Source organism: Frankia sp. CcI156 (assembly GCF_001983015.1).
Classification (GTDB): Bacteria; Actinomycetota; Actinomycetes; order Frankiales; family Frankiaceae; genus Frankia; species Frankia casuarinae.
This window is the reverse complement of sequence record NZ_MOMD01000048.1, coordinates 1-57,671: the sequence shown is the minus strand read 5'-3', so window position 1 is coordinate 57,671 and position 57,671 is coordinate 1. Positions and strand designations below refer to the sequence as shown.

The 57,671-nt window shown below is 71.5% G+C and carries 50 protein-coding genes and 2 rRNA genes (1 of these 52 running past the window's edge); 25 read left to right on the top strand and 27 right to left on the bottom strand.

The window, feature by feature from the left end; genetic code table 11:
* Window positions 1-556: the 3' portion of a cysteine desulfurase family protein gene (locus CcI156_RS17340; protein WP_035731691.1), read on the top strand. It extends 593 nt beyond the left edge of the window; only the last 556 of its 1,149 coding nucleotides appear in the window; its start codon lies off the left edge, out of view; the stop codon is at window positions 554-556.
* A 13-nt stretch (window positions 557-569) separates the two neighbouring features.
* Window positions 570-806: a sulfurtransferase TusA family protein gene (locus CcI156_RS17335; protein ID WP_035731696.1), complete on the top strand. Its 237-nt coding sequence runs from the start codon at window positions 570-572 to the stop codon at window positions 804-806.
* Between the two features lie 9 nt (window positions 807-815).
* Here CcI156_RS17335 and CcI156_RS17330 read toward each other — a convergent pair whose 3' ends face one another.
* Both CcI156_RS17330 and erpA read right to left on the bottom strand, forming a co-directional pair.
* Window positions 816-1,796, bottom strand: coding sequence for a carbohydrate kinase family protein (locus tag CcI156_RS17330; protein WP_011437505.1), 981 nt, complete (start codon window positions 1,794-1,796; stop codon window positions 816-818).
* A gap of 316 nt (window positions 1,797-2,112) precedes the next feature.
* A complete protein-coding gene (gene erpA / locus CcI156_RS17325; protein ID WP_011437506.1) occupies window positions 2,113-2,475 on the bottom strand; it encodes an iron-sulfur cluster insertion protein ErpA in 363 nt (120 codons plus the stop codon).
* 411 nt (window positions 2,476-2,886) lie between these two features.
* Here erpA and nadA point away from each other — a divergent pair, with 411 nt between their 5' ends.
* The 3 genes from nadA to CcI156_RS17310 are packed head-to-tail and all read left to right on the top strand — an operon-like array spanning window position 2,887 to window position 5,738.
* Window positions 2,887-4,110, top strand: coding sequence for a quinolinate synthase NadA (gene nadA, locus CcI156_RS17320; protein WP_076806869.1), 1,224 nt, complete (start codon window positions 2,887-2,889; stop codon window positions 4,108-4,110).
* Window positions 4,110-4,739, top strand: a complete 630-nt coding sequence (locus tag CcI156_RS17315; protein WP_076806867.1) for a DUF3043 domain-containing protein — start codon at window positions 4,110-4,112, stop codon at window positions 4,737-4,739. The genes nadA and CcI156_RS17315 overlap by 1 nt, the downstream gene beginning before the upstream one ends.
* A gap of 33 nt (window positions 4,740-4,772) precedes the next feature.
* Entirely contained in the window at window positions 4,773-5,738 is a 966-nt protein-coding gene (locus CcI156_RS17310) for an aldo/keto reductase family protein (RefSeq protein ID WP_076806865.1), read from the top strand.
* Window positions 5,739-5,841: 103 nt separating this feature from the next.
* Here the strand turns inward: CcI156_RS17310 and CcI156_RS17305 are convergent, their stop codons facing one another.
* From CcI156_RS17305 to CcI156_RS17295, 3 genes are all read right to left on the bottom strand, one after another.
* Window positions 5,842-6,450, bottom strand: coding sequence for a TetR/AcrR family transcriptional regulator (locus CcI156_RS17305; RefSeq protein WP_011437510.1), 609 nt, complete (start codon window positions 6,448-6,450; stop codon window positions 5,842-5,844).
* Between the two features lie 68 nt (window positions 6,451-6,518).
* Complete coding sequence (locus CcI156_RS17300; RefSeq protein ID WP_023842028.1) at window positions 6,519-6,998, bottom strand: nitroreductase family deazaflavin-dependent oxidoreductase; 480 nt, start codon at window positions 6,996-6,998, stop codon at window positions 6,519-6,521.
* A gap of 218 nt (window positions 6,999-7,216) precedes the next feature.
* Entirely contained in the window at window positions 7,217-7,429 is a 213-nt protein-coding gene (locus CcI156_RS17295; RefSeq protein WP_011437512.1) for a hypothetical protein, read from the bottom strand.
* A 141-nt stretch (window positions 7,430-7,570) separates the two neighbouring features.
* Between CcI156_RS17295 and CcI156_RS26290 the strand changes: the two genes are divergently transcribed.
* Together CcI156_RS26290 and CcI156_RS17285 are read left to right on the top strand one after the other, a co-directional pair.
* A complete protein-coding gene (locus tag CcI156_RS26290) occupies window positions 7,571-8,029 on the top strand; it encodes a hypothetical protein (protein WP_076806862.1) in 459 nt (152 codons plus the stop codon).
* A 96-nt stretch (window positions 8,030-8,125) separates the two neighbouring features.
* Window positions 8,126-9,649, top strand: coding sequence for a bifunctional adenosylcobinamide kinase/adenosylcobinamide-phosphate guanylyltransferase (locus CcI156_RS17285; RefSeq protein WP_076806859.1), 1,524 nt, complete (start codon window positions 8,126-8,128; stop codon window positions 9,647-9,649).
* 5 nt (window positions 9,650-9,654) lie between these two features.
* Here the strand turns inward: CcI156_RS17285 and CcI156_RS17280 are convergent, their stop codons facing one another.
* Window positions 9,655-9,846, bottom strand: coding sequence for a hypothetical protein (locus CcI156_RS17280; RefSeq protein WP_035731705.1), 192 nt, complete (start codon window positions 9,844-9,846; stop codon window positions 9,655-9,657).
* 118 nt (window positions 9,847-9,964) lie between these two features.
* Between CcI156_RS17280 and cobT the strand changes: the two genes are divergently transcribed.
* Complete coding sequence (gene cobT / locus CcI156_RS17275; protein ID WP_175637611.1) at window positions 9,965-11,098, top strand: nicotinate-nucleotide--dimethylbenzimidazole phosphoribosyltransferase; 1,134 nt, start codon at window positions 9,965-9,967, stop codon at window positions 11,096-11,098.
* The gene (locus CcI156_RS17270; RefSeq protein WP_023842025.1) at window positions 11,098-11,931 is read left to right on the top strand and encodes an adenosylcobinamide-GDP ribazoletransferase; all 834 of its coding nucleotides are present in this window, start codon (window positions 11,098-11,100) and stop codon (window positions 11,929-11,931) included. Before cobT ends, CcI156_RS17270 begins: the two co-directional genes overlap by 1 nt.
* Before the next feature lie 70 nt (window positions 11,932-12,001).
* Here the strand turns inward: CcI156_RS17270 and gcvT are convergent, their stop codons facing one another.
* On the bottom strand, window positions 12,002-13,117 hold the full coding sequence (gene gcvT / locus CcI156_RS17265) for a glycine cleavage system aminomethyltransferase GcvT (RefSeq protein ID WP_011437517.1): 1,116 nt from the start codon (window positions 13,115-13,117) through the stop codon (window positions 12,002-12,004).
* Between the two features lie 120 nt (window positions 13,118-13,237).
* Between gcvT and CcI156_RS17260 the strand changes: the two genes are divergently transcribed.
* The 3 genes from CcI156_RS17260 to sucB all read left to right on the top strand — a co-directional run bounded on the left by CcI156_RS17260 (window position 13,238) and on the right by sucB (window position 18,151).
* Entirely contained in the window at window positions 13,238-14,848 is a 1,611-nt protein-coding gene (locus CcI156_RS17260) for a leucyl aminopeptidase (RefSeq protein WP_076806857.1), read from the top strand.
* Window positions 14,849-15,144: 296 nt separating this feature from the next.
* Window positions 15,145-16,527, top strand: coding sequence for a dihydrolipoyl dehydrogenase (gene lpdA / locus CcI156_RS17255; RefSeq protein WP_076806854.1), 1,383 nt, complete (start codon window positions 15,145-15,147; stop codon window positions 16,525-16,527).
* Window positions 16,528-16,669: 142 nt separating this feature from the next.
* Window positions 16,670-18,151, top strand: a complete 1,482-nt coding sequence (gene sucB / locus CcI156_RS17250; RefSeq protein WP_076806851.1) for a 2-oxoglutarate dehydrogenase, E2 component, dihydrolipoamide succinyltransferase — start codon at window positions 16,670-16,672, stop codon at window positions 18,149-18,151.
* 27 nt (window positions 18,152-18,178) lie between these two features.
* Here sucB and CcI156_RS17245 read toward each other — a convergent pair whose 3' ends face one another.
* Window positions 18,179-19,987: a protein kinase gene (locus tag CcI156_RS17245; RefSeq protein WP_232235027.1), complete on the bottom strand. Its 1,809-nt coding sequence runs from the start codon at window positions 19,985-19,987 to the stop codon at window positions 18,179-18,181.
* A gap of 135 nt (window positions 19,988-20,122) precedes the next feature.
* Between CcI156_RS17245 and CcI156_RS17240 the strand changes: the two genes are divergently transcribed.
* From CcI156_RS17240 to CcI156_RS17225, 4 genes are all read left to right on the top strand, one after another.
* Window positions 20,123-20,857 carry a peptidase E gene (locus CcI156_RS17240; protein ID WP_023841807.1) on the top strand — a complete coding sequence of 245 codons (735 nt, stop codon included), beginning with the start codon at window positions 20,123-20,125 and terminating at the stop codon, window positions 20,855-20,857.
* 158 nt (window positions 20,858-21,015) lie between these two features.
* Complete coding sequence (gene lipA / locus CcI156_RS17235; protein WP_076806849.1) at window positions 21,016-22,017, top strand: lipoyl synthase; 1,002 nt, start codon at window positions 21,016-21,018, stop codon at window positions 22,015-22,017.
* A gap of 150 nt (window positions 22,018-22,167) precedes the next feature.
* Window positions 22,168-22,392 carry a hypothetical protein gene (locus CcI156_RS17230; protein WP_173645813.1) on the top strand — a complete coding sequence of 75 codons (225 nt, stop codon included), beginning with the start codon at window positions 22,168-22,170 and terminating at the stop codon, window positions 22,390-22,392.
* 102 nt (window positions 22,393-22,494) lie between these two features.
* Entirely contained in the window at window positions 22,495-23,361 is an 867-nt protein-coding gene (locus CcI156_RS17225) for a DUF4191 domain-containing protein (RefSeq protein WP_011437525.1), read from the top strand.
* 75 nt (window positions 23,362-23,436) lie between these two features.
* Here CcI156_RS17225 and CcI156_RS17220 read toward each other — a convergent pair whose 3' ends face one another.
* Window positions 23,437-23,916, bottom strand: coding sequence for an RDD family protein (locus tag CcI156_RS17220; RefSeq protein ID WP_082456814.1), 480 nt, complete (start codon window positions 23,914-23,916; stop codon window positions 23,437-23,439).
* A gap of 182 nt (window positions 23,917-24,098) precedes the next feature.
* Here CcI156_RS17220 and glnA point away from each other — a divergent pair, with 182 nt between their 5' ends.
* Window positions 24,099-25,523, top strand: coding sequence for a type I glutamate--ammonia ligase (glnA, locus tag CcI156_RS17215; protein ID WP_076806848.1), 1,425 nt, complete (start codon window positions 24,099-24,101; stop codon window positions 25,521-25,523).
* A gap of 728 nt (window positions 25,524-26,251) precedes the next feature.
* Entirely contained in the window at window positions 26,252-27,313 is a 1,062-nt protein-coding gene (glnII, locus tag CcI156_RS17210) for a glutamine synthetase GlnII (protein ID WP_011437528.1), read from the top strand.
* Between the two features lie 107 nt (window positions 27,314-27,420).
* Here the strand turns inward: glnII and CcI156_RS17205 are convergent, their stop codons facing one another.
* On the bottom strand, window positions 27,421-30,624 hold the full coding sequence (locus tag CcI156_RS17205) for a bifunctional [glutamine synthetase] adenylyltransferase/[glutamine synthetase]-adenylyl-L-tyrosine phosphorylase (protein ID WP_076806846.1): 3,204 nt from the start codon (window positions 30,622-30,624) through the stop codon (window positions 27,421-27,423).
* Window positions 30,621-31,979 carry a glutamine synthetase family protein gene (locus tag CcI156_RS17200; protein WP_011437530.1) on the bottom strand — a complete coding sequence of 453 codons (1,359 nt, stop codon included), beginning with the start codon at window positions 31,977-31,979 and terminating at the stop codon, window positions 30,621-30,623. Before CcI156_RS17200 ends, CcI156_RS17205 begins: the two co-directional genes overlap by 4 nt.
* Window positions 31,980-32,166: 187 nt before the next feature.
* Here CcI156_RS17200 and CcI156_RS17195 point away from each other — a divergent pair, with 187 nt between their 5' ends.
* Entirely contained in the window at window positions 32,167-33,987 is a 1,821-nt protein-coding gene (locus CcI156_RS17195; protein ID WP_076806844.1) for an NAD+ synthase, read from the top strand.
* A 32-nt stretch (window positions 33,988-34,019) separates the two neighbouring features.
* Here CcI156_RS17195 and thrS read toward each other — a convergent pair whose 3' ends face one another.
* Together thrS and CcI156_RS17185 are read right to left on the bottom strand one after the other, a co-directional pair.
* A complete protein-coding gene (gene thrS, locus CcI156_RS17190) occupies window positions 34,020-36,002 on the bottom strand; it encodes a threonine--tRNA ligase (RefSeq protein WP_023841802.1) in 1,983 nt (660 codons plus the stop codon).
* A 190-nt stretch (window positions 36,003-36,192) separates the two neighbouring features.
* Entirely contained in the window at window positions 36,193-36,888 is a 696-nt protein-coding gene (locus CcI156_RS17185; RefSeq protein WP_254847483.1) for a TetR/AcrR family transcriptional regulator, read from the bottom strand.
* Window positions 36,889-37,238: 350 nt separating this feature from the next.
* Here CcI156_RS17185 and panB point away from each other — a divergent pair, with 350 nt between their 5' ends.
* A complete protein-coding gene (panB, locus tag CcI156_RS17180) occupies window positions 37,239-38,129 on the top strand; it encodes a 3-methyl-2-oxobutanoate hydroxymethyltransferase (protein ID WP_076806842.1) in 891 nt (296 codons plus the stop codon).
* A 33-nt stretch (window positions 38,130-38,162) separates the two neighbouring features.
* Here panB and CcI156_RS17175 read toward each other — a convergent pair whose 3' ends face one another.
* Complete coding sequence (locus tag CcI156_RS17175) at window positions 38,163-39,050, bottom strand: helical backbone metal receptor (protein ID WP_023841799.1); 888 nt, start codon at window positions 39,048-39,050, stop codon at window positions 38,163-38,165.
* Complete coding sequence (gene npdG / locus CcI156_RS17170) at window positions 39,043-39,726, bottom strand: NADPH-dependent F420 reductase (protein ID WP_023841798.1); 684 nt, start codon at window positions 39,724-39,726, stop codon at window positions 39,043-39,045. Before npdG ends, CcI156_RS17175 begins: the two co-directional genes overlap by 8 nt.
* A 440-nt stretch (window positions 39,727-40,166) precedes the next feature.
* Between npdG and CcI156_RS17165 the strand changes: the two genes are divergently transcribed.
* On the top strand, window positions 40,167-40,385 hold the full coding sequence (locus tag CcI156_RS17165) for a hypothetical protein (RefSeq protein ID WP_076806839.1): 219 nt from the start codon (window positions 40,167-40,169) through the stop codon (window positions 40,383-40,385).
* Window positions 40,386-40,527: 142 nt separating this feature from the next.
* Here CcI156_RS17165 and CcI156_RS17160 read toward each other — a convergent pair whose 3' ends face one another.
* Entirely contained in the window at window positions 40,528-41,805 is a 1,278-nt protein-coding gene (locus CcI156_RS17160; protein WP_076806837.1) for a site-specific tyrosine recombinase XerD, read from the bottom strand.
* A gap of 84 nt (window positions 41,806-41,889) precedes the next feature.
* On the opposite strand from CcI156_RS17160, the gene CcI156_RS17155 reads away from it, so the two are divergent.
* On the top strand, window positions 41,890-42,495 hold the full coding sequence (locus CcI156_RS17155; protein WP_023841795.1) for a hypothetical protein: 606 nt from the start codon (window positions 41,890-41,892) through the stop codon (window positions 42,493-42,495).
* Window positions 42,492-43,481: a PKD domain-containing protein gene (locus CcI156_RS17145; protein WP_011437540.1), complete on the top strand. Its 990-nt coding sequence runs from the start codon at window positions 42,492-42,494 to the stop codon at window positions 43,479-43,481. The genes CcI156_RS17155 and CcI156_RS17145 overlap by 4 nt, the downstream gene beginning before the upstream one ends.
* A gap of 57 nt (window positions 43,482-43,538) precedes the next feature.
* Here the strand turns inward: CcI156_RS17145 and CcI156_RS17140 are convergent, their stop codons facing one another.
* The 6 genes from CcI156_RS17140 to CcI156_RS17115 all read right to left on the bottom strand — a co-directional run bounded on the left by CcI156_RS17140 (window position 43,539) and on the right by CcI156_RS17115 (window position 50,380).
* Window positions 43,539-44,162: an NUDIX domain-containing protein gene (locus CcI156_RS17140; RefSeq protein WP_011437541.1), complete on the bottom strand. Its 624-nt coding sequence runs from the start codon at window positions 44,160-44,162 to the stop codon at window positions 43,539-43,541.
* Window positions 44,159-45,985, bottom strand: coding sequence for a CTP synthase (locus CcI156_RS17135; protein ID WP_076806835.1), 1,827 nt, complete (start codon window positions 45,983-45,985; stop codon window positions 44,159-44,161). The genes CcI156_RS17140 and CcI156_RS17135 overlap by 4 nt, the downstream gene beginning before the upstream one ends.
* A gap of 193 nt (window positions 45,986-46,178) precedes the next feature.
* Entirely contained in the window at window positions 46,179-47,933 is a 1,755-nt protein-coding gene (gene recN / locus CcI156_RS17130; protein ID WP_076806832.1) for a DNA repair protein RecN, read from the bottom strand.
* A gap of 370 nt (window positions 47,934-48,303) precedes the next feature.
* Complete coding sequence (locus CcI156_RS17125; protein ID WP_076806829.1) at window positions 48,304-49,203, bottom strand: NAD kinase; 900 nt, start codon at window positions 49,201-49,203, stop codon at window positions 48,304-48,306.
* Window positions 49,200-50,075, bottom strand: a complete 876-nt coding sequence (locus tag CcI156_RS17120; protein ID WP_011437545.1) for a TlyA family RNA methyltransferase — start codon at window positions 50,073-50,075, stop codon at window positions 49,200-49,202. Before CcI156_RS17120 ends, CcI156_RS17125 begins: the two co-directional genes overlap by 4 nt.
* Window positions 50,076-50,092: 17 nt before the next feature.
* The gene (locus CcI156_RS17115) at window positions 50,093-50,380 is read right to left on the bottom strand and encodes a hypothetical protein (protein ID WP_011437546.1); all 288 of its coding nucleotides are present in this window, start codon (window positions 50,378-50,380) and stop codon (window positions 50,093-50,095) included.
* A 358-nt stretch (window positions 50,381-50,738) separates the two neighbouring features.
* Here CcI156_RS17115 and CcI156_RS17110 point away from each other — a divergent pair, with 358 nt between their 5' ends.
* Window positions 50,739-51,077, top strand: a complete 339-nt coding sequence (locus CcI156_RS17110) for an alkyl sulfatase C-terminal domain-containing protein (protein ID WP_011437547.1) — start codon at window positions 50,739-50,741, stop codon at window positions 51,075-51,077.
* A 41-nt stretch (window positions 51,078-51,118) separates the two neighbouring features.
* Here CcI156_RS17110 and CcI156_RS17105 read toward each other — a convergent pair whose 3' ends face one another.
* Together CcI156_RS17105 and CcI156_RS17100 are read right to left on the bottom strand one after the other, a co-directional pair.
* The gene (locus CcI156_RS17105) at window positions 51,119-52,468 is read right to left on the bottom strand and encodes an HAD-IIA family hydrolase (RefSeq protein WP_023842157.1); all 1,350 of its coding nucleotides are present in this window, start codon (window positions 52,466-52,468) and stop codon (window positions 51,119-51,121) included.
* Window positions 52,465-52,983: a tetratricopeptide repeat protein gene (locus tag CcI156_RS17100; RefSeq protein WP_308726852.1), complete on the bottom strand. Its 519-nt coding sequence runs from the start codon at window positions 52,981-52,983 to the stop codon at window positions 52,465-52,467. The genes CcI156_RS17105 and CcI156_RS17100 overlap by 4 nt, the downstream gene beginning before the upstream one ends.
* A 484-nt stretch (window positions 52,984-53,467) precedes the next feature.
* Between CcI156_RS17100 and CcI156_RS17095 the strand changes: the two genes are divergently transcribed.
* The gene (locus tag CcI156_RS17095) at window positions 53,468-54,799 is read left to right on the top strand and encodes a DUF1015 family protein (RefSeq protein ID WP_076806824.1); all 1,332 of its coding nucleotides are present in this window, start codon (window positions 53,468-53,470) and stop codon (window positions 54,797-54,799) included.
* A gap of 116 nt (window positions 54,800-54,915) precedes the next feature.
* On the opposite strand, the gene CcI156_RS17090 is transcribed toward CcI156_RS17095, so the two are convergent.
* From CcI156_RS17090 to CcI156_RS17080, 3 genes are all read right to left on the bottom strand, one after another.
* A complete protein-coding gene (locus CcI156_RS17090; protein ID WP_254847482.1) occupies window positions 54,916-55,779 on the bottom strand; it encodes a tetratricopeptide repeat protein in 864 nt (287 codons plus the stop codon).
* A 1,437-nt stretch (window positions 55,780-57,216) separates the two neighbouring features.
* Window positions 57,217-57,333 (bottom strand): 5S ribosomal RNA (gene rrf / locus CcI156_RS17085).
* A 70-nt stretch (window positions 57,334-57,403) separates the two neighbouring features.
* A 23S ribosomal RNA gene (locus tag CcI156_RS17080) occupies window positions 57,404-57,671 on the bottom strand; the annotation flags it as partial.

Sequence of the window (57,671 nt, the reverse complement as noted above, 5' to 3'; positions counted from 1 at the left end):
CAAGTTCGGCGGACCACCCGGGGTGGGCGTTCTCGCGGTGCGCACCGGGACCCGCTGGCGCAGTCCCGGTCCCGTTGACGAGCGGGAGGGCGGTCGGGTTGCGGGCTATCCGAACGTCCCCGCCGTCGTCGCCGCAGCCATGGCGCTGAGCGCCCGGGCGGGTGAACTCGCCGCGGAGGCGCCCCGGCTCGCCGGCTACGTGGCCGAACTGCGCCGCCGGCTGCCCGAACTCGTCAACGGCGTGGAACTACTCGGCGATCCGGACCGGGCGGCGACGGTTCCGCACATCAGCGCGTTCTCCTGCCTCTACGTCGAGGGCGAGGCGCTGCTGACCGAGCTCGACCGGACCGGAATCGCCGTGAGCTCCGGGTCGAGCTGCACATCCGACACCCTGATCCCGAGCCATGTCCTGGTCGCCATGGGCGCGTTGACGCACGGCAACCTGCGGATATCCTTTGGCCGCGAGTCGACCCAGGCCGATCTCGACGCCCTGCTGACGGCGCTGCCCGCAGCCGTACGCGCCGTGCGGGACCGGCTGGGCGCCGCCGGGCTTTGATGCCGACAATCCGATGACGGAACAGCCGCACACGGTCGACTCGCGGGGACGACGCTGCCCGTTGCCGATCATCGATCTGGCCCGCGCCTTCGGCGGGATTCCGGTGACCGGCACCATCACGCTCTGGGCCGACGACCCCGCCGCCGGCGCGGACGTCGTGGCCTGGTGCCGGCTGCGGGGTCAGGAGCTGGTGGACGTCTCCCCGCTTCCGGAAGGCGGGGAGGCGTTCGTCATCCGGCGGCTTGTATAACCCGCCGGCTCAGATTGCCGGCAGATGCTCGGCGATCTCGGCGGCGGCGTCGGAACCGTAGGCCTCGGTGAGACGCTTAAGCACCTCCGAGGGCTCCACCGTGTACTCCTGGGTGCCGATCGTCTCCAGGACCAGGGTGGCGAGCAGGGAGCCGACCTGGGCGGAGCGTTCGAGCGAGAGGTCCCAGGACCGGCCGGCGAAGAACCCGGCCCGGAAGGCGTCCCCGACTCCGGTGGGATCCGGGGTGGCGCGGGCGGGAACGACCGGGACCCGGATGGGGTCGCTCTCCGGGGCCTCGATGACCGCACCGTCCTTGCCGTGCGTGGTCACCCGGACACCGACCCTGGCCAGGATCTCCTCGTCCGACCAGCCGGTCTTGCTGGCGAGCAGCGCCTTCTCGTACTCGTTACAGAACAGGTAGGCYGCACCGACGACGAGCTCGCGGATCTGCGGGCCCTCCATGATCGCGAGCTGCTGGGAGATGTCCGCCGCGAACGGATATCCCCGCTGCCGGCACTCCTCGCTGTGGCGCAGCATCGCCCCGGGGTCGTTGGGGCTGACGATCACCATGTCCAGGCCGCCGAACCGCTCGGCGATCGGCCTCAACTCGATGTCGGCGGCCTCACTCATCGCACCCGGGTAGAAGGACGCGATCTGGTTGAGGTCCTCGTCGGTGGTGCAGACGAACCGCGCGGTGTGCGCGATCTCACTGACCCGCACGGAGGCGGTGTCCACGCCGTGCCGGTCGAGCCAGGAGCGGTAGTCGGCGAAGTCCTCGCCGACCGCGCCGACGAGGATCGGGCGCAGGCCCAGCCGGCCCAGGCCGAAGGCGATGTTGGCCGCCACTCCGCCCCGCCGGATCACGAGCTCGTCGACGAGAAAGGACAGYGAGACCCGCTCAAGCTGGTCGGCGAGCAACTGCTCGGCGAACCTTCCAGGAAAGCGCATGAGGTGGTCAGAGGCGATGGAACCAGTCACGGCGATACGCACGATCAAGGAGCTTACCGGCCTGCCCCGAAGCCCGGAACCACCGGCTCGCGCTGGTTCACACGCGTCATCACGGAGGCGTCAGAATTACGAGGCGTCAGATCGCGGTGTCCCGTGATTCCGGCGGCCCGCCGGCAAGGGAAACGATGAATACCGGCACAAGCGGATACCGACGCAGCACATGCGGGAGAGCCCGGTCCGACGAACAAGGGCCGGACCAGGCTCTCCCGGACGTACCAGTCTGATCAACCGGTCACCGAACCGCACCCGGGACTCGCGTCGAGACGCGAGCAGGAGGGACGGCCCGGTGCTCAGCGCATCAGTGGAACGAGTCGCCGCAGGCGCAGGAACCCTGGGCATTCGGGTTATCGATAGTGAAACCCTGCTTCTCGATCGTGTCGACGAAGTCGATCGTCGCCCCGCCGAGGTACGGGGCACTCATCCGGTCCACCGCCACCTTGACACCGGAGAAATCGATGACGGTGTCGCCGTCGAGGGACCGCTCGTCAAAGAACAGCTGGTAGCGCATGCCCGAGCAGCCTCCGGGCTGCACCGCGATACGCAGCTTGAGGTCATCCCGACCCTCCTGCTCGAGCAGGGTCTTCACCTTGCCTGCGGCGGTGTCGGTGAGGACGACGCTCGAGGACTGCGTCGCGGGTGCCGTGGTGTCCTGAACGGTCATAGGGACTACTCCTGCCCTTGGTGGACGTGCCTGGCAAGCCAGGCCACTAGTTCCGGTTGACTTGTACGCAGGGCGCCGCCGACCATCCGGCGCACACCCCCCGGGCACGGCACTGCCACTGTGCCGACATCCATGCCCAACACCGTCGGCCGGGATCCGCTTCCTATGGTAGCGACGTCGGCGCGGGCCAACCACGTCGAGATCCCGACCATGCCTGGAGACGGTGGTCACTCCCGTTCACGTTAGTGACCTTCGTCTGGCCGCCAGCTGACCACGAAGAGCTCGGCATACGATGGCGCCGGGAGTTAGAGTCTCATCGACCATTCGTGGACGGGTCCGGCGGGATCGTTCGGTCGGCCGCCGCGGACGACGAGGCGGCCAGGCCGAGGGCCGGTCGACCGGAGGAGCGCCATGACCACCAACCCGACCCTGCGGCGCGGCCCCATCCCTGCTCGCGACCCGGCCCTCGGCCGGGTCGGTGTGACTCCATCACCGCTGGCCCTGCTGCTACTCGGCCGCCAGGCCGACCCGGCCAGCGAGCGTGGCGTGGACTGTCCGGGTGAACTCCCCCCGGCGGCCGATCCGGCCCTCACAGCCCGCGCCGCGGCGGCGAAGCGGGCGCTGGGTGATCGGGCGTTCATCCTCGGGCACCACTACCAGCGCGACGAGGTCATCGCCTTCGCCGACGTGACCGGCGACTCGTTCAAGCTGGCCCAGCAGGCCGCCGCGCGGCCGCAGGCCGAGGCGATCGTCTTCTGCGGCGTGCACTTCATGGCGGAAAGCGCCGACATCCTCACCGGCGCGCACCAGCAGGTGATCCTGCCGGACCTCGCCGCCGGCTGCTCGATGGCGGACATGGYCACCGCCGAGCAGGTCGAGCAGGCCTGGGACGATCTGCTCGATGCGGGAGTCGCCGCCGATACCGTTCCGGTGAGCTACATGAACTCCTCGGCCGCGATCAAGGCGTTCACCGGGCGCCACGACGGGACGATCTGCACCTCGTCGAACGCCAGGCGCGCGCTGGAGTGGGCCTTCGGCGAGCGCGGGGGTGCCCGGGTGCTTTTCCTGCCGGACCAGCACCTCGGCCGCAACACCGCCATCGGTGAACTGGGGACAAGCGAGCAGGACTGCGTCGTTTACGACCCCCGCAAGCCCTCGGGAGGACTGACCCGCCGGCAACTGCGCGCRGCGAAGATGATCCTCTGGCGGGGTCACTGCTCGGTGCACGGCCGGTTCACCCGCGACAGCGTCGACGAGGTCCGCCGCCGGATCCCCGGKGTGACGGTGCTCGCCCACCCCGAGTGCCGGCGGGAGGTCGTCACCGCGGCCGACCTCGTCGGCTCGACCGAGTACATCATCTCGGTCGTCGCTGCCGCTCCCGCCGGATCGGCGTTCGCGATCGGTACCGAGCTGAACCTGGTGCAGCGGCTGGCGACGAGGCACCCTGACAAGACCATCGTCTTCCTGGACCGTACGGTGTGTTTCTGCTCCACCATGAACCGGATCGACATGCCCCACCTCGTGTGGGCGCTGGAGTCCCTCGTACGGGGTGAGACGGTGAACCGCATCACCGTCGACCCGGACGTGGCCACCTATGCCCGGAAGGCTCTCGACCAGATGTTGGCGCTGCCCTGATGGCTCTGCTGAAACGACGCAACTCCGCCGGCCCCGATGCCGGCCCCGGCCCCGGGGACCCGATCGCCGAGCAGGTGGRGAGGGTCGAACAGGAGAAGGTCGCCGATCCGCGGCGCACGGCGGCCAAGGGCCGGCCCACGCCCCGCCGGGCGGAGGCGCGGGCCGCCCGTACGAAGCCCGGTGGTGCGCTCGGCGTCTCGGCGAACAAGCAGGAGGCGCGGGCCGCGCGACGCAGGCAGAGCCAGGAGTACCGCGCGGCGATGATGTCCGGCGACGTCAGCCGGCTGCCAGCGCGTGAACGCGCGCCCGAGCGCGTACTGACCCGCGACTTCGTGGACACGCGGATCAACGTCGGATCGTTCTTCTTGCCGATCGCCGTCGTCTACTTCGTCGGCGGACTGGTCCCGAACGCATCGATCAGGCTGGCCGCGACCCTGCTGATGCTGCTCGGGATCGTCGCGGTCGTCATCGACTCGATCCTGCTCTCCTGGCAGGTGAGCCGGCGCGTCGCGGAGAAGTACCCGGACTCCCGGGTGCGGGTGCGGGCCTACGCCGCGCAGCGCGCGCTACTGCCGCGGCGCTGGCGACTCCCCCGCCCGCGGGTCTCCCGCTCCGACCCGCGCCCCTGATCGACGGTCAGGGCCGACGGCTAAGGTCGTCACGTGAAGCATCGACGTCTTGGGCGCAGCGGCCTGTCGGTCAGTGAGATCTCCTACGGCAACTGGATCACCCATGGTGACCAGATCGAGGCGGACGCGGCGACCGCCTGTGTGCGTGCCGCCCTCGACGAGGGCATCACCACATTCGACACCGCGGACGTCTACGCCGGTACCCGCGCCGAGAGCGTCCTGGGCGAAGCGCTGMAGGGCGTGCGCCGGGAGTCCTACGAGCTGTTCACCAAGGTCTACTGGCCCACCGGCCCGGGGGAGAACGACAAGGGCCTCGGTCGCAAGCACATCATCGAGTCCGCGCACGCCTCGCTGCGCCGTCTGCGCACCGACCATCTCGACCTCTACCAGGCACACCGGTACGACCCGACGGTGCCGATCGAAGAGACCCTGCGGGCCTTCGACGACCTCGTCCGCGCCGGCAAAGTGCTCTACGTCGGCGTGTCCGAGTGGAGCGCCGCGCAGATCAGCGACGCCGTCCGGCTGGCCAGCGAGCTGGGGCTGGACCGCATCATCTCCAACCAGCCGCAGTACTCGATGCTGTGGCGGACCATCGAGGCCGACATCGTGCCCGTCAGCCGGAAGGCCGGGATCTCCCAGATCGTCTGGTCGCCGATCGCCCAAGGCGTGCTCACCGGCAAGTACCCGCCCGGTCAGCCACCGCCGGCCGGCAGCCGGGCCACCGGTGAAACCGGTTCCACCTTCATCTCCCGGCTGCTGCGCGACGACGTGCTGACCGCGGTGCAGGAGCTGCGGCCGATCGCCGCGGACGCCGGGCTGTCGATGGCGCAGCTCGCCGTCGCCTGGGTGCTGCAGAACGACAACGTCGCCTCAGCGATCATCGGCGCGTCCCGGCCGGAGCAGGTACGGGAGAACGTCAAGGCTGCCGGCGTGACGCTCGACACGGCGCTGCTTGATCGGATCGACGACGTGCTCGCCGAGGTCGTCACCCGGGCCTGACCCGGGCCTGCCTCCAGGCCTGGCCCCGGGCCCGCCGGCTACCCCGAACCGAATCAGATCTGATCTGATCTGATCTGATCTGATCAGATCAGATCAGATCAGATCAGCCAGGCTGGTCGCCAGCCGGGTCGGTTCGGCGGAAAGCGGAGGCCAGCGCCTGCCAGGTCCGGTCGAGATCGGATCCTGGCAGATAGCGGCCGTCCAGTTCGAGGATCATCGTGCCGTGCGCGGCGGCCCACAGGGCCTGCGCACGATAGGGTTCCCCGGCCGCCCGGTAGAATGGCTCCCCCGCCCAGTCCTCGACGTCGGCGCTCAGTAGCCGACGGTTCAGCGAACCGGCGGTGACCAGGCGGTAGAGGTTCGGATGGGCTTGGGCATAGCCCCGGTACGCGGCCAGCAGGGCCGGGACCACCTCCGCGGCACCGCCGCGGTCGACCACGTCGTGGAGCAGGTCCCCGATCTCCATGAGCATGGTCTCGATCAGCTTGGCCTCGAGCTGCGGCTTACCCGCGAGATGCTTGTACAGCGACGGCGCCCGGATACCGAGGAGATCACCGATCCGGCGCATCGTCAGCGCCCCCGCCCCCTCGGTCTCCAGCACCCCCCGCGCGACCGTGATGATCTCGGTGACCCGCGGCGAGACGGGGCCTAGGACCGGGCGGGGCGCGATCCTGGGCAATGGCGGCTCGCCGACCGGCCGCGCCTGCGCCACCGACCGTGCTCCCCGCACCGGCGCCGGCCCGGATTCCGCCCGCACCGGTGAGGTCGCCGCCCCCGTGTTCACGCCGGTGTGATCACGAAGACGGGGTGGCGGGGCGCGATCCGACGGATCTCCTCATCGGGCGAGTCCGGCCCGACCCCGTCGAAGAAGGCGCCGACCTCGGCCTTCCACCGCCGCAGGTAGGCCCGCAGCACGGCGACGCTCGCCGCCGGATCCAGCTCGGTCGCGGAGTAACGCGTGCGCGACCGGCCACGCAGCAGGTATAGCTCGCCTTGGGCCGCGCGCAGATTACGCACCCACTGGCCGTGCCCTCGCGCCGAGACCAGGTACTGCTGCCCGTCGAAGATGAGCAGGTTCACCGGGGTCCGGCGCGGCTCGCCGCTGATCCGGCCGCGTACCTCGAGGATCCGACTGCCCAGGAGGCTGATCCCCGCCCGGGTCAACGCCGCGACGGCGCGGTTGGCCACGTTACGGGTGAACCATCCGGGGGCGAGGTAATGCGCTTCGGCCGGAGTGGACGGGTTGTTGTGCTCGGTCAAGATCTGCACCCTCTCTGTCGAGCGGAACGGCCCGGCGCCGGCCTGAGCGATCTCGATGGTTCGGCCGGCCGGACCACACCGGACAGGCCAACGTCGTCAGCCAACGTCGTCAGCCAACGCTGCCAGCTAACATCGTTAGCCGACCTCTCGTCAAGAGGCGSTTCGGTCGGCGCGAATCGGGACCGGCACCGGTCGGGACCGGCACGGGCGGAGGCGGCTCAGGTCACCGGGCGCAGGCTCATCGGCCCGTAGACGCGACGGCCGGCATCGAGGAGCGTCACCTGCGCCACCCCCGCATCGAGCAGGTCACGCCAGGTCTCCCCGAGCCACGTCTCAGCGTCTCCCTGGCTGGTGAACGACTCAGAGGTCGAGTCCCCGCCGACCATCGTGATCGTGCCGTCATCGCCTTCGTAGCGCCAGGTCCAGGTCATGAGTGTGTCCTTCCCACCCGGGCGGCCCGCGCTGGAGCCGCCGGCCGTGATCGGCCAGTGCGCCGGCCGGTCGTCCCATCCAACCGCGTGCACCCCGCCGACGCGGGACTCCCGGCCCCACGCCAGGGCCGATGATCCATCGTGGCACTGGTCGACCGGCCCGCGGGCCCGGGTCTGGTCGGCCCGTGCTACTGGCGCGGTCGGCGATACCCGCGCCAGGATGTCGTGAACGTCGGTAACGTCAGTTCCGGTGGATGCCCGGACAGCATCGCGACCACCACGATCGCGAAGCCGGCGTCACCGGTCATCGCCGGTCGTGCGAGCCGGCGGCATGTCCGCACGGTGAGCACAGCCGCGTCGAAGGCAGGTCCGCACGACAGGCACGTCTGCGTGAGCAGTACGTCGGTACAAGGAGGAAGAACCCGCGTGGGAACGACCGTCTACAACGCAGCGGCCATCGTGGCCGAGTCCGTGGAACACGAGGACGCTCCCCTGACCTRGTGGGCCGCCGCGCTCGTCACCTTCGCGGCAATCTTCCTGCTGGCGGTGGTGCTCACCCTCATGACCCTGTGGGAGCGCAAGCGCCACCCGCACGTCTGAGGTTCCGCGGGCCACGGAGCCTGGCAGGCTTGAGAACCCGGAGAGGCGGGATCCGGGGGGATCCGGGGCGCAACGGGATCCGGGAGACGGAACACGATGAAGGTGACGCTGCTCGGCACCGGCTCGGCGGACGGCTGGCCCAACCCGTGGTGCGACTGCGCATCCTGTGCCTGGGCCAGGGAACACGAAGTACGCGGGCAGACGGCCGTTCTGATCGACGACGCCCTGCTGATCGACTGTGGTCCCGACGTGCCCCGGACCGCTGCCCGGCTCGGAGTACGCCTATCGGGGCTGCGTCATCTGCTGATCAGTCACGCCCATCCCGATCATCTGGGGCCCGAGAGCCTGATGTGGCGCTCGTGGTCGACAGCCGCGGGACGGCCCCTCGACGTGGTCGGTCCGCCGGCGGCGCTGGCGGCGTGCCGGGAGTTCCTGGCTCGCTGGGAGCGCTCCGATCCGGACCGGGACGGCTCGCCGCTGCGGCTGATCGCCGTGGTGCCCGGGGGCACGCCGACGACACCCGGACCCCTGCGCCTCGGCGCGGACGATCGGCAGGCCGCGGAGGACCGGGGATCCCCGGAGGATCAGGAGTCCCCGAGCGATCGGGGTTATCTCGTTCGACCGGTCGCCGCCCAGCACGGTGACGCGAGCATCGGGCCGGCCGTGCTCTACGACGTGACGGCGCCGGACGGTGGACGTCTGCTGTACGGCTGCGACACCGCGGCGCCGCTGCCGGCGGAGACGCTCGAGGCGGTCACCGGCCGCGCCTACGACGTCGTGCTGCTGGAGGAGAACAACGGCGACCGGCCGGGGTTCGGCGAGCACCTTGACCTCGACACCTTCGGTCAGCTCGTGGCCGAGCTGCGCCGCCGCGGCGCCGTGGTGCCGAGCACCCTGGTACTGGCCGTCCATCTGAGTCACCGCAACCCGCCCGGCGACGAACTGGCCCGCCGGCTCCACCTCGTCGGCGCGCTGGCACCGGCGGACGGGACCGTCTATGACATCGTCCCGGCCGCCCGGCGGCAGCCATCACAGCCGTCGCAGCCGTCGCAGCCACCACGGGCACCAGGGCGGTGGCAGAGTCCGGTGCTCCCGGCACCACACCGGGTCCTGATCACGGGGGGTGCTCGGTCGGGGAAGTCGGCCGAGGCCGAACGCCGGCTGCTCGCCGAACCGGAGGTGGTCTACGTCGCGACGTCGGCGCCGCCTGATCCGGCCGACGCCGAGTGGTCCGAGCGGATCGCCGCACACCGGCGGCGGCGCCCGGCCGCCTGGACGACCGTGGAGACGRTCGACCTGGTTCCCCTGTTGCGCTCTCCCGGACCACCGCTGCTCATCGACGGTCTGGGGCTGTGGGTCGGCGCCTGGCTGGACCGTCCGGACGAGTTGCGCATCCGCGCGGAGGAGCTCGTTGACGCCTGGCGGGCCACCGGCCGTCGGGTCGTCGCGGTCACGGACGAGGTCGGTTCCGGGGTCGTTCCCCCGGCCGAGGCCGGCCGCCGGTTCCGCGACGTGCTCGGCCGTCTCAACGCCGATCTCGCGGCCGAGGCCGACGAGGTGTGGCAGGTGGTCGCGGGCATCCCCCTCCGGCTGCGACCGTTCCCGCACGAGCGGTCATAGCGTCCTCACGGGACGAATCCTCCCGTGACGAAGTCGTAGCGGTAGAGCCCGGCCGAGCAGGCCACGATGAGACCGGCCGGTTCGGTCGCGGGAAGCCACCGGCAGGACCGGGCCGCGCCGTCGCTCACCCGCCAGACCCGCACGGTGCGGTCATTGCCGCCCGAGGCCAGCCACCTGCCGGCCGGGCCGGCCGGCAAGGACCAACCGTCCCGGCCGCGCCGATCGGCACAATCATGCGGTACGGGGACCACTGGGAGATACCTTCGCGGGGATGTGGTGCGTTGCCGACCGAGCGGATCAGGTAGTAAGGATCCCGTGGATCCCGATGCGTCAGGCAGCGCCGTTCCCGCCGTTCCCCCGTTGGACTCCGACGCGATGGCGGCGGCTCGCCAGCGGCAGACCGAACTGACCAAGCCACCCGGGGCGCTGGGCCGGCTCGAGGATCTGTCCATCTGGCTCGCCGGCGCACAGGCGACCTGCCCACCCCGTCCCTTCGCCCGGATCCGGGCGGTCGTGATCGCCGGCGACCACGGTGTCGCCCAGGCCGGGGTGTCCGCCTTCCCCAGCGACGTGACCGCCCAKATGGTCTCGAACTTCGCCGCGGGCGGCGCGGCGGTCAACGTGCTGGCCCGCCAGGTCGGGGCCGCCGTGCGCGTGGTRGACGTGTCCGTGGACACCGCGCGGCCCCTCACGCCGGGCGGGGTGGATGGATCGGCCGCACCGGAGCGCTATCGGGTGCGACGGTCGAGCGGACGGATCGACCGCACCGACGCGCTGTCGGTCGCGGAGGCGGACGCCGCGTTCGCCGTCGGCCGACTCATCGCGGACGAGGAGATCGACGCGGGCGCGGACCTGCTTGTTCCCGGCGAGATGGGGATCGGCAACWCAACCCCCGCAGCCACCATCGTGGCGCTGCTGTGCGACCGGGAGCCGATCGAGGTAGTCGGCCGCGGGACGGGGATCGACGACCAACGTTGGATGCTCAAGACGGCCGCGATMCGGGACGCGATGCGGCGCGGCCGGCCGTTCACCGGCGACGCGCATTCGGTGCTGCGGATCGTCGGTGGAGCCGATCTGCTCGCCCTGGCCGGGCTGCTGGCGCAGTCCGCCGTGCGACGGACGCCGGTCATCCTCGACGGTGTGATCGTCTGCGCGGCGGCACTGGCCGCAGAGCGGATCGCCCCAGGAGCAAGCCAGTGGTGGGTGGCCGGCACCCGGTCCACCGAGCCCGCCCAGGGAATCGCACTGGACGCACTCGGTCTGACCCCCCTGGTCGACGCCGGCCTGCGTCTCGGGGAGGRCACCGGTGCGCTCCTCGCCGTTCCGTTCCTGCGGGCGGCCCAGGCCACGCTGGCCGAGATGGCGACGTTCGACCAGGCCGGTGTCAGCGGGAAAGCCGAGGTCGGCGGCGGCCAAGGGGACTCGGGCCCCGCGGCCGGTGCCCCGTGATGCTCGAGGCAAGAACAGCATTCACGCTGCTCACCGTCCTGCCGCTGCGGGGCCCGGAGCACACCGACCGGCGGCTCGCGGGCCGGGCGATGGCCCTGGCGCCCTTCGTCGGCCTGGCCCTGGGGCTGCTCGCCGGCAGTGCGGTGTTCGCCACCCGGATCGTCACGGCGGTTCCCGGTCAGCGCGCCCAGACCCTGCTGCCGGCCGTCGTCGGCGTCACGGTGCTCGCTCTGGTCACCCGGGGCCTGCATCTCGACGGGCTGGCCGATCTCGGGGACGGGCTCGGCGCCTGGCGAGCGCGGGGCAGGGATCGCGCCTTGGAGATCATGCGCGAGTCGACCATCGGGGCCTTCGGAGCGATCATCGTCCTGTTCGTGGTGCTGCTCCAGGTCGGGGCCCTGAGCACGACGATCTCGGCGCACCGCGGCACGCTGTCGATTCTGGTCGCCGCGATGACCAGCAGGCTCGCGGCCACCCTGGCCTGTACCGGCGCCGTCCCGCCGGCTCGGCCGGATGGCCTCGGTGCGCTGGTCGCGGGAACCGTGCGGACCCGGGACGCGGCGCTGTCCTTCCTGGCAGTCTGCGCCGTCGCGGCGCTGGCCGGACTGCTGGACTTCGACGGCGGCGGCCCCGGCCGGGCGCTGCGAGCGGTCCTCGCGGTCTGGGTCGGGACAGGCGTCTCGTTTCTGCTCCGGCGGTATCTGCTCACGCGCTTCGGCGGGATCACCGGAGACATCCTCGGCGGACTCATCGAGATCACCGCGGCGGCGACCCTGCTCGTCATGGCCATGACGATCCCGACGCCCGTCCTGCACACCCTCGGCCTGCACTGACAGCGCGGCGGACGCCGCCCGCTGGCGTCCGCCCGGCGGGCCCGCCGGACAGGCCCGTCCGGCGGCTGGGCTACTTGGGCGAGGACCTGACGAACGGCGGCCGGACAACCGTCATGGGACTCGGACGGCCCCGGACGTCGACGTTCACCGTGTCGCCCCCCTGCACGGACCGGTCCAGCAGGGCGAGCCCGATCCCCTGGCGYAGCGTCGGAGAGAACGTGCCGCTGGTGACCTCACCGACCGTGGCACCAGCCGCGGAGGCCACGGTCATGTGCGGACGGGGAATCACCCGGCCGGTGGACCGCAGCCCCCACAGCAGGCGGGAGGCGCCGGCGGACCGCTCCGCGAGCAGGGCGTCGCGTCCCCAGAAGCGATCCTTGTCCCAGCCGACGGCCCACCCGGAGCGAGCCTGGACCGGCGTGATCGACAAAGAGAGGTCCTGGCCATGCAGCGGATACCCCATCTCGGTCCGCAGCGTGTCGCGGGCACCGAGGCCGACCGGCACGACGCCGAGCGGCCCACCCGCCGCGAACAGCGCATCCCACAGCGCAGGGGTGTCGTCCCAACGGGGCAACAGCTCGTAGCCTCGCTCTCCGGTGTAGCCCGACCGGCACACGATCACCGGGTGGCCCTTCCACTCCGCGTCGACGAAACTCATATACGTCCCGCCGGTGGGCAGGCCGAGGGCGCCGAGCAGGTCGGCGCAGGCCGGTCCCTGGACCGCTACCACGCCGTACCCGGTGTGCAGGTCGGTGACGGACACGCCCGCCGGCGCCGCCGCGGCGAGGCGAGCGACGACCTGTGCGGTGTTCGCGGCGTTCGGGACGAGGAAGACCTCCTCGTCGGAGTACAGGTAGGCGATCAGATCGTCGACGACCCCGCCGGTCTCCTCGCAGCACAAGGTGTACTGCGCCTGGCCGGGGCCGATCCGGCGCAGGTCGTTGGTCAGGCAGGCGTTGACGAAGGCGGCGGCGCCGGGGCCGGCGATCCTGGCCTTGCCGAGATGGCTGACGTCGAAGATCCCGACCGCGCCGCGGACCGCCTGGTGCTCGGCGAGCACCCCGCGGCCGGTGTACTCGATCGGCATCTCCCAGCCACCGAACCCGGCCATCTTCGCGCCCAGTTCGACGTGCCGGTCGTACAGCGGGGATCGACGCAGCTCTGGGGATCGACGCAGCTCTGCCATGGCCAGCAGCCTAGTGTCCGGCCGGCAGCGGTCGAAACGACCGCGGGCCTGGCCTCCGGCCACCCGCCGGTGGGGTCCGGCTCCCCGTCGGGAAGACCTCCCGTTCAATACGCTCACCGCATGACCACCATCGTGCCCAGTACCGCCGCTCTCGCCGATCTCGATGTGGACGCGGTGGTGATCGCCACCGCCACCGGCGACGAGGGGCTCCTCGTAGCCGGTGGCGCGGCGGACCTGGACGCCGCGCTCGGCGGCAGGCTGACGCAGGTGCTTGCCTCGCTGGGCGCGACCGGCAAGGCCGGCGAGACGGTCCGCTTCGCCACCCTCGGTACCGTGCCCTGCGCGACGGTTCTCGCGGTCGGGCTGGGCCCCCTCGCCACGTCGTCCACGCCGATGTCCTCCACGCCGATGTCGTCCACGCCGATCGGCACCGAGGCACTACGCCGGGCGGCCGGGGTCGCGGTGCGCTCCCTCGCCGGGACCGCGCGGGTGGCCGTCGCTCTGGCGGCCGCGCCGGGCGCGGTCACGTCGGAGTCGGTGCGGGCCGTGGCCGAAGGCGCGTTGCTCGGCACCTACTCCTACGACGGGCTGCGCACCACGTCGGCGAACGGCCGCCCCCGCCCCGTCGAGGAGCTGACGGTGCTCGTCGACGAGCAGAGCCTCCCGACAGCGGAAGAGGAACTGCGCCGGGCCACCGTCGTCACGGATGCGGTCACCCTGGTCCGCGATCTGGTGAACACGCCGCCGAGCCATCTGTCCCCCGCCCTGCTCGCCGACATCGCCGTCGAGCGGGCCACCGCCGCCGGCGTGACGGTCGAGGTCCTCGACGAGGTGACGCTCGCCGAGGGCGGCTTCGGAGGCCTGCTCGGTGTCGGCCAGGGATCCRCGAATCCACCGCGGCTGGTGCGGCTGGAATGGCGCGGCGGTGGATCCGAGCGGCCGGCGCTGGCGCTGGTCGGCAAGGGCATCACCTTCGATTCCGGGGGGTTGTCCCTGAAGCCGTCGACCTCCATGGAATGGATGAAGACCGACATGGCGGGCGCGGCCGCGGTGCTCGGCACCGTCATCGCCGCGGCCCGGCTCAAGCTCCCGATCACTCTCACCGGCTGGATGCCCTGCGCGGAGAACATGCCCTCGGGCGACGCGATCCGCCCCTCCGACGTTCTCACCCTGCGCGGCGGCACCCGGGTGGAGGTGCTCAACACCGACGCCGAGGGCCGGCTGGTGCTCGCCGACGCCCTCGTCCGCGCCAACGAGGAGTCACCGGACCTGATCGTGGACGTGGCCACCCTGACCGGCGCACAGATCGTCGCCCTCGGCCACCGGACGAGCGGACTGATGGGTCGTGCGGCCGCGGTGGACGCGGTCGCGTCGGCGGCGGCCGCCGCCGACGAGAGCGTCTGGCCGATGCCCCTTCCGCCCGATCTGCGCAAGGGACTGGACTCGACGGTGGCCGACATCGCCAACGTGCCACCGGGAGGCAACCGAGACGGCGGCATGCTGGTCGCCGCGCACTTCCTCGCCTCGTTCGTCCCCGAGAAGGTGTCCTGGGCGCACATCGACATCGCCGGTCCCTCCTGGAACGGTGGAGAGCCCTACGGCCACACCCCCAAGGGAGGCACCGGYATGATCGTACGCACGCTCGTCCAGCTGGCGCAGGACCGCGCGACGACGACGGCCTCCCCCGGTTCGGCCACCGGTTCCCCGGCTGAGTCCCCGGCCGAGGGCTGACCTGCGGGGGAAGGTAGGTACACAATGGTTGCTGGCGCCTCGCGCAATGCAGCACAGTCACGCCCATCCGAGCGGCAGTGGGCTCACGACGTGAAAGACTGGCATCCRGTTGMMGTGGCTAGGCGAGCCGTGGCCTGACGCTCCTGCTTCRGCTGCCGCGCTCAGCGGTGGGAACGCCGTCGGGGGCGGCGGCCAACCGCGTCACCGGCTTTGTCACTCGACGTAGCAGACGCTACTAGTAACGCTCTCGGCACCACCGGCAAGACCACAGGATTCAACGAGAAGGGACCCCTGGCGTGGCGAATTCAGCGGCCGGTCCCGTCGACCTGGTCATCCTCGGTGGCGGCAGCGGCGGATACGCCGCCGCGCTGCGCGCCGCGGAACTCGACCTGAGCGTCGTTCTGATCGAGAAGGACAAGCTCGGCGGCACCTGCCTGCACCGAGGTTGCATCCCGACCAAGGCGCTGCTGCATTCGGCGGAGATCGTTGACAACATCAACGAAAGCGAGGCCTTCGGGGTTCGCTCGACCCTCGACGGCATCGACATGGCCGCGGTCAACTCCTACAAGGACTCGGTCATCGCCGGGCTCTTCAAGGGGTTGACCGGCCTGATCAAGTCCCGGGGGATCGAGGTCGTCGAGGGATTCGGCCGGCTGGTCTCCCCGACCGCCGTGGCCGTCGGCGACCGGGTCATCGAGGGTCGGCACGTCCTGCTCGCGACCGGTTCCTATTCCAAGACCCTGCCCGGCCTGGACATCGACCACGACAAGGTCATCACCAGCGATGACGCCCTGACCCTCGACCATGTGCCGGCCTCCGCGGTGGTACTGGGCGCCGGGGCCATCGGATGCGAGTTCGCCTCCGTCTGGCGGTCCTACGGGGCCGAGGTGACCATCGTCGAGGCGCTGCCGCACCTCGTCCCGCTCGAGGACGAGTCCAGCTCCAAGCTGCTGGAGCGTGCCTTCCGCAAGCGCGGCATCAAGCAGCATCTCGGCGCGCGGTTCTCCGGGGTGAAGTCCACCGACCAGGGCGTGACGGTGTCCCTCGAGAACGGGACCACCATCGAGGCCGAACTGCTGCTCGTCGCGGTCGGTCGTGGACCGGTCTCGGAAGGTCTCGGCTACGAGGAGGTCGGCATCGCGACCGACCGCGGCTATGTGCTGGTCGACCGTCAGCTACGCACGAACATTCCGACCGTGTCCGCGCTGGGCGACCTGCGGCCCGGGCTCCAGCTCGCCCACGTCGGCTTCGCCGAGGGCATCTTCGTCGCCGAGCAGCTTGCCGGGCTGGGCCCGGTGCCGGTCGACTACGACAACGTTCCGCGGGTCACCTACTCCCACCCGGAGGTGGCCTCGGTCGGCCTGACCGCCGCGGTCGCCAGGGAGCGGTACGGCGAGATCAAGACGGTCACCTACAACCTGGCGGGCAACGGCAAGTCCCAGATCCTCAGGACCTCCGGTGCGGTCACTGTGATCGCGGTCCCCGATGGTCCGGTGGTGGGCGTGCACATGGTCGGCGACCGGGTCGGCGAGCTCATCGCCGAGGCTCAGCTCATCACCAACTGGGAKGCGTTCCCCGCCGAGGTCGCCCAGCTCATCYACCCGCATCCCACGCTGTCCGAGGCTCTCGGCGAGGCGCATCTGGCGCTGGCCGGCAAGCCCCTTCACGTCCACGGTTAGCGGGCACCGCCCTGGATCGTGCCTGCCCGTGCCACCCCCGCGGCCCGATCCGCCCAGGATTCAGGCCACGCCAAGCATGAGCGCCTCCGGCCGGCCGCCCGCGCGGTGCAGATGCCGGACGCGACAAAGGAGTCGTTCCAGCATGTCTGTATCTGTCACAATGCCCCGGCTCGGGGAGAGTGTCTCCGAGGGAACCGTCACGCGGTGGCTGAAGCAGGAGGGTGAACGCGTCGAGGCCGACGAGCCACTGCTCGAAGTCAGCACCGACAAGGTCGACACCGAGATCYCCGCCCCCGCCTCCGGTGTCGTCAGCTCGATCAAGGTCGCCGAGGATGAGACCGTCGAGGTCGGCGTCGAGCTCGCGGTGATCGACGACGGGTCCGCGGGTGGCGGCACCGCACCGGCGCAGGCCACGCAGGCGCCCGCCGCGCCGGAGCCGGAACCCGAACCGGCGCCGGAACCCGTGAAGCCGGCTGCCGCGGCACCGCCGCCTCCGCCCACTCCGACGCCCGCACCCGCGCCGACGCCCGCACCCGCGCCGACGCCCGCACCCGCGCCGACGCCCGCACCCGCGCCGACGCCCGCGCCGGCACCGGCGTTCGCTCGTCAGCCGGAGCTCACCCCGGTCCCGGCCCAGACCCCGGCCGCCGCCAACGGGAACGGCGGCGGCATCGGTCGCTACGTCACCCCGCTGGTGCGCAAGATGGCCGCCGAGCTCGGCGTGGACCTGGGAACCGTGGCGGGAACCGGGCCGGGTGGACGCGTCACCAAGCAGGACATCCAGGACGCCGCGCGGCCGCGGGACGCGGCTCCCGCGGCGCAGGAGACTCCCGCGACCCCCCCCACAGCCCCGACAGCCCCAGCCGTGGCGCCGACCGTGGCGCCGACCGGCGCTGCCCCCGTCCGCGGCCAGACCGAGAAGCTCTCCCGCCTGCGGGCGTTGGTCGCTCGCCGCATGGTCGAGTCGCTGCAGATCAGCGCGCAGCTCACCACCGTGGTGGAGGCCGACGTCACCCGGATCGCGCGGCTGCGGGACCGGGCGAAGAGYGGCTTCCAGGCTCGGGAGGGCATCAAGCTGTCATTCCTGCCGTTCTTCGCCTTGGCGACCTGTGCGGCGCTGCGTGAGTTCCCGCAGCTCAACTCCAGCATCGACGTCGAGGCGGGCACGGTCACCTACCACGGAGAGGAGAACCTCRGCATCGCCGTGGACTCCGAGCGTGGTCTGGTCGTGCCCGTCATCCACAACGCCGGCGATCTCAACCTCATCGGGCTGGCCCGCAAGATCGACGACCTGGCGAGCCGCACCCGGGCCAACCGAATCTCGCCCGACGAGCTCGGCGGCGGCACCTTCACCCTGACGAACACCGGCAGTCGAGGCGCCCTGTTCGACACGCCGATCATCAACCAGCCGCAGGTGGGCATCCTCGGCACCGGCATCGTGACGAAGAAGCCGGCCGTCGTCGACGATCCGGAGCTGGGCGAGATCATCGCGGTTCGTTCGACGGTGTACCTGTCCCTCACCTACGACCACCGCATCGTCGACGGTGCCGACGCGGCTCGCTTCCTGGCCTTCACCAAGCACCGGCTGGAAAACGGAGCCTTCGAAGCCGAACTCGGCCTGTAGCCCGGTCACGGCCGGCTGACCGTCCGGTCAGCCGGCCGTGACCGGGACGTTCTCCGAGACCCGCCAACCGGAGCCGGTACGGATCAGGGTGAGGTCACGCCGTTCCGGCGACTTCGCCGCCTGATGCGCCAGCACCTTCCCCCCGGCGTCGAGGAAGTCGTAGGCGTTCAGGCGTTGGGTGACCCGCAGCACGGTGCGGTCCGGTTCCTCGACCCGGACCTTGAGATCGAGGATGTCGCTGCGCAGTGCCGAGGCATGCGCCCCCCTCGCGACCACCTGCCTCATCAGCGCGATATCCGAAGCGTGCAACTCACTACCCGCGGCATCAGACTCCGTCAGGAGGCTCTCGTCAGCCCGCTCGAACGCACGGCTGCGCGCGGTGTTCAACTCGGCGAGTACCGAACGCCAGACCTGCTCGGGCGACTGATTGGCGACCGGCGACGCCGTCGGTCCCCGCCCGGCCGCGGAGGCTGCACCGGTTGGTGGCACGGACGTCCCGGCCGCGCCGGGTGCATCGTCCTTCTCCGGGCTGGCCAGCAGCAACGCGACGGCCGCCACGACCACCAGCAGGCCCAGCCCGGCGGTCACCGGGAACAGCAAGCGCTGGCGGCGGGCTCCCACCCGACGCGGTCGGCGCGCGGAGGTCGGCCGGGTGCTCCGGCCCGGGGAGCCGAGGCCCCCCGGGGGCCTCGCGGGACCCGGGGAGCCCGAGGCGGTCGTGTGCCCGCGCGGACCTCGCTGCGTCCCCTGGCCGCTTCCGGTGGATCCGCCGGAACGCGGTGACCGCGGCCCCGGAGCAGCCGCACCCGGGGTGGCCGACCCCTTGCCCCCGGAGCCCCGACCGCCACCGCGGGCGGCCTTCCGAGGGTTGGTCGTCGCACGGGTCGATCGTCGGGGCGGTGGCGGCAACGAGTCGAGCAGCTCCGCGGCGTTGACGGCCGTCGCTCCGGTGATGGCCCGGTCGGGCGGGGCCGGATCGTCGGGCGGGTCCACCCAGGGGATCGCCGGCAGGGTGTCGGTCGGCGAGGGACCGCGCCGCGCCGCGCCACCCGGCTCGCCGCCGCCCACCTCGCCGCCGCCCACCTCGCCGCCGCCCGCCAGGCGGACCGGGAGCGGAGTCGCGCTGCGGGCCAGCGACGCGGCGAGTTCCAGGGCGCTCGGTCGCCGACGCGGGTCGTCGATCATGGCGGTCGCCACCGCCACCGCCACCGCGGCCGCGTCTGGCCCGGTGGCCTCACGCATCGCCCCGAGCAGCAGAGTGGCCAGGTCATGGACGTCCGCGGACGCGGCCTCGGGTGGAATCGGATCCGGTCTGGCGGCGTCGGCCAGCGCCGCGACCCCGAGCCCGATCAGAACCGGACGACCGTTCGGCTCCAACAGGATGTCCGCACGCTCGAGCCGGCCATGCACGACGCCGACGGCGTGCGCGGCGGCCAGGGCCTGCGCGATCGGCAGACCGATCGTGACGACCTCACCGGGGTCCAGGTCCCCGCGGGCGGCGAGCAGCCGCGCGAGGCTGACACCGCCGACGACCGGCTCGGTGATCAACGCCAGGCCCTCCGCGGTCGGCAACACCGCCACGACCGGCACCAGATGGGGATGCTCCAGGTCCACGAGGGCCCGGGCCGCGATGACCGCCGCGGAACGCAGCACCGGGTCCGGCGCCAACCGCACCCGCCGCACCACGCACTCGATTCCGGACTGGTCGAACTGACCCGACCAGAGCTCTCCAGAGCCGGCGTCCCGCAGGCGGGAACGCATGCTCACCCCCGGGACCTCGGGTACGCCGCCGACGCGCCGGGCCGGCCTGTCCGCGGAATCGTCGGTGAAGGTCACAAGAAGCGACGCTAGGCTCAAACCGGTCCGGTCTGCCTACCTCTTCGTCCGGTTGTGGATAACTTTTTACGATCCACCGCGGGGTATGCGATCGACGACCGTCACATGCGACAGCCTTCAGAGAGCGACGAACCCGTGCAGATCCTCGCCACCAGCGGTGGCTTCCTTCCGGACGGCCGCTACGGAGCCAAGGTCGGTCCCATCCTCCATCACGCCATCAGTCTGTCCGCGGCGGGCGCACGGCCCCGGGTCTGCCTGCTGCAGACCGCCCTGGGCGACGACCAGGCCGCCTACGCCCGCGGGTACGCGGCGTTCAACCGCGACCGGCCCGACGTGCTGCTCTCCCATCTCACGCTGTTCCCGATGCCGAACATCGCCGACATCCGCGCCCATCTGCTGGCGCAGGACGTCGTCTGGGTCGGCGGGGGCAGCGTCGCCAACCTGCTCGCGGTCTGGGCCGTGCACGGGCTCGGTGAGATCTTCCGAGAGGCGTGGGAGGCGGGGGTCGTGCTCGGTGGAGTCTCCGCCGGTTCACTGTGCTGGCATGTGGGCGGCACCACCGACTCCTTCGGCCCGGCTCTCCGCCCGGTGACGAACGGCCTCGGCCTGCTGCCCTTCAGCAACACCCCGCACTACGACTCGGAGGCCAGCCGGCGGCCGCTGTTCCAGCGGCTGGTCGCCGAGGGCACGCTGCCGGCCGGATGGGCGACCGACGACGGAGTGGGTCTGCACTTCCACGGCACCGATCTCGTCGAGGCGGTGGCCGACCGGCCCGGGGTGCACGCCTGGCGGGTCGAACGCGGTCCGGACGGCACCGCCGTGGAGACCGCGGTGGTGCCCCGCCTGCTACCCGCGGTGCCCCGCGACTGAGCCGGCAGGCTTATGATTGTGGATGTTCTCGGCTTTCCGCGGCCTCCCACCGCGAAGCATGGGACAGACAGCGCTTCCTCGCCAAAATCCGCTTGGCCGCGGAGCCTCCCCTCCTTCGAACCGGTCGCCGAGCAAGCTGAGCAGATGGAGCTGGTGGTATGACCGCCGTCGCCCCCGAGGGTCGCCCGCTGCTGCGCATCGAGGCCCGTAATGCGCAGACGCCGATCGAACGCAAGCCATCGTGGATCAGGACTCGGCTGCGCACCGGTCCGCAGTACCAGGACGTCAAGGGGCTGGTCCAATCGGCCGGGCTGCACACGGTGTGCGAGGAAGCCGGCTGTCCCAACATCTACGAATGCTGGGAGGACCGCGAGGCGACCTTCCTGATCGGCGGGGAGGTCTGCACCCGCCGCTGCGACTTCTGCCAGATCGACTCCGGGCGGCCTGCCCCGCTCGACCATGACGAGCCGCGCCGGGTGGCGGAGTCCGTCGCCACCATGGGCCTGCGGTACGCGACGGTCACCGGAGTCGCTCGGGACGACCTCGCGGACGGCGGCTCGTGGCTGTACGCGGAGACGGTCCGCCAGATCCACGCACGCTCGGCCGATACCGGCGTGGAGGTCCTGATCCCGGACTTCGGCGGCCGGCCCGACCAGTTGGGCGAGGTGTTCGAGGCGGCGCCCGAGGTACTCGCCCACAACCTCGAAACCGTACCCCGGATCTTCAGGCGGATCCGGCCGGCGTTCCGGTACGAGCGCTCACTCGACGTGCTGCGCCAGGCCCGCCAGGCCGGGCTGGTCACGAAGTCGAACCTCATCCTGGGTCTGGGTGAGACGGCGGAGGAGATCCACACGGCCCTGCGGGATCTGCGGTCGGCGGGGTGTGAGCTGCTCACCGTGACCCAGTACCTGCGCCCGACGCCGCGGCACCATCCGGTCGAGCGGTGGGTGCGGCCGGAGGAGTTCCTCGACTGGGGACGTGTCGGCGCGGAGCTCGGGTTCTCCGGGGTGATGTCCGGTCCGCTCGTCCKGTCTTCCTACCGGGCCAGCCGCCTCTACCAGCAAGCGATGACGGCACGTGACCAGGACCGCAGCGAAATGTCCGTTCCCCCGGAAAGTGTGTCGGAGAACTCTCACGGGCAACGGCCGAGTCCGTGGTGACCATTCCTCGAAGCGGCTAGAATTAGCTTAGCGTTACCCCATCGTTACATGGGGGTCATCCTCTTCGCCCATCATCGAGGTGTGTGCCCACGACCGTGCCGGGAGGTCGTTCCCATCGTGCTCCGTTCACTGCTCAGCGTTCTCGAAGAAGTGACCCTGCTGCTGCTGCCGCACGGAGGTCAGAAGACCGCGCGTCGTAACGCCTGGCGGGCGGCCACCGATCTGCACGTGACGACCGGCTATCGATGGATGGATACCACCGTGCCGCTTTCGGTCACGTCGGTCACGCCCGCGCCACCCCGAGTCACCACCCCGGGCCGCCGCCCCGCGTCCGCGCGCGGTCGCCGCCCAGCCCTGATCCGCGTCACGCCCTGATCACGCCCGACAGTCAGATCCGCCGGACTTCCCGCCGGCCAACGGCGATCAGCGGGCGCGGGACGAGCATGCCGCTGGCCAGGAGGCCGTAGGCTCGCGGTCATGGCACTGAAGAAGAAGCCGACGGACGCCCCGGGGCCGGCGGCCCCTGGGGCGGCGGGGAAGGACCAGTCGGCGGGCGCAGCCGACAAGAACGGCGCGGCTGGCAGACGCGGCACCAATCCTGGCGCCGCGGGGAAGACCCCCGGTGCGGCCGGCAAGGGTGGCGCGGCCGGTCGGAACGGCCGCAGCGGCGAGGCGGGACCGGGAAAGGGATTCACCACTCGGGTCGCCCAACTCCGGATGATCTACAAGGTCACCCGGCAACGCGATCCCCGGGCGCTCTGGATCACCCTGGCGGGCTTCCTCGCTCCGGTCGCCGTCGGCATTGTGCCCGCAATCTTCGTCGGTCCGCTGTACCTGTGGATTCCGATCGCCCTTCTGCTCGGGGTGGTCGTCTCCCTGAACCTGTTCAGCCGGCGGGTGCAGCGGACCGCCTACGCCGAGATGGAAGGCAAACCGGGCGCCGCCGCCGGAGTGATCGAACGGATGCGGGGAGAGTGGCGCCTCACCCCCGCCGTCGGCGTCAACCGGCATCAGGATGTGGTGCACCGTGTCGTCTGCCGGGCCGGGGTCGTGATCATCGCGGAGGGTCACGGGCGTGGCCCGCGGGAACTGCTCGCCGCCGAGAAGCGCCGGATCCGCAAGGCGGTCGGCGACACGCCGGTGACCGACATCATCATCGGTACCAGTGAGGGGGAGACTCCCCTACCCAAGCTGCAGAGCACCCTGATGCGGCTGCGGCGCACCCTGCGCCGCAGCGAGGTCGATGCCCTTGACCGTCGCCTGCGGGCGATGGGCGGCGCGGCGCTGCCGATCCCGAAGGGACCGATCCCCCGCAACATCCCGCGCGGCGGCCGCATCCGATAGCGCCGCCGCCAGGCGTGGTCCGCTGTGCGGCCCACGGTGGCCCACCCCGAAGCCCCGAAGTGGAGGGGATCCGCGCTACTTCTCGGGGCCGGGCTTCTCGGGGTCGCGCACCACCACGGTCCCGGCGGCGCGATCGTGAAGGCCGCGTAGGTCACGGTCCCAGATGAACACCGGGATGAACAGGCCCAGCAGAACGGTACGCACGACGATCCACGGCCAGGACTGCCGACCGCAGTCACGCAGCCGGATCACGCGGATGCCGGCCAGCCGCATGCCGATCGTCTGACCGGCCGTACCGACGAGGATCAGCTCCTCGAGCAGGAAGAGCGCGTAGATCGCGAGGCCACGCGCGTCTGCGGCGTAGCTCAGTCCGACGATGTACAGCACGCCGACGATCAGGTTCGCGACGACCGCGTCCACGAGGTAGGCCAGCAGACGCGGGCCGAACCCGACCACGGATCCTCGGCCGTCCCGCGGCAACCCGAGGCGTACCCCGGGCGGGGTGTCCCGTGGCAGACCTGGCCCGTCAAGCCAGCCTCCAAGTGCTCGTCCCACGACGCAAGCTTATGTGGCACCGCAACATGCACCCAACTCATCACGTTGAGTGATGAAGTGGGTTTCGGTAACGCTACGGAAACCATCCCGTGATGTCGTACACCGATGACCTGGTGACCGGAGACACGCCAACATGGCGTAACCTGTGGGCCTAAGAAGCGTGACGCGATGCTGGAGGACGAATGTTCACAAAAGCAGAAGACGTGCTTCGCTATATCCGGGACGAAGACGTTCAGTTCATCGATGTCAGGTTCTGCGATCTTCCCGGGATCATGCAGCACTTCACCATCCCGACCCAGGTCTTCGCGGAGTCGGTGTTCACCGAAGGCCTGATGTTCGACGGCTCGTCGATCCGCGGCTTCCAGGCCATCCACGAGTCCGACATGCTGCTGCTACCGGACCCGCACACCGCTTTCGTGGACCCCTTCCGCGAGCACAAGACCCTCGCCATGACGTTCTTCATCCATGACCCGATCACCAAGGAACAGTACTCCCGGGACCCGCGCAACATCGCCAAGAAGGCGGAGGCCTATCTCCGGGGCACCGGCGTCGCGGACACCGCGTATTTCGGTCCGGAGGCKGAGTTCTACATCTTCGACGATGTCCGTTATGACTACAACCCCTACGGGTCGATGCACCAGGTCGACTCGGTCGAGGCCGCCTGGAACACCGCCCGGAAGGAAGAGGGCGGAAACCTCGGGTACAAGCCGAGGTTCAAGGGCGGCTACTTCCCGGTGCCGCCCACGGACCACTTCACCGACCTGCGTTCCGAGATGACCCGGGTGCTCTACGAGACGGGTATCACCGTCGAGATGCAGCACCACGAGGTCGGCACCGCGGGCCAGGCGGAGATCGACATCAGGTACGACACGCTCCTGAAGACCGCCGACAACCTGATGCTCTACAAGTACGTCATCCGCAACGTCGCCCGCGRCCGCGGCAAGACCGTCACCTTCATGCCGAAGCCGCTGTTCGAGGACAACRGATCCGGTATGCACGTCCACTCCAGCCTGTGGAAGGACGGGGAGCCACTCTTCTACAGCCCGAACGGGTACGGCGGTCTCTCGGACACCGCCCGCTACTACATCGGGGGGCTGCTGCACCACGCCCCGGCGCTGCTGGCCTTCACCAACCCCACCACGAACTCCTACCGTCGGCTCGTGCCCGGCTACGAGGCACCCGTCAACCTGGTCTACTCGGCCCGCAACCGGTCAGCGTGCTGCCGCATCCCGCTCAGCGGTGACTCGCCGAAGGCCAAGCGGGTCGAGTTCCGCGTGCCGGATCCGAGCTGCAACCCGTATCTCGCCTTCGCCGCGATTCTGATGGCGGGACTCGACGGCGTGCGGAACAAGATTGATCCGCCGGACCCGATCGACAAGGATCTCTACGACCTCCCGCCGGACGAGTTGGCCGCGGTTCCCCAGGTCCCGGGTTCGCTGGAGAAGGTGYTCGATGCGCTGGAGGCGGACAACGAGTTCCTGCGGGAGGGCGACGTCTTCACCGCGGATCTGATCGAGACCTGGCTGGACTACAAGCGGGTCAACGAGGTCGACGCCATCCGCCTGCGGCCGCATCCATACGAGTTCACCCTCTACTACGACATCTGACGCCCAGCCGTAAGGTTCCGGCCATTGACCCATCGCCGGGCCTCGGGCGATCCGGCGGGCACCGAGGCGGTGACCGCGACCGGGTCCCGGACAGGTGCGGCACCGGTGAACCGCGGGGGTCGGTCACGCTCTTGAGGCGGGGAGCCCTGATTGACCCCTGCGGTTCGTCTGGGCCTTCGCCGCGGCGCCAGAAGGCCTCTTCGAGCCGGGGACGCGTGCGGAAACCAGGTCCCGCCGCCACCTCCGGGCGGAGACCGGCCGAAGGTCCGCCGCTGTCCACCAAGCGCCGGCGAGCGCCGGAAAGATCGCGAACAGGAGATGCCCGGACCCTTTCCCGGGATACCAGGCGAAACCCCGAACCCACATTGAAAATTAGTATACCAATTCCCCGAGGCCCTACTTCGACGACGTCGGAGGCGGGCCTCACGTATATGCGGAACGGCGCGGTCCAKAATACCGGCCATCTCCCTCCGCCGCCCGCCGGGACACCACGACACAAAAGCGGAGTCGGGGACCCCGAAAATCCCGGACGGMAGCCGGCCCCGATCGCCCAGAGCCAGCCTTTCGTGACATAGCAGAGACCAAAAATTAACAATCGCGGAACAGGAAGGTAACTGGGCACGACAAGGCTCCGGTCGAACCCTCCCGTCATTCGCGGCCTGGGTCGGCTGGCCAGGCCGATCACGAAGTCGCTCCGTAACGTGCAGGATCAACCACGGGGAGTATGAGTGAGTTATCAGGCCGAGTACATCTGGATCGACGGCACCGAGCCCGAGCCGCTGATGCGCAGCAAGACCCGCATCATCAGGGACGGTAAGGAACCGGAGATCTGGGGCTTCGACGGCTCGAGCACCAACCAGGCGCCCGGATCGAACTCGGACTGCGTGCTGCGGCCCGTCTTCGTCACGCCCGACCCGCTGCGGGGTGGCGACAACCTCCTGGTGCTCTGCGAGGTCGAGCTGACCGACTTCACGCCGCACCCGACGAACACCCGGGCCGCCGCCCGGACCGTCGCCGAGAAGTACGCCGACATGACGCCGATGTTCGGCATCGAGCAGGAGTACACCTTCTTCAAGGACGGCCGTCCCTACGGCTGGCCGGAGGTCGGCTACCCCGCGCCGCAGGGACCGTACTACTGTGGCGTCGGCGGCTCGAAGATGCCCGGCCGCCAGATCGTCGAGAGGCACGCGCAGGCCTGCCTCGACGCCGGTCTCGCCATCGAGGGCACCAACGCCGAGGTCATGATGGGCCAGTGGGAGTTCCAGATCGGCGTGCTCCCCGCCCCGGCGATCGGCGACCAGATCTGGTTGGGCCGCTGGCTGCTCCACCGGATCGCCGAGGACTACGGCGTCGAGGTGTCGTTCGCCGCCAAGCCGATCCCGGGCGACTGGAACGGCGCCGGCGCGCACACCAACTTCTCCACCAGGCAGACGATGGAGGGCTGGGACGCCATCGTCGCCTGCTGCGAGGCGCTCGGCACCCGGGTGCTGGAGCACGTGACCCACTACGGTCACGGCATCCAGGACCGGCTGACCGGTAAGCACGAGACAGCTCCGTGGAACAAGTTCTCCTGGGGCGCCTCCGACCGCGGCGCGTCGATCCGCATTCCGTGGGCTGTCGAGAAGGCCAAGAAGGGCTGGCTGGAAGACCGCCGCCCGAACGCGAACATGGACCCGTACCTGGTCTCCGCGCTCATGATCGACACCTGCTGCAGCGCCTTGGCCGGCGACAAGCCGACGCTGTTCGTGCCGTCCCAGACCACCCCGACCCCGGCCGAGGCGACCGTCTGACGAACGGTCACCATCCCGGAGTACAGGCGGCCGTGGCGGTGCTCCCGACGACACGACCGCCTGCCGCCCGGTCTTACGGTGGCGCGGTTCCGGCACCACCGGACGTACTAGCCGAAATCCGCGGTCCGCTCGCGCGCGAACACCTCCTCGACGACGGCGCGGGCCAGCRCCGCCGACCGGCGGTGCTCGGCGACGAGCTCGCCGGCCCGGTCGGAGGGGTATCCCGCCGCGCTCGCCATCGCCTCCAGACCGGGCGGGCGGTCGGGGACGACGTCCGGACGCGGCCAGCCGGCCAGCGTGCTCGCGTTGCGGATGCGGGAGGCGGACATCCAGGCCGCGCGCAGGATCTCCGCCTCGCTCGCGTCGAGCAGACCGGCGACGACCGCGGCCCCCAGGCCTTCGAGCGTCGACGTCGTGCGCAGCGTGGGAATCTGCCGGCCGTGGCGCAACTGGAGGATCTGCACCGCCCATTCCACGTCGGTCAGCCCCCCGGGGCCGAACTTCAGGTGCAGCGTACGATCGACTCCCCGTGGGATCCGTTCCCGCTCCATCCGCCCGCGCAGGCGGATGATCTCGTCCAGGGCGCCCGCGGGAAGYGTGGTCGGGTAACGCACCATGTCCGCCAGCCGGCAGAACCGGTAGGCGAGCCCGGGATCACCGGCCAGGGGCTCCGCCCGCAGCAGCGCCTGCGACTCCCACTCCTGCGACCACCGTTGGTAGTAGGCCGCGTACGCCTCCAGCGTGCGCGAGGCCGGGCCGCTGCGCCCCTCCGGACGCAGCGCCGTGTCCAGGCGCAGCGCCGGATCGGGTCCGGGAACGGCCAGCAGCCGGTGCAGCTCACCGACCACCTCGGCGACGGCCCTGCTCGCCCGGTCCGCCGACGCTCCTGGCCTGGCCTCGTGCACGAACAGCACGTCGGCGTCGCTGCCGTAGGACATCTCCGCGCCGCCGAGCCGGCCCATCGCGATCATCGAGATCCGCGCCGGCAACGACTCCGGGTCACCTCCGGCGACCCTGCGCTCGGCGACGAGCAGGGACGCGGCAATGGTGGCGGCCGCGGCGTCCGCCAGCGCCCGGCCCACGGCTGCGACGTCCTGCAGGCCGAGCAGGTCCGCGCAGGCGACCCGGACCAGTTCGACGCGGCGCACCGCCCGGGCCCGCCCGACGGCCTCCTCCCAGTCGGGGTTGCGGTGGGCGATCGCCACCATGGTCCGGACCAGTGCCTCCCGCGGCACCGGGACGAGATCGTCCTCGGTGCGCAGCAGCCGCACCGACTCCGGCGCACGGGCCATCAGGTCCGCCACGTACCGGCTGGTCGCGAGCACCCGGGCGAGCCGGTACGCGGCGCCGGCAGAGTCCCGCAGCAGCCGCATATACCACGGGGTACGCCCGAGTGCCTCGCTGACCCGCCGATAGGCCAGCAGCCCGGCGTCGGGATCGGGGGCGTCGGCGAAGGTGGGCAGCATCGTCGGCAACAGGTGGCGTTGGATCGCGGCCGTCCGGCTCACCCCGCTGGTCAGCGCCTCGATATGGCGCAACGACCGGTCCGGCGCGGCGAAGCCGAGCGCGGCCAGCCGGTCGGCCGCCTCCTGGGGGGTGAGGCGGATCTCCTCCGTCGACAGGCGGGCGACCGCCTCCAGCAACGGCTGGTAGAAGAGCTTCTCGTGCAGCGATCGGACGGATCGGACCACCCGAGCGTGGGCCTCCTCGAACGCCTCCGCCGTGCGCAACCCCATCGACCGGGCCAGCCAGCGCAGCTCGGTGGAATCCCGGGGCAGCGTGTGCACCCGGCGCAGCCGTTGCAGCTGAAGGCGGTGCTCGGCGTTACGGAGAAAACGGTAGGCGTCGGCGAGCCCGGCCGCGTCGCGCCGACCGACGTAGCCGCCGCGGGCCAGACCGTCGATGGCGCCCAGGGTGGAGGCGACCCGCAGCTTGGCATCCACCCGGCCGTGGACGAGTTGCAGCAGCTGGACGGCGAACTCGACGTCGCGCAGGCCGCCCGGGCCCAGCTTGAGATTGCGCTCCGCCTCCGCGCGGGACAGTGTCGACTCCACCCTGCGCCGCATCGCCCGCACGTCGGCCACGAAGCCGGGACGGGAGGCCGCCGTCCACACCATGGGCGCGACCATCGCGCAGAACTCGGCGCCCAACGCCAGGTCTCCCGCGATCGGGCGGRCCTTGAGTAACGCCTGGAACTCCCAGGTCCGGGCCCAGCGACGGTAGTAGGCGTGGTGGCTGGCGAGCGTGCGGACCAGGGCACCGTCCCGGCCCTCCGGGCGAAGCCCCACATCAACCTGGAACAGCGCACCGGCAGCGGTGACGGTGCCGGCGGCCCGGACCAGCCCCTCCGCCAGCCGCGTCGCCGCCGTCAGTACCGCCGGCCCGGCCGGTTCCGCCCCGCTCTTCCCCCCGTTCGCCGTACCGTTCGCCGCATCGCGCGGTGCCGTCGGCTCGGCGACGAACACAACATCGACGTCGCTGACGTAGTTCAGTTCCCGWCCGCCGCACTTGCCCATGCCGATCACGGCGAGCCGGACCGGGGGCAGCCGCGGGTCGAGCCCGRCACGGGCGACCGCCAGCGCCGCGTCCAGCGCGAATCCTGCCAGATCGGCGAGTTCGGCCGTGGCCTCGTCGAGTGGCACCGCGCCGGTCAGGTCCCGCGCCGCGAGGACCAGCAGCGCCCTGCGGTACGCGATCCGCAGGGCGTCGAGGATCTGGGGACCGTCGCCCGCCGCCCGGGGCGCCGGATCGTCCTGATCCGCGCCGACCGCGCGCAGCAGACCCGCCCGCACGCTCGCCGCATCCGGCGGGGTGGTGACCACCTCGTCGGCTTCCAGGATGCGCCAGTCCGCCGGATGGCGGGCAAGATGATCGCCAAGCGCGATGCTCGCGCCGAGCACGGCGGCGAGCCGGTCCCGCAGCCCCTCGTGGCGGGCCAGCGCGCCGACGAGGGCCGCGCCCCCGGCCGGGCCGAGGGCGTCCACGAGCCGGTCCAGCGCGGCGAGAGCCCGGTCCGGATCGGCCGCGGCCGCCAGCGAGCCGGCCACGACATTGGCCTCGAGCCGTTCCTCGCGCACGATTCCCACGGTGGCGGGACCGGGCAGGACATCCCTGCCGGCGGTGGGCGGCTGGACGGCCGGAGTGAGCAGGCCGAGGCGGCGCATCGTCGTCTCGACCCGGTCGACGTCGGTGAAGCCGAGCCGCGCGAGCTGCGCGGCGACCGAACTCCCCCGCGGATGGGCCGGGACCGATCCCGCCCCGACTGGTCCCGGCCCGACCGTGGGGGGCCGGGTGCCGGTCCGCCCGGTCATAGCACCGGCAGGTACCGGTCGATCTCGAACGGGGTCACCTGCCGACGGTATTCCAGCCACTCGGCCCGCTTGTTCCGCAGGAAGAAGTCGAACAACTCGTCGCCGAGGGTCTCCCGCACAAGCGCGGAATGCTCCATCACCTTGACCGCCTCGGCGAGCGAGCCGGGCAGGGCGGTGATCCCGCGCTCACGGCGCTGCGTGTCGGTGAGCGTCCAGACATCGTCCGCCGAAGCCGGTGGCAGCTCATAACCGCCCTGGACACCCCGCAGGCCGGCTGCCAGCACCAGGGCGAAGGTGAGATACGGGTTGCACGCGCTGTCCGGCAGCCGGAACTCCACCCGGGTGGCGTTGGATTTGTGGAGCTTGTAGAGCGGAACCCGCACGAGCGCCGAACGGTTGTTGTGGCCCCAGCACACATAGGCCGGCGCCTCCAGCACCTCGCCGACCCGCTGGTCGCCGATGAGCCGCTTGTAGGAGTTCACCCACTGGTTGGTCACCGCGGTGATTTCGGCGGCGTGCGCGAGGAGCCCGGCGATGAAGGCCTTCGCCACCTTGGACAGCTGATAGTCGTCGGTCGGGTCGTGAAAGGCGTTACGGTCGCCCTCGAAAAGGCTCAGATGGGTGTGCATCCCCGACCCGGCCTGGTTACCGAACGGCTTGGGCATGAAGGTGGCGTAAATACCCTGCCGCAACGCCACCTCCCTGACCACCTGGCGGAAGGTCATGATGTTGTCGGCGATGGTGAGGGCGTCGGCGTAGCGAAGATCGATCTCCTGCTGGCCGGGGGCCACCTCGTGGTGGCTGAACTCCACCGAGATGCCCAGCCGTTCGAGCATGCTGATGGCCTGTTGCCGGAAATCATGGCTGATGTCATTGGGGGTCAGGTCGAAGTAGCCTGATTCGTCCACCGGCGGGGGCACCGGGCCACCCCGCTTCGGCGGCTCCCTGAGCAGGAAGAACTCGATCTCCGGATGGGTGTAGAACGTGAACCCCGCGTCGGCCGCCCTGGCCAGCGCGCTCCGCAGCACCCAGCGCGAGTCGGCGGCGGCGGGCGTGCCGTCCGGCATCACGAGGTCGCAGAACATCCGGGCCGTAAGCGGATGTTCACCGCGCCAGGGAAGCACCTGGAAGGTGGAGGGGTCGGGCCGGGCCAGCATGTCGGCCTCGTGTACCCGCGCAAAGCCCTCAATGGCGGATCCGTCGAAACCGATACCCTCCGCCAGCGCCCCCTCCAGCTCCGCGGGGGCGATCTCCACCGACTTCAGGTACCCGAGTACGTCGGTGAACCAGAGCCGAACGAAGCGGATGTCCCGCTCCTCCAGAGTCCGGAGAACGAACTCCTGCTGTTTGTCCATAGTGCCTCCGCGCTGAGGATGTGGACTCGACGATACGGGCCACCCGATGTGCTTATCCCGACCCTAGCGACTACATCCGTTCATCGCCGTGATGTTGCCTGGTAGCAACCCGTCCGCCAACGGCGTGTTACCTACCCCCCCGACACGGGACCTAACGGCCCACGCCGCGACCACCTACGCTGCAACCATGGCCCAGCTGCGGATCGCCCTCGCCCAGGTGGACACGACCGTCGGGGACCTCGCCGGTAACGCCGACCTGGTCAGCACCTGGACGAAACGGGCCGTCGCCGACGGCGCTCATCTGATCGCCTTCGGTGAACTCACGTTGACCGGCTATCCGCCGGAGGACCTCGTCCTGCGCCGCTCCTTCGTCGCCGCGAGCCAGCGGGCGCTGGTAGCTCTGGCCCGCCGGCTGGCCGAGGAGGGGTGTGGCGAGATCGCCGTCGTCGTCGGCTACCTCGACGCATCCGCGCAACCCGCGCCGAATGTGGGACGCCCGGCCGGTGAACCGCAGAACGCCGCCGCGGTGCTCTGGGGCGGCGAGGTCGTCGCACGTTACGCCAAGCATCACCTGCCGAACTACGGCGTCTTCGACGAGTTCCGCTACTTCGTGCCCGGCATGGCCTTTCCGGTGCTGCGGCTGCACGGGATCGACGTGGGCCTGACGATCTGCGAGGACCTGTGGCAGCAGGGCGGGCCGATCACCGTGGCCCGCCGGTCCGGGGTCGGCCTCGTCCTGTGCATCAACGGCTCCCCTTACGAGCAGGGGAAGTCCTTCCAGCGCGACGCCCTGTGTGCCGGGCGCGCCCGGGAGGCCGCGGCCGCCCTGGCCTACGTCAACCTTGTCGGCGGGCAGGACGAGCTGGTCTTCGACGGGGACTCCCTCGTCGTCGACGCCGCGGGGGAACTCGTCGCGCGGGCGCCGGTCTTCAGCGAGGCGCTGCTGATCACCGACCTGGACCTGCCCGCGRCCGGTTCCGGCCCGGCGCGGGCGGTGTCCGGGGCCGTTGACGCCGGGGCCGTTGACGCCGGGGCCGTTGACGCCGAGGACGGCACGACGATGACGGTGACGCGCACGGTACTGGCCGCCGARCCGCTGGCACCGTTCGCCCCCCTGCCGCCGGTCGTCGCCGACCGCCCCGAGCCCGCCGGGGAGCTGTACACCGCGCTGGTCACCGCCACCCGCGACTACATCCGTAAGAACGGCTTCTCCTCGGTGGCGCTCGGGCTGTCCGGCGGTATCGACTCCGCGCTCRTCGCGACCATCGCGGTCGACGCGATCGGCGCCGACGCCGTCCACACTGTCGCCCTGCCCTCGGGCTACTCGTCGGGGCATTCGGTGACCGACGCCGCCGAACTCGCCCGCCGCCAGGGCACGCGGCACGCCGTGGTGCCCATCGAGCCGATCGCCGCCGCGTTCCGCGCCGCCGCCGCCGCCCTCGGCGGGTTGCACGGCCTCGCGGACGAGAACCTGCAGGCCCGGGTACGCGGAACGCTGCTCATGGCGTTGTCGAACCARCATGGGCACCTGATCCTCACCACCGGCAACAAAAGCGAGCTGGCAACGGGGTTCTCCACCCTCTACGGAGACAGCGCCGGCGGCTACGCCCCCATCAAGGACGTCTCGAAGACCCGCGTCTGGGGGCTGGCGCGCTGGCGCAACGCCGCCGCGGAGAAGCGTGGCGAGGTGCCACCCATTCCCGAGGAGATCATCGTCAAGGCGCCGTCCGCCGAGCTCGCCCCGGGTCAGCTCGACTCCGACCGGCTGCCCGACTACGGCATCCTCGATCCCGTCCTGGACGACTACGTCAGCCACGACCGGGGCCGGGCCGAGCTGATCGCGGCCGGGCACGATCCGGCCGTGGTGGACAAGGTGATCCGGCTCGTCGACCTCGCCGAGTACAAGCGCCGCCAGAACCCGCCCGGGCCGAAGGTGACCTCCAAGGCGTTCGGCCGCGACCGCCGACTGCCGATCACCTCCCGCTGGCGCGAGAACCCGCCGGCCTGACCAGCCGCGCGGGCCGGGGCCAGCCGCGCGGCTCAGACCTGGCGGCGGCGCTCCACCGCGTCGAGGATCTCCGCGACGGCCTCGTCCACCGGCACGCCATTACGCTGCGTCCCGTCTCGAAAACGGAACGACACCGCACCCTGGGCGACATCGGAATCTCCGGCCAGCAGCATGAACGGCACCTTCTGCTTCTGCGCCGTACGGATCTTCTTCTGCATCCGGTCGTCGGAGGAGTCGACCTCCACCCGAAGGCCGTGTGCGGCGAGCCGCCGGGCGACCTCGTCCAGGTACGGCACGTGCTCGTCGGTGATCGGGATGCCGACCACCTGCACCGGCGCGAGCCACGGCGGCAGTGCCCCGGCATAGTGCTCCAGCAGGATGGCGAAGAACCGCTCGATGGTGCCGAACAACGCCCGATGGATCATGAACGGCCGCTGCCGGGTCCCGTCCGCGGCCTGGTACTCCAGGCCGAAGCGCCGCGGCAGCTGGAAGTCCACCTGGATGGTGGACAGCTGCCAGGTCCGGCCGATGGCGTCACGGGCCTGCACGGAGATCTTCGGCCCGTAGAAGGCACCGCCGCCCGGGTCCATCACCAGTTCCAGGTCCTGCTTCTGCGCGGCCTCCCGCAGCAGTTCGGTGGCCTGCGCCCACTCCTCGTCGGTGCCGACGGCCTTGCCCGCCGGCCGGGTCGACAGCTCCAGGTAGAAGTCGGTCAGCCCGAAGTCGCGCAGCAGCCCGAGCACGAACGTCAGCACGCTGTCGAGCTCGGTGGGTAGCTGCTCGCGGGCGCAGAACAGGTGCGCGTCGTCCTGGGTGAGCCCGCGCACCCGGGTCAGGCCATGGACCACGCCGGACTTCTCGTAGCGGTAGACCGTGCCGAACTCGAACAGCCGCAGCGGCAGCTCCCGGTACGACCGGCCCCGCGACCGGAAGATCAGGATATGCATCGGGCAGTTCATCGGCTTGAGGTAGTAGTCGGTGCCGCCGTCGAGCTGCATGGGCGGGTACATGCCCTCGGCGAACCAGTCCAGGTGCCCGGAGATCTGGTAGAGCTCCGACTTGGTGATGTGCGGGGTGTTGACGAACGAGTACCCGGCCTCGATGTGCCGGCGCCGCGAGTAGTCCTCCATCGCGGTGCGGATCGCGCCGCCCCTGGGGTGGAAGACCGCCAGCCCCGGGCCGATCTCGGTCGGGAACGAGAACAGGTCAAGCTCCGCGCCGAGCTTGCGGTGATCGCGCTTCTCGGCCTCGGCCAGCCTGGTCTGGTAGGCCTTGAGCGCGTCGCGCGACTCCCACGCGGTGCCGTAGATGCGCTGCAGCTGCGGGTTCTTCTCGCTCCCCCGCCAGTAGGCCGCGGCGGAACGCAGGATCGCGAAGGCCGGGATGGCCCGGGTGGTGGGCACGTGCGGCCCGCGGCAGAGGTCCTTCCAGCACAGCTCGCCGGTCTTCGCGTCGAGGTTGTCGTAGATGGTCAGCTCGCCCGCCCCGACCTCGACACTCGCCTCGGCGTCGTCGGCCGCCGTGTCACTCGACTTCAGCCCGATCAACTCGATCTTGTACGGTTCGTCAGCGAGCTCCGCGCGGGCCTCGGGCTCGGTGACGACCCGCCGGGAGAAGCGCTGGCCGGCCCTGATGATCGCCTGCGCCCTCTTCTCGATGGCCCTGAGGTCGTCCGGGGTGAACGGGGACTCGACGTCGAAGTCGTAGTAGAAACCGTCGTCGATGGGCGGCCCGATGCCCAGGCGTGCCTTCGGGAAGAGCTCCTGGACCGCCTGGGCGACGACGTGCGCGGTGGAGTGCCGGACGATCGCCCGCCCGGCCGGCGAGTCGATCATGATCGGCTCGACGACGACCCCGTCGGCGAGAACATGAGCGAGATCACGCTGCTGACCGTCAACCAGAGCCGCGATCACGTTCCGGTCGTCGGCGAACAGCTCGGCGGCCGTCGTCCCGGTCGGCACCACCCGCGGATCGCTGCGCTGGGCGTGCTGAACGGTAACGCGGACGTCGGACACCGAATCTCTCCTGTTGCGCTGGGAACACGGATGCGGGGATCGCGTCGCCGGTGCGTCGCCGGCCGGCAGGCGGCCCCGCGGCGGGCCTTCCTGGCCCGTTCGCGATGCTACTCGCGGACGCATGGTGCCCCCGGCGAGCGGGATGCTCAGCGTGACGGGTGCGGCTCAGCGTGACGAGCGTGGYTCAGCGTCACGCGGGCGCCTCCGCCGTCGGCCGCGCACCCTGCCGGCAGCGGATGCCACCGAGGATGGTGTCGACGATCTTCGCGATCCGCGTTCCGCTCACCTCGCAGTCACCACTCATGTACTGCCGATAGGCGACCGGCCCGACCAGCATGTCGACGACGAGGTCGACGTCGACGTCCGCGGCGAGTTCCCCCGATTCGATGCCGCGCCGGAGCATGGCGGCCGCTTTCTCCCGCGACGGCTCGATCACCTTCTGCGAGTAGGTGGCGAACAACTCCGGGTGCGTGCTCCGCTCGGCGACGAGCTTCGGCATGATCCGCCCGGACAACGACTGGAGGTTGTGCCGGCGCAGCGCGTTCAGCCAGGCCACCAGGTCGTCGCGCAGGGAGCCGGTCTCGACCGCGTCGAGGCTGTCGGCCAGGGTGTCCAACGCGTCCCCGATCAGGGCGTCCTTCGTTGGCCACCGGCGATAGACCGTCGCCTTGCCGACCCCGGCGCTGGTCGCCACCKCCTCCATCGACAGGCTCGCGAAGCCGACCGTCGCGAGCTCGTGCAGCGCGRCATCGATGATCGCCTCATCGCAGCGGGTGTCCCTCGGACGACCGGGAGCGCGGGAGACGCGGACCCCGGAGGGCACCCGGTCGGACGGTCGCCGAGGATGCGCAGCGCGCACGTCCCGGGTGGCCATCAGGCGGGACACCGGCCTGATCCCCCGCCCGCTCCGTCGCCGCCGTGCCGATGCATCCGCATGGAAAGGCCACCCGCCACCTTGATCGCGCCGCACGTTCTCGCCGCACTTCAAGATCAGCATACGTCCCAGCCGGTCAAGACGCATCCGTTTGCCATGGCAGCGGCGTGGCGTGCGTCGCGTTCCACCCCGATCGGGCCACGGTCCACCACGAAACCACCGCCCGAACGCCCCAGCCCGAACAGCCACCTCGGGGCTGGGTGGATCTGCTCCACCACGGGCTCTCCGCGTGGCGGCCGTTGGTGGCAGCATGAGGGGGACGCCGGGACGCCCAGCGCCCGGACGGACGTACAGGAGCGCTCATGGATGCTTCAGACACACCCACCCACCCGGCGCCCCACCCGGCGGACCCGGCGGCGACGCCCTACGGCGCGCCGACCACGCCGCCGCGGCCACTCCGGTCCCGTTTCACAGTGCGCGACGTCGCCGCGGCGAAGAACCGGGGCGAGAAGTGGTCGATGCTGACCGCGTACGACGCCACCACCGCCRCCGTCTTCGACGAGGCGGAGATCCCCGTCCTGCTGGTCGGGGACTCGGCCGCCAACGTCGTCTACGGCTACGACACGACCGTGCCGATCACCGTCGATGAGCTGCTGCCGCTGGTCCGGGCGGTGGTCCGCGGAGCACCGCACGCGATGGTCGTCGCCGATCTGCCCTTCGGGTCGTACCAGGGGGGGCCTGCCGAGGCACTGGCGAGCGCTACCCGCTTCCTCAAGGAGGGCGGGGCGCACGCGGTGAAACTCGAGGGCGGTTCCCGGGTGGTCCGGGCGGTGGACGCCCTGGTCGGCGCCGGCATCCCCGTTATCGGGCATCTGGGGCTGACCCCGCAGAGCATCCACACCATCGGGGGCTACCGGGTCCAGGGCCGCGACGAGGCCGGCGAGATCCTGCTGGCCGACGCGCTGGCGCTCGAGGCGGCCGGCGCGTTCGCGGTCGTGCTCGAGGTGGTTCCCGCCGATCTGGCCACCCGGGTGACGAAGGAGTTGCGCATCGCCACCGTGGGTATCGGAGCCGGCTCGGGATGCGATGCCCAGGTGCTGGTCTGGCAGGACATGGCCGGGCTGAGCGGCGGCCGCACGCCACGGTTCGTCAAGCGGTACGCGGATCTGCGCACGATTCTCGCGGACGCCGCCCGAGCCTACCGCGCGGACGTCCGGRACGGCAGGTACCCGACGATCGAGCACAGCTACTGATCAGTCACCCGGCCGGCGGTGCCGGCGGCGCTGTCACCCCGGTCCATCGCCGGTCCGGGCCAGCGCCGCCGCGAGCACGGACCACGCATCGACCAGGGACGGGCCGTACCAGGTCAGCAGGCGGCCGGACACGCAGACCGCGGGCGCGCTGAAGGTCTCGGGCCCGTCCGACGGGCTGAAKGGGTACGGCTCGTCGGGCAGGACCACCAGGTCATGGGGCGGGACGGCCGCGGGATCGATCCGAGGGTAGCGGTCCGGCGAGTCCGCCAGCACGTTGTCGACCCCCAGTCGGCGCAGCACGTCGCCGGTGAAGGTGTCCCGGCCGACCGCCATCCACGGCCGGCGCCAGATCGGCACCAACGCCCGCCGTCGCGGTCCGGCGGCCGGCACGGCCCAGGCCTGCCGGGCGACGTCGAGCCAGCCGGGACGAGCCAACCCGCAGGCCAGGCGCAGCATCCGGTCCAGGCTCACCAGAGCCTGATCGACCGTGGTGGGGGCGGTGACCCACACGGCGAACCCGGCCCGGCGCAGCGCGGCGAGGTCGGGTTCCCTGTTCTCCTCGGCGTTCGCGCAGACCAGGTCCGGGGCCAGGGAGACGATGGTGTCGAGGTCGGGGTTCTTCGTCCCCCGGACCCGAGCGACGGCCAGCCCCGCGGGATGGCTGCACCAGTCGGTGGCACCCACCAGCAGACCGGGCGCGGTGACGGCGATCGACTCGGTGAGGCTGGGAACGAGCGAGACGATCCGTTCCACCCGCGCCGGAACCGCCACCGGGTGGCCCAGGTCGTCCCGGGGGGCCGTCCCCGCCTCTCCTTCCCGCCCATTCGCCACCGCGGCCACATCCAAACGGGCCACATCCAAACGGGCCACATCCAAACGGGCCACGTCCGGACGTAGCCCGTCCGGACGCCGCTCAGACATCGGTGACCCGCAGGCCGGCGTGTGACTTGTACCGGCGATTGACCGAGATCAGGTTCGCGGTCAACGCCTCGACCTGACCGGCGTTGCGCAACGCGCCGGCGTAGATGCCCCGCATGCCGGGAATGCGCTCGGCGAGCGCGGCCACCAGATCGGTGGCGGCCCGATCRTCGCCGAGGACCAGGACGTCCGTGTCGATCTTCGTGACCGCGTCATCGGCCAGCAGCACCGCGGAGACGTGGTGGAAGGCCGCCACGATGGTGCTGTCCGGCAGGACGGCGGCCGCCTGCTGCGCGGCGCTGCCCTCGGGCACCGCGAGCGCGAAGGCACCCCCCTTGTCGAAGCCGAGGGGGTTGACGCAGTCGATCACGATCTTCCCGGCCAATGGCTCCCGCAGGGCGGCCAGGGTCTGGCGATGGCCCTCCCAGGGAACCGCGATGATGACGACATCGGCGCGCTCGGCGACCGTGGCGTTGCCCGCGCCCTCGATGCGCAGGCCGGGGCGCGCGAGCGCGGCCGCGGCCTGCTGGCCGCGTTCGGTCGAGCGGGACCCGATCAGTACGAGATGGCCGGCGGCGGCGAACCGCAGGCCGAGGCCCCCGCCCTGCGGACCCGAGCCGCCGAGGATACCGATGGTCAGCGCGGGGACGTCCGGCCGGACGCGGTCAGTCGAAGCCACCCTGCCATCCTGCCCGATCCGGGCTTTGGCCGCCCGGCTGCGTGACACCCGTGAAAGCGTTCCCAGAACGGTGGGAACCAACCCGTTCACCCTCCGACATGACGATGCATGACAAGTACACCCCCTTGCGGACAGCTCCTTGCAATGAGGGACTATGCAGAGACAACGGGACAGCTACGTGCCCGATTTTTCCGAGCTCRCCCCCCGCGGGGAGATCCGGATCGACCGGGTCCATACACGTCGCCACCGGCAGAGGAGCAGCCCACGTGACTGACAGCTACAGCTCTTGGACCGCGACACTTGGTGAGCGAGTAGACACGAAAAGCGAAACCGCCGGTACTTCCAGGAACCCCGCGCGCGCATTGGTCTCAGATGGGCCGTACCGTTCCGTTTCACACACATCGAGCAGATCTTCGGAGTCAGGCGAGAGAGGTCGAGCAATGGCGGACGTGTCGGTTCGCTTCGCGATGACAAACGACAGCGAAGTGGTGCTGAACCTGTCGCTGCCGCAGGCACTGCGCCTGATGGAAGCGATCGCCCGCAAGGTGGGCGAAACCCTGGCCGAGCGCAGCACGCAGACGGTCGGCGGTGTCGGCGGTGTTCCCGCCTCGRCCCCTTCCAACGGGATGCCCAGCCTGGGGCYGTACACCCCATCCTGAGCATCCACGTGCCGCGCCGGTCCACCTGTCCCCACGCGACGGCATCGCGCCACTTGGCGCGTTCTCACGGGGACAGTCCCGGGTGGACATCCGCCCGGGACACCGACCATCGCTCAGAACCGGGGCGGTGCCCCGGCGAAACTCACGGGTCCGTCATGCACGGGCCCGTCACGCACCGGTCCGTCCGCGGGCCCCAGGTCCGGGAGTGGTGACCGATCGAGCCCAGGGCCGCGCCCAAGGCGCGTGGATGCGAGGCCGCGTACACCTCGCGAAGCCGGTCCACCGTCACCAGGGTGTAGATCTGGGTGGTACTGACCGAGGCGTGTCCCAGCAGCTCCTGCACCACCCGGACGTCGGCGCCGCCGTCGAGCAGGTGGGTGGCGAAGGAATGGCGCAGCACATGGGGTGAGACCCCCTCCACACCGGCCGCGAGCGCCGCCGTACGCAGCACCGACCACGCGCTCTGCCGGGACAGGCGATTACCGCGGCGGGACAGGAAGACCGCGGGCCCCGAGCGGGGGGCGACCAGCGTCGGCCGCCCCACCCGCAGGTAGTCGGCCACCGCGGCGATGGCGTACCGACCGAGCGGGACGATCCGGTCACGTCCGCCCTTGCCATGCAGGCGCACGGAGGCGGCCTCCAGATCGAGATCGTCGACGTCGAGACCGACGGCCTCCGAGATCCGGGCCCCGGTGCCGTAGAGAAGCTCCAGCAACGCGGTCGCTCGCAGACGACGGACGGCCTCGGCCGGTTCCACCGGCTGCGGTCTCCCGGACGGCGGCGGGGATCCCGGCGGGGGCGCACCCGCGGCCGCGGCGAGGACGGCCACCACCTGGTCGATGCTCAGGGCCTTCGGTAGCCGCCGGGGAGGCGTCGGCGGTCGAACCGGCCGGGACACGTCCTCGGGGACGTCACCCTCGTCGGCCGCGAAGCGGTGCAGCGACCGGACGGCGACCAGCATCCTCGCGACCGACGCCGCGGCAAGCGGCGGGTGCGTGTCGTCACCGGTGCGCAGCACGGCGGCGAATCCGGCAACCTCCGCCTCACCGACCGCGTCCAACGAGGGCAGACCGCATGCGGAGAGATGATCACAATAGCGGCGCAGGTCGCGACGGTAGGCGAGTACCGAGTTGCGCGCGAGTCCGCGTTCGCCCTCCAGATGGTGGAGATAGCGCTCGATGACGCCGGCAGGCGTGCCACGCAGCTGGGACAGCTGGGACCCGGCTCGATGATCCGCAGGCCGGGGCGGGTCGTCCGGGCCAGCCAGGTCGTCCGGGCCAGCCAGGTCGTCCGGCYCAGCCAGGTCGTCCGGGCCGGGCCGAGGTGCCGACGGACGATGATCCAAGGACCCGCCGACGCCGGATGCCGAGGCCGCGGGGGGGCGCAGCCGGAATACCCGGTCGCCGTCGGTGACTCCCATCATCGAACTGATAGTAGGACCTGCCCCCCGTTCTCCGTTGGTGCCTATCCACATACCGCGTTTCCGCGGCTATCCTGGCGACTTGTGCGGGCGGGCAACGGGTCGTCACGGTACGCCGCACGGCTGGGGGTCGTCATCGCCATGCTCGTCATCCTCACGGGCGCGGGCTGCGGCGGCGACCAGCACGAGCCGTCCGGGGCCGCGATCCCGGCCCGCCCCGGTTCCCAGAACCGGGGCACGGCCGTCTCCGGCGGCCCTTCCGTCTCCGGTTCGGCCCCCGGTTCGGTCGATGACACGCCCGCAGCCGCCACCCGCACGGTCGAGGGCTACTTTCACGAGATCAACGAGGCCGCGCGGGCCGGTCGGGTCGCGGTTATCGCGCCGACGGCGCTCGGTGGCTGCCAGCCCTGCGCCCTCGACGTCGGGGTGACCCGCTCGCTCCAGCAGCGGGGGCTGCGCGCGGACGGGCCGGCCTATCAGCTGAGCGACGTGCTCGCCCGGCCGCGGGTCGGGCTCGTCACCGAGGTGGACTTCACCGTGCGGACCCGGGCGGTGGGGCTGCTGGACCCGGCGGGCCGGCGGGTCTCCGACGCCCCGGCCGTGCCGACCCGGGTCGGCACGGCCGAGCTGTCGCTCACCGACCACGGCTGGCGTATCCAGACCCTGCGCTACGCCCCGGCCCAGGCATGACCACCGGCCCGGGGACGACCGGCCCGCACGCGACCACCGCCGCCCGCACGACCACCGCCGCCCGCACGACCACCGCCGCCCGCACGACCACCGCCGCCCGCACGACCACCGCCGCCCGGCGCCGCACGATCCCGCGCCCGGCGCTGATCGCGGTCGGCGCGCTGCTACTGGTCGGCCTGACCGGCCTCGCCGGCGGCGCGACGCCCGCCGCCGCGGCGCCCGGACGCACCGTCCCGGTGCCCTGCGTCGGCGCGCTGTGGGGTACCTGTGACACTCGGGCCACGGACAACGGCTACCAGTACCGCTACCACGACGGAGCGCTGGAGCGCGTCGGGATCCCGACCGGCTCGGGGGCCCGGCGGAGCGCGGCCTGCGGCCAGGACTGTCCGGACGACCCGGCGGCCGTCTGTGACCTGCTGACCGCGGTCGGGCCGGATCCGGCGATGGACGCGCAGGCGCGGGCCCAGTACGACCAGGCGGTGGCGGGCTGCTTCAACTACCTGCTGCCCGCCGGCGCGGTGCCGATCGCCCAGGTGCAGGCCGCGCTCGCCAACTACCTGCGCGAGAGACTCCTGCCGAAGCCGTCCATCGTCATTGCGCCGTCCGGCCGCAGCTTCGCGAACCTGGCCACGATCCTCTACACCCCGGTGCCCGACTCGTTCACGTTCAACGTCGACCAGCCGGTCGTGGCGACCATCAGTGCCGTTCCCCACTATCACTGGGAGTTCGGCGACGGCGAGACCGGCCCGGACGCTCCCGGCCGGCCCTACGACCCGGCGATCTCACCGCGCGATCATCCCGAGGCCTACGTGGCGCACGGCTACGCCCGGCCGGGCCGGTACCAGGTGACCCTCGCGGTGACCTGGGATGGCACGTTCACCGTTCCCGGGGTCGCGCAGGCGTTCCCGATCGCCGCGGTGACCCTCGCCGCCGCGGCGGGCCTCGTCGTCGACGAGGCCGCCGGCGTGCTGGTCCACAACGACTGACGCCACCGCGGGACCGACGCCACCGCGGAGAAACGGGGGCCGCGGCGCGGCGGTGGCTCAGCCGCGGTGGGCGGGACGAGCGGGCCAGGGTGCGTCGGGTGGGCGCAGACCGGCGTAGTTCTCGGCGCGTGCCCGGGCCGTGGCCAGCAGCCCGATGACCGCCATCGCGTTGGTGATCTCACCGCGCAGGACCCGTTCGACGGCGTCGGTGAAGTCGATGCGGGCGAGACCCATCTCGGCCTCCTCGTGCACCGGCACGTACCGCTCGGCGGCCGGGATCTCGTGCAGCCCGCGGGCCAGGAAGAGGCGGTAGGCCTCGTCGGTCATCCCTGGCGAGGCCCACACGTCAACCAGCAGATCGTAGCGGTCGGCGCGCAGCCCGGCCTCCTCGGCCAGCTCCCGCGCGGCGGCCGAGGACGCCGGCTCGCCCGGCACGTCGAGAATGCCGGCGGGCAGCTCCCACAGCGGACCACCGACGGGATGACGGTACTGATGGACCATCACCACCCGATCGGCCTCGTCGAGGGCGACCACCCCCACGGCGCCGGGATGCACCACCACATCACGCTGCGAGATGTCGCCATCCGGCATCCGCACCTGATCGCGGCGGACGGAGATGACCCTCCCCTGGTAGGCCAGGGTGCTCTCGGTGACCTCGTACCGGTGCGGGGTCGCCGTCACGGGGACACCAGCGCGGCGGTGCCGTTGGAGCTGACGCTCGGCCGGGACGCGCTCGCGCCCCGGCGGATACTCCCGCCGGATCGACCAGCCGTGACGCCGCGGGTCTGCGCGGCGCCGTTCTCCGGGACGCCGTTCTCCGGGGTGGGGGCGTCCTCGCTCGGCAGGTCCACCGGCAGCATCCCGCGGCGGCGGTCCGCATGCGCGACCGCCGCGGCGACGAGACCCCGGAACAACGGATGGGCCCGGGTCGGCCGGGACCGGAACTCCGGATGTGCCTGGGTGCCGACGTAGTACGGATGCACATCGGCGGGCAGTTCGACCACCTCGACCAGGCGGCCGTCCGGTGACGTCCCGGAGAAGACCAGCCCGGCGGCGGCCAGCCGGTGCCGATAGTCGTTGTTCACCTCGTACCGGTGCCGGTGGCGCTCGGCGACCTCGGCGGCGCCGTATTCACGCTGGGCGAGCGTGCCGGGCGCCAGCACGCACGAGTACAGGCCCAGTCTCATCGTGCCGCCCATGTCCCGGGTGCCGGCCACCACCTCGTGCTGGTCGGCCATCGTGGAGATCACCGGGTGGGGGGTCTCGGGGGCGAACTCGGTGGAGTTCGCCGCCTCCAGGCCGGCGAGACTGCGGGCCGCCTCGATGACCATGCACTGCAGGCCGAGGCAGATACCGAGGGTCGGAATGCCGTTCTCGCGGGCGTGCCGCAGCGCGGTGAGCTTGCCCTCGATGCCCCGCACCCCGAAACCACCGGGAACGATGACCCCGTCGATCCCGTCGAGCAGGGTGGCCGTCGCATCCGGGGAAGAGCACTCGTCCGAGGTGACCCACCGCAGGTCCACCCGGGTGTCGGTGGCGAAGGCGCCGGCGCGCAGGGCCTCGGTCACCGAGAGGTAGGCGTCGGGGAGATCCACGTACTTGCCGACGATCGCGATCGTCGCCGTGTTGGCCGGGTGGTGCACCCGCCGCAGCAACGTGTCCCACTCCGTCCAGTCGACGTCGCGGAAGGACAGCCCGAGCCGACGCACCACGTAGGCGTCGAGGCCCTCGCGGTGCAGCACCCGGGGGATGTCGTAGATGGAACTCGCGTCCGGCGCCCCGACGACGGCCTCGTCATCGACGTCGCACATCATCGYGATCTTCTTCTTGAGCGAATCGGGCAGCGGCCGGTCGGACCGGCAGACCACGGCGTCGGGCTGCAGGCCGATGCTGCGCAACGCCGCGACCGAATGCTGGGTCGGCTTGGTCTTCAACTCTCCGGAGGGGGCGAGGTAGGGGACCAGGCTCACGTGCACCGTCAGGGCGTTGTCCCGACCGACCTCGTGGCGTACCTGACGGATCGCCTCCAGGTAGGGCAGCGATTCGATGTCCCCGACGGTCCCGCCGACCTCAGTGATCACCACGTCGACGGAGTCATCGGCCAGCCGCCGGATCCGGTCCTTGATTTCGTCGGTGATGTGCGGGACGACCTGGACGGTCTGGCCCAGATAGCCGCCGCGGCGTTCCCTGGCGATGACGGCCGAGTAGACCTGACCCGTCGTCACGTTGGCGCTGCCGTCGAGGCTGACGTCGAGGAACCGCTCGTAGTGGCCGATGTCGAGGTCGGTCTCGGCCCCGTCGTCGGTCACGAACACCTCACCGTGCTGAAACGGGTTCATCGTTCCCGGGTCCACGTTGAGGTAGGGGTCGAGCTTCTGCATCGTGACACGAAGTCCACGAGCCTTGAGTAGTCGACCAAGGCTCGACGCGGTCAGTCCCTTGCCGAGACTGGACGCAACCCCGCCGGTGACGAAGATGTGTTTGGTGATATGCGCCTGACCCACCCGAAGCTCCCGTGGTTACGCCGCCRGTCCGGCCCCGGCGCCTCCACGGGACTTCACGGTAACAGCTCCCCCGCGCGACGCCTCCAGCGCAATGCGGGGACTCTGCCATAAGGGTGAGTCATGGCCCTCGGTTATCACCTTCGGTGACTGCCTGGACCACCGCAGGATGTCCGACCTCCCGACCGCGGTGGCACTACGGCAGCGCCTTGTCGGCCTCCGCGGCGGCGAGCAGCTCCTCGGCGTGCCCACGGGCCAGCGGGCTCYCCTCCTGGCCGGCGAGCATCCGGGAGAGCTCCCGCACCCGGCCGGCGTCGTCGAGCGTGACGATCCCGCTACGGGTGACCGATCCGTCGTCGGCCTTGTGGACCACCAGATGACGGTCCGCGAAGGCGGCGACCTGCGGCAGATGAGTGATACAGATCACCTGATGGGTGCGGGCGAGGCGGGCGAGGCGCCGGCCGATCTCCACCGCGGCCCGGCCGCCGACCCCGGCGTCCACTTCGTCGAAGACCATGGTCGAACCGGTGTCGGCGGCGGCGAGGACGACCTCGATCGCGAGCATGACCCGGGACAGCTCACCGCCCGACGCGCCTTTCTGGACCGGCCGCGGCGGCGCCCCGGGATGCGGTATCAGCCGCAGCTCCACGTCGTCGACGCCGAACGGTCCGAACGCGACGACCCGCAGGCCGACCGGCAGACCGGCTGGATCGTCGCGCTGCGACACGGCGGCCTCCACCCGGGCCCGGGGCATCGCGAGCCCGGCGAGCTCGGCGGCGACCGCCGCACCGAACCGGGCCGCCGCCTTGGTCCGGGCCTCGCTGACCTCCTCGGCGAGCCGGGCCAGCTCGGCGGTCAGGCTGTCCCGCCGGGCGGTGAGCGCCTCGACGCTGTCCCCGGCGCCGTCGAGTTCCAGCAACCGGCGCCCGGCCTGGTCCGCCCAGGCCAGCACGCCGTCAATGCCGGTGCCGTGCGCCCGGGTCAGGCTGGTGAGGGCGGCCTTGCGCGCCTGGGCGTCGGCGAGGCGCACCGGGTCGGCATCGATGCCCTCCGCGTAGGAGGCGAGGTCCGCGGCGACGTCGGTGAGCAGCATCCCCACCTCCGTGAGCCGCGTGCCGAGGGCAGCGAGCTCGGCGTCAAGGGCGGACTCGCCGGCGATGACCCGCTGGGCCGCGGCCACCAGATCGACCGCACCGGGCTCGTCCGACCCGGTGGCCGGATCGCTCATCAGCGCGGCGTGCGCGGTCCGCGCCGCCCGCACCAGGGTCTCCGCGTGCTCCAGCTTGGTCAGCTCGGCGTCGAGGGTGACGTCCTCACCGGGGCTGGGGGCGATCCGTTCCACCTCGTCCAGGCCGATGCGCAGCAGCTCCGCCTCCTGCTCGCGTTCACGCACCCGGTCGGTGATCTCGGCGAGCTGCCGACTGACCCGGGTCAGCTCCCGGTACACACCGCCGTAGCGGGCCAACGGCCCGGCGACGGCGGAACCGGCGAACCGGTCCAACGCGTCACGCTGGGTGGACGGCTTGAGCAGGCGCTGCGCCTCGGACTGGCCGTGCACGGCGATCAGCTCCTCGGCGATCTCGGCGAGGACACTCGCCGGAACCGAGCGGCCCGCGACCTGCGCCCGGGACCGGCCCTCCGCGGTCAGGGTCCGACCGACGACGAGGACGGCGCCCCCCGGATCCTCGTCGAGGTCGCCGCCGACTTCGCGGACCCGGGCCGCGACAGCCGACTCGGCACCGATGACGAGCCGACCCTCGACAAAGGCGCGATCGACCCCGGGCCGGACCAGACCGTAATCCGCCCGCCCGCCGGTGAGCAGTCCCAGCCCCTGGACAATCATGGTCTTGCCGGCTCCGGTCTCGCCACTCACCACGGTGAGGCCGGGAGCGAGGTCGAGGGCGGCATCGTCGATGACCCCGAGGCCGCGGATGCGAATCTCCTCGAGCACGCCCCGAACTCTAGCGTCACCAGGACGGAGGCCGATATCGCAGAGGCGGAAGATCCGACATCGCTGTCCCCGCGTCGCGGCGAAGCCCCCCGACAATCACCCCAGGAAGCTCGCCGAAGGCGAGCTGACGGAAACCCCGAACGGCGCCCAGGGCCAGGGGTCCCCGCGTCGCGGCGAAGCCCCCCGACAATCACCCCAGGAAGCTCGCCGAAGGCGAGCTGACGGAAACCCCGAACGGCGCCCAGGGCCAGGGGTCCCCGCGTCGCGGCGAAGCCCCCCGACAATCACCCCAGGAAGCTCGCCGAAGGCGAGCTGACGGAAACCCCGAACGGCGCCCAGGGCCAGGGGTCCCCGCGTCGCAGCGAAGCCGCTACGCGGGGGAGGCACGCTGGTTGCGTCCCCGCCAACCTTCCACCGGAAGGCCGAACTTGGCAACAAGACGATCAGTGAACGGCAGCGGGTGCACCACGGCGAGCCGCACCGGTCGGCGGCCGCGGACCACCTCGACCCGCGACTCGGGGGGCACCTCGACGGACCGCCGGCCGTCACAGTAGAGGACCGCGGGCACCGGCGGCAGGATCTCCACGGCGACCGCGGAGGTCGGCGCCAGCACGAGCGGCCGGGCGAACAGCGCGTGCGCGCTGATCGGGGCGACCAGCAGGGCCTCGACGCCCGGYCACATMACCGGACCACCGACCGAGAAGGCGTAGGCGGTGGATCCGGTGGGCGTCGAACAGATCACCCCGTCGCAGCCCCACCGGGACAGCGGACGCCCGTCAATCTCCAACACGCATTCCAGCATCCGAGCGCGCTCGGCCTTCTCCAGGGACATCTCGTTGAGCGCCCAGCCGGTATAGGTGACCTCGCCACGCCGCCGGACCGTGACGTCTACCGTCATGCGTTCCTCGACCGTGTAGTCCTTGCGGACGACGTGCTCGATGGTGGATTCCAGCGCGTCGGGTTCGGCCTCGGCGAGGAACCCGACATGCCCGAGGTTCACGCCCAGCAGCGGGGCGTCAGCGGTGCGGGCCAGCTCCGCGCCGCGCAGCAGGCTGCCGTCGCCGCCGAGGACCAGCACCAGTTCCACCCCGACGGCCGCGTCGGCGTCGTGCGGCACGCTGTTGGCGGCGGTCAGGTCGAGCATCTCCGCCTCGTCCCGCAGCACCCGCGGCGACACCCCGGCGGCGGCCAGGCCCTCGATGACCCGATGGGCGCTCTCCCGGACCACCGAGCGGCGGGGATGGGTGACGACGAGGATCTCCCGCGTCATGCCCGGCGCCCCGGTCCCGCGGGGCCGGCGGCGATCGCCCCGGCCAGGACGTCCGCGTCGAGCGGTGGGGCCCCGGCGGCCAGCCACAGCAGGTACTCGACGTTGCCCGCCGGGCCGGGCAGCGGACTCGCCGTGACGCCACGCACGCCGAGATCCAGCATGGCCGCGGACGCCGCCACGTCGTGGACCGCCTCGGCGTGCAATGCGGTGTCACGCACCACCCCGCCGGGCCCGAGCCGCTCCCGGCCGACCTCGAACTGGGGCTTCACCAGCAGCACGAAATCGGCATCCGGGACCGCGCAGGCGCGCAGCGCGGGCAGCACCAGGGCCAGCGAGATGAACGACAGGTCCCCGACGACCAGGTCGACGCGGTCACCGATCTCGGCGGGCGTCAGGTTCCGGGCGTTGGTACGGTCGAGCACGCGGACCCGGGGGTCGCAGCGCAGCCGCCACAGCAACTGCCCGTAGCCGACGTCCACGGCCACGACGGTCCCCGCCCCGTACCGCAGCAGCACGTCGGTGAAGCCGCCGGTGGAGGCACCGACGTCCAGGCACCGACGACCGGCCACGACCAGCGTGGGGCCGGTCGAACGCGGGATTTCGGCACCCGGCCCCGGTTCCGGCCCCGGTGCGGGGACCCCGAAGGCCTCGAAGGCACCCAGAAGTTTGTGCGCGCCGCGGGAGGCGTAGCCGGGATCGTCCCCCTTCGTCACCGCGATGGAGGTGGATCCGTCGACCACCGTGGCAGCCTTCGTGGCAGGAATGCCGCCGACCAGCACCCGACCCGCGGTGATCGCCGCAACGGCCTGCTCCCGGGACCGGGCGAGACCACGACGGACAAGTTCGCTGTCCAGACGTGTCCGGCGGGACATCGCGACCCCGGAGCGACTCACCGCGCCGGCCGGATCATGCCCGGCCCGGGCCGCGGCCCTCCCGTGGGACGCGCCCCGCAACGCGCCGGAACGGGCACGCCCGGCCCGGCCGCGCCCCCGACGCCCTTGACCTGGTCAGCACCCTTGACCTGGTCAGCGCTCCCGTCCAGGTCCGCCAGTGCCCCGGCCAACCGGCGGTTTATCTCCTCGAAGACCTCGACATGCGCGGCCGTCGGTAGGACGTCGAGCATGTCCAGCCGGCCGAGGGCGCCGCGAACCTCGGCAGGCAGATTCTCGGTGTTCACGTTGTCAGCCTCCCGCACTCACGGCCGCTGACGCGACGGACCCTGGCGACGTRCGTCATGCGACGAATCTCATGTCCTGTCCACTCCTCGTCCGGCCGGATCCGCCCTCGGCCGGCCCGGGACCTCACCCCGGGTCCGTCAGGACCACCGGAGATCGGCTCGCAACCGGTGTAAMCTCGCCCACCACGCGGGTCGTCCCGCCCGGAACACCTACTCTCACGCTAGTGTCCCGGCACGCCGGGCCGAGAGGGGCGCAGGTCGAACAGGCCGACCGGAACACCTACTCTCACGCTAGTGTCCCGGCACGCCGGGCCGAGAGGGGCGCAGGTCGAACAGGCCGAGAGGAGGACCGGCCGGGATGGCCGACAGGTCGCAGTGCGAGGCCGCGCTCCATGCTCTCGCCGCCCGCCTGGATGGGCTCTCCGCCGACGGCCGTCCCCCGCGCGCCCCGGATCGCGTCATCGTCTGTCGTATCCCCGATCTCGGCGCTGTCTTCTCCGGGGAGCTGCGCGACGGCTGCCTGCGGCACATTGGCGAAGGCAGCCGCGACGACGCCCAGATCACCCTGACGCTGGAGAGCGACGACCTGGTGGCGGTCGCCGAGGGAAGGCTTCCCGCGATGACCGCCTGGGCCAGTGGGCGGCTGAAGGTGGACGCGAGCGTGTGGGATCTGCTGCGGGTCCGCTCGCTGCTGTGACGATGCGCCTGTTCACCGACGATGCTCCAAGGCGCCGGGACTCAGGCGAGCGCCACGGGCTCCGGTGCCCGGGGCGCCGGAGCCATCAGGTCCTCGCAACCCGGTGGGCGTCGCGCCGCGATCGCGTGGACGGCGACGCCGCTGTCCAGGGCGGACCAGACCGTGGCGCAGGCGGCCCGCAGCCCGTCCAGCCCGTCGGTGCCGTCCCCGTTCCACGTGTCGTCACCCGACATATCCCGGTCTGACGCATCCCCACCGGAATGACCGCCGCCTGAACGATCGCCATCCGACGCGTCATCGCCCAGCCCGTAGCTTTCACCCGACCAGTGCAGCGTCCCCTCCTCGACCCGGCTGCTCCAGGCGCCGCAACGATAGGCGTGGTTCCCCAGCTCCGGGACGGCCTCCACCGGTGGCGCCGCCCGGAGCAGCCCGCGCAGGTCCGCGGCGAGGAAGTCGGGACGGTGCGGAGCGGGAGCTGCGAGCAGGTCTCCGGGGGTCGTCACCCCGGTGAAGACGAGCAGGGTCGGCGTCGACGTCCGGTGACCGGCCTCGATGTCGGTGTCGAGCCGGTCACCGACGATGAGGGGTATCCGGGCTCCGCTGCGCCGCATCGACTCGCGGTGCATCGCCGACTCGGGCTTGCCGGTCACCACCGGCTCGCGGTCCGTAGCGGCCCGCAGGAAGGCGATGACGGATCCGTTACCAGGCGCGACGCCCCGCTCGGTTGGCACGGTGCGATCGGCGTTGCTGGCGATCCACAGTGCTCCGGCCCGGATGGCATAGGCCGCCTCGGCGAGGCGGGCATAGGTGAGATCCGGGTCGAACCCCTGGACCACCGCCGCCGGATCGTCCTCGGCCGAGTCCACCGGGACCAGGCCCTCCTCCATCACCGCCTGTCGAAGTCCCCGCCCTCCGGTAATGAGCACCCGGGATCCGGTGCCCAGCCGTTCGGCCAGGACGTGYGCCGCTGCCTGCGCCGAGGTGACGACGTCCTCGGTTTGCGCCGGCACGCCGAAGCCGCGCAGGCGGGCGGCGACCTCGGCCGGCGGGCGCAGTGCGTTGTTCGTGACGTACACCGTGCGCATCCCCCGGCGGCCCGCGGCTGCGATGGTGCCGGCCGCGTGTGGCACGGCGGCGGCCCCACGGTTGACGACACCGTCGAGATCCATCAGGGCGACGTCGAACAGGTCGGCCAGCGGCCGGTCCGTCCCGCGCAACGGCCCGGGGAAGCCGCCGGAAGACACGGAGAAACCAGAGGACACAGAGGACACAGAGGAACCGGACAAGCCGCAGGACGACGAAGCGGAGGAGACCGCGGAAGGGCTGACTGACGGAGGGCTGGTTGACGTGGTCTCGTGCGCCGGCGCGGGCACGGCGGCCGGCCGGGTCATGCTCGAGCCAACGCCGCGCGGGCGCCACGCAGCGCGACACCGTAGTGTCGGATGTCGGGACGCATCGCCACGGCCAGCGCCAGATGCTCCACGGCCGCCCGGAGATCACCGATCTTGCGGGCGGACAGCCCGAGGCCGAACTGGGCGTAGTCGTCGGTGGGATGCCGGTCCACGATCCAGGCGAAAGTCTCCCGGGCCGCGCCGTACTGACCGGCGGTGAACTGTGCCCGGGCCAGCGCCTCCCGCACGCTCGGTGAGGCRGGTTCGGCCGCGACGGCGTGGGCCAGCAGCTGCACCGCGGCATTGGCGTCCCCGTGGCCGAGCAGCGCCATCCCCCGGGTGTACCAGTCGTAGACCTCACCCGCCGGTCCCGGCCGGGACCGGTCCGCACTGTCATCCACCCAGGACGTCACATCGGACGGCACCGAGCTGGATCTATCACGTCGTCTGCGGGCGGGCAGCCCACCGGGCGTCTCGTCCGGTACATCCCCCGGAGGGCCGGTCTCCTCGGACATCTTCACCTCCACGACACGGACGATCATCTGTCTCCTCGCCACACCAATCCTGAGCACCGGRCACGGACCTCRCGCCAGGCCACGCGCCGGACCTCGCGCCAGGCCACGCGCCRGGCCACGCGCCAGGCCACGCGCCGGACTCCGCCGCACCGTGGCGCCCTCGATGCGCATCACCRCCTCTCACCCGAGGAACACCGCCAGATCCGGAATCACTCCGTCCGGCTTCGCCACCGCGGGCGCCAAGCGCCAGGCACATCCTCGAGGTCCGCAGCTCCAGTGTCGCCGCAAAGCCGCCCAACGTACCTCGAGATCCCCATAACGATCAGGTGTGCGCTGTCCACCGTCCCGCCGCTCCGATGGCACGCTCGCACTACGGGAAGGTGGTGAAATGTTCCTCTCGCCCGGTCGGGCCGGCCGGAACACGGGCGGTCAGCAGCGAGGGCACTCCCGGGTCACACCGGGTCCGCACTCTCGGGGCCCTACGATGCGGCTCATGGTTGACGCCGATCGTCCCGTTCCCGCTCCGGCGGGTCTCGTGCTCGCCCCGTTCCGGGCCGCACGATTTCCGTCCTCCGGGCCGGACCTCGCCCCGCTGACCTCCCCGCCCTACGACGTCATCGACGACGCCGAACGGGCGGAGCTCCAAGCGCGCGACGAGCGCAACGTGGTCCGGCTCATCCTCCCCGGGGAGGACTACGACGGGGCCGCCCRCACGCTGCGGGCATGGCTGGACAGCGGAGTGCTGCGTCGCGACGAGAAGGCCTCCGTCTACGTCTACGAGGAGGAGCGGGCCGGCCACGCCCAGCGCGGGCTGATCGGGGCGGTCGCGCTGACCGATCCGGATGCGGGGATCATCCTCCCGCACGAGAACACCATGGCGGGCCCGGTCTCAGACCGGTTGGCGCTGACCCGCGCGACCCGCGCGAACCTGGAACCGATCTTCCTGCTCTACGCCGGCGGCGGCGAGACCAGCCGGGTGGTCTCGATGGTGATCGCCACGACGCCGCTGGTGGAGACGTCCACGGACGACGGGGTGACGCACCGGCTCTGGGCCATCGACGATCCGGCGGTCCTCACCGCCATCGCCGCGGACCTGTTGCCCCGGCGCGCGGTGATCGCGGACGGCCACCATCGGTACGCCACCTACCGCCAGTACCAGGCGGAACGGCACGCCGCCGGGGATGGTTCGGGCCCCTGGGACTTCGGTCTGGCCTTCCTCGTCGACGCGACCGTCTCGGGGCCCCAGGTGCACGCCATCCACCGGGTAGTGCGTGGTCTCGGGCTCACCGAGGCGGTGCGGCGGGCCGCCGAGGTGTTCACCGTGCGTCAGCTCGCCGGGCCCGGCGAGGGTGGTACCGCCGCCGGGGATGCCGGTGGCGTGGGGCCGGCAGGCGCGGACCCGGACGCGCTGGTGGAGGAACTGGCCAAGGCCGGGCAGGGCGGGCACGCGTTCGTGGTCACCAACGGCACCGCGGCCTACCTGCTCACCGAGCCCGACGCCGACCTGCTCACCCGTAGTCTGCCCCCCGAACGGTCGGCGGCCTTCCGTGGACTCGACGTCACCGTCGCTCATCTTGCGTTGATCGTGGACGTCTGGGGGTTGACGGACACGGTGGGCGTGGTCGACTACCACCACGACGCGCCGGCCGCGATCGCCGCGGCGGCTGCGGCGGGAGGTACCGCGCTGCTGCTCAACCCCACCCCGATCGCCGGTGTGACGGCCGTCGCCGAGGCCGGCGAGCGGATGCCGCGCAAGTCGACGTTGTTCACCCCGAAGCCGCGCACCGGACTCGTGCTGCGTCCACTCGACGACTGACCGGCGTACGTAGGACCGGCGTACGTAGGACCGGCGTACGTAGGACCGGCGTACACACGGTCCGTCTCCCCGCGGACCCACGGATACCGGGCGGAGTGGTCCTCGGCCGAACGGTCCTACCTCCCGGTCTCCGTCGCCTCGGCCTCGGGAGCAGCCTCGGTGCCGGTGCCGGTGCCATGATCAGTAAGATCATGGCCGKTGATGTCCTGATCGACGTTCRCCTCGGTCCCGGCGTCCGCGTCGGGATCGGCCCGATCCGAGAGCAGGAGATCCGCGCCGTCCTGGGCAGCCTCCTCGTCCTCCTCGGGGAGAGGCCGACCAGTCATGATCAGATACGCACGGGCGTCGGCGTCGGTCTCTCCCTCGTCGATCGCAGCCGTGGAGGTGAACCAGCGTGCGGCCTCCTCTGGACGACCGGCGGCAAGCAGCGCCTCGGCATAGGCGTACCAGAGGCGGGCGGTCCACGGCGCGGGCGGCGTCTTGGCCGTGGCCAGATCCCGCAGCAACACGACGGCGGCCTCCGGCTGACCGAGGTCCCGGCGGGCCCCGGAGACGACGATGAGCATCTCCGCCCGAGCGGCCGGATCAAGCTGGTCGATCTGCGGATCCCGCAGGTAGGCGACGGTACGCTCCGGCCGGCCCAGTCCCCGTTCGCTGTCCGCCATCAGCGGCAGGTTGTGCGCGGAACCGTCCATCCGACGAGCGGCCCGAAGTTCCACCAGGGCCGTCGCGTACTCCCCCGCATGGTAGGCCGCGATACCGACCGCCTCGCGCACCGCAGGCAGGCGCGGCACCCGATCGGCGGCGGCGCKGGCGTGGGCGAGCGCGCGGGCGGGATCGTCGTCGAGCAGCAGGGCGGTCGCGACGAGATGGCGGGCGATCGTGTCGGCGAGCGACGATGGCAGCCCCCGAAGGGACCGGCGCACGTCGTGGTCCAGCAGGTCCGCGCGGGCCTCGTCGGGAAGTGGCGGAGCCGGCACCCGGGCCCGCCGGCTGCCCTGCTCAGTCTGATCAGTCCGGCCAGCCCGGTCGGTTCTGTCAGTCCGGCCAGGCCCGGTCGGACGGCCGCCGCGGGGGCCGCCGCGGGGGCCGCCGCCCCCGGGCCTGGAAGCCTCGGTGAACGGCCGGCCACGGCGCTCGGCGCGAGCGGCGCCGTCGCGGCGGTCCCCTCCACCGCTGGTGTCCCGGGGCCCCCGGGACTCCCGGCCTCGATCGCCGCCGGGCCGCGGGCCGGCCGAGCGCGTACCCGCGGGACGGTCGCCATCGGAACGCCAGACTCTGCCGTGAGTCGGCCGTTCAGGGCCGTCGTGCCGGGGCCGCGGGCCGTCGCTGCCGGCCCGGGCCTGCCCGGGCCGATGGGATACCGAGGAGTCGCGCCCCGGTCTGCCGTGGTCGGGACGGCTACTCGGCCTTCCGGACCGGCCGGTCTCCTCCGCTCCCGGCCGACCCCGACGCTCGCGCCAAGCCGCCTCGGCGGCGACCCGGTTGCGGGCGGAGGCTCCGCTCGCGCCCCGGTCACCGCTCGCGCCCCGGTCACCGCGCGGGCCGCCGGCTCGGGAAAAGCGCTCACCGCCAGCCGCCGGAGCACGCCCACCGCCGGTCCCCGTCCCCTCCGGACGCCGAGCCCCACCCGGGCGGCGGTCGACGAACGAGGCGGCCGAGGAGGAAGAGGAAGTGGCGGATCCCGCATCGCCCGCACGCGGCGATGCGCCGTACCGGGCGTTGCCGTACCGGGTGTTGGAGTCCGAACCCCTGGAGCGGTCCGGCCGGCCCTGGCCCTCCGGGCCGCGGCGGAACTGGCCCGCCCCGCCCCGCGTTCCTCCCCGCGCACCGCCCTGCCCGCCGCCGCGCGCACCCTGGCGCGCGCCCTGAGAGGGACCCCCCTGTCCGCGCGACGCGCCGGTCTCGGATCCGCCGCCCCGCCTTACGCCCGGGGCATCGCCACGCACCGGGCGCCCGGCGCGACGTCCCTCTGCCGGCGTGCCACGATCACCTGAAGCGTCCCGATCACGCCGCTGCGGGTGTGGGGACGTGAACGGCGTCGTCCCGCCTCGCTGACTGGATCTGTCTTCCCTCGGCATGACCGGCAACTTCCCTTTCATCCCGCAGGTACCGCGGTTGCGGCTGCGGGTCCCTCGTGATCCGGAGGCGCCCTCAGGCCGCCGGGCTTCCGACGCGGACACCACGGCGCCCGAGATCGTCGGCTGTGCTTCGGATGTTGCGTAGGTACGTCGGTCCGGGTTCACCCGGGTCCACGACGTTCACCCGGGTCCACGATGGTGCGGTGATGCCACAACCCTCAACGATACGACGTCCGGACCGGTGATGACCGGGTCCACCCGGTGACCATGCCGAAAAAGGGCGTGACAAAGGGTGTGGGGCTGTCTCCCTAGGGAGACAGCCCCACACTCGTATACGTCCGGCGGCGTCCTACTCTCCCACACAGTCCCCCATGCAGTACCATCGGCGCTGAAGAGCTTAGCTTCCGGGTTCGGAATGAGACCGGGCGTTTCCCCTTCGCCAAAACCACCGAAACACTATCCAGATATACCAGCCGAACCGGCCGTACACCCGAGAACCGCACAGTGGACGCGTAGCACCTTCGAAGACAAGCCCTCGGCCTATTAGTACCGGTCAGCTCCATGCGTCACCGCACTTCCACCTCCGGCCTATCAACCCGATCATCTAGTCGGGGGCCTTACCAGGCTACCCTGTGGGAGACCTCATCTCGAAGCAGGCTTCCCGCTTAGATGCTTTCAGCGGTTATCCCTTCCGAACGTAGCCAACCAGCCATGCCCTTGGCAGAACAACTGGCACACCAGAGGTTCGTCCGTCCCGGTCCTCTCGTACTAGGGACAGCCCTTCTCAAGTC

Excerpts from the sequence above, each read along its gene's own strand:
- CcI156_RS17295 (WP_011437512.1), bottom strand. The coding sequence starts at position 7,429 with ATGACCTGGACCTGGCGCTACGAAGGCGATGACGGCACGATCACGATG.
- CcI156_RS17120 (WP_011437545.1), bottom strand. The coding sequence starts at position 50,075 with ATGTCCCGCCGGACACGTCTGGACAGCGAACTTGTCCGTCGTGGTCTC.
- CcI156_RS17270 (WP_023842025.1), top strand. The coding sequence starts at position 11,098 with ATGCTCGAGGCAAGAACAGCATTCACGCTGCTCACCGTCCTGCCGCTG.
- CcI156_RS17145 (WP_011437540.1), top strand. The coding sequence starts at position 42,492 with ATGACCACCGGCCCGGGGACGACCGGCCCGCACGCGACCACCGCCGCC.
- CcI156_RS17200 (WP_011437530.1), bottom strand. The coding sequence starts at position 31,979 with ATGGACAAACAGCAGGAGTTCGTTCTCCGGACTCTGGAGGAGCGGGAC.
- CcI156_RS17110 (WP_011437547.1), top strand. The coding sequence starts at position 50,739 with ATGGCCGACAGGTCGCAGTGCGAGGCCGCGCTCCATGCTCTCGCCGCC.
- erpA (WP_011437506.1), bottom strand. The coding sequence starts at position 2,475 with ATGACCGTTCAGGACACCACGGCACCCGCGACGCAGTCCTCGAGCGTC.
- CcI156_RS17335 (WP_035731696.1), top strand. The coding sequence starts at position 570 with ATGACGGAACAGCCGCACACGGTCGACTCGCGGGGACGACGCTGCCCG.
- CcI156_RS17225 (WP_011437525.1), top strand. The coding sequence starts at position 22,495 with ATGGCACTGAAGAAGAAGCCGACGGACGCCCCGGGGCCGGCGGCCCCT.